The sequence below is a fragment of the Streptomyces flavovariabilis genome (assembly GCF_000725785.1).
GTDB classification, from domain to species: domain Bacteria; phylum Actinomycetota; class Actinomycetes; order Streptomycetales; family Streptomycetaceae; genus Streptomyces; species Streptomyces hawaiiensis.
Genome location: NZ_JNXD01000028.1, coordinates 1 through 54,512, shown reverse-complemented (window position 1 = coordinate 54,512; position 54,512 = coordinate 1). Strand labels below are relative to the sequence as shown.

Here is a 54,512-nt window from a genome sequence, read left to right as displayed (position 1 = left end):
GACAAGTCGCTGCGCAGCGACCCCGACGCCCGGATGGGCTGGCTGGTCATCGTCGGCTCGATCCCGATCGGTGTGCTCGGCGTGACGCTGAAGGACCAGATCGAGGGACCGTTCCGCGATCTGCGGATCACCGCGACGATGCTGATCGGCATGGGCATCGTCCTGGGCATCGCCGACCGGCTCGCGGCCCGCGACGAGAGCGGCGGCAAGCACCGCGCGCCCAAGCAGCGCAAGGCCCTCGAGGACCTGGGCGTGCGGGACGGCCTGATCTACGGCATCTGCCAGGCCATGGCGCTCGTCCCGGGCGTCTCCCGCTCCGGCGCCACCATCAGCGGCGGCCTGTTCATGGGTTACAAGCGCGAGGCCGCGGCCCGCTACTCCTTCCTGCTCGCCATCCCGGCGGTGCTCGCCTCCGGTGTGTTCGAGCTGAAGGACGCCACGGAGGGCGGCCACGTCTCGTGGGGCCCGACGATCTTCGCGACGGTCATCGCCTTCGGGGTCGGGTACGCGGTGATCGCATGGTTCATGAAGTTCATCTCGACCAAGAGCTTCATGCCGTTCGTCTACTACCGCATCGCGCTCGGCATCGTCATCATCGTCCTGGTCAGCATGGGTGCCCTGAGCCCGCACGCGGCCGAGTCGGCGGGCTGACCCGGGGGCCCGTGGCCCGGATCCCGTGACCAACCGCATAGCGATCGGGTAGCCGTCCGGTAGCGGGCTGTCAGTGGCTGCCCCTAGGCTTGTCCGCATGTCCCCCGATTTCGTGACCCCTGGTTCCGTGCGGCCCGCTGCCGAGGTCAACGACGAGATCCGTGCGCTCTGGCAGCGCACGGGCGGCACTTTGTCGGCAGAGGAGCGCGCGGAGTACGAGCTCCTCGTCGTCGAGTGGGCGGCCGCGATCCGAGGCGGCGTCGTCAAGGCGGCCTGACCCGGGAACTCGATCCGCACGCCCCCTAAGCCCGCAGAGGTGCCAGCACCTCGTCGTCGATGTCGTACGGCCGCTCCTCGGGCAGCAAACCCGCGGCCGACTCCGGCCGACCCGCCCGCACCAGCCCGTGGATCTCCGCGGCGAGCGGCGTGACGTCCTCGATCCCGACGATCCACTCGTCCGCGTACCGCGCGACGGCCTCCCCCGCGAGCCCCAGCTGCAACGACCGGTGCGGCAGCGGGTTGAGGTGCAGGTCCCGCTCCGGATCCCACTGCACCCGCGCGGGCGCCTGCCTCAACCGCCGCTTCCAGGAGGCCCGGTCGCCGTGCAGGGCGGGGACGTGGTGGGACAGGCAGGCGTTGCGCAGCGCCCAGAGGAAACCCTCGCGGTCGATCTCGATCGCCAGGACCGTCTCCTGGCCCTCCTTGGTGCCCCATCCGCAGCGGTACATCATCCACAGGAACGACGGCTTGATCCAGGTCATGCGCTCCCGCTTCCAGGTGGCCGGGAAGCGGCCGTGACGGGCGGCGGGGCCGCCGATCTCGGGGCGGTAGGCCTGGTAGACGGTGATCGTGGACGCGGTGTGGCGGGCGCGCACCCGGAATCGCGTTTCGTTCTGATCGTTCACGAAGGACAGGCTGGGCCCCGACGCCCCTCGGCGGCCACCGAATATCACTGACGCACGGCTCTTGGTCCGGCCCCCGCCATACCCAACACTGAGCCGATGACGCAGCGCGTGGAGCTCGCCACCGTGAGGGACCGGCTGGCCGTCGACGATTTGATCACCGACTACGCGGTGGCGGTCGACGACGGTGACTGGGAGGCGTACCGGGGACTGTTCGCCCCTCGGGGGCGGGCGGACTACCGCTCGGCCGGCGGCATCGAGGGAGAGGCCCGGGCGGTGGCCGTCTGGCTCGCGGAGAGCCTGCGGCTGTTCCCGGTGCGGCAGCATCTGATCGTCAACCGGCGGGTGCGCTTCGGGATCCGGGAACAGGACACCGGCGACACGGCCGAGGTCCGGGCCGACTATGTCAACCCCATGGCGACCACGGGGCCCGCTCCCGACTTCGTGTGCGGCGGCCGGTACGCCTTCGCGGTGCTGCGCACGGGCGAGGGCTGGCGGCTGAGCGAGGTGGTCGTGCGGGAGAAGTGGCGGCGCCTTGCCGACCCGAGGACGGCACCTGTGGTCAACTGACCCGGCGTCCTGTGTCCTAGATCGTCCGCGGGGCGCACACTGGAGGCACCCGCGGGTAGGAGGCGCCTATGAAGACGCTCGGCCACTGGCTCACCTCCCCCTGGCGCCGCTCGGCCGCCGCGGCGGTCGCGGGCGCCCTGCCCGTCCTCGCCTTCCCCGCGCCGTCCCTGTGGTGGTGCGCCTACGTCGCGCTGGTCCCCTGGCTCCTGCTGCTGCGCACCGCGCCGACCGGGAAGCGGGCCGCGTACGACGGCTGGTGCGGCGGCTTGGGCTTCATGCTGGCCATGCATCACTGGCTCCTGCCGAGCCTGCACGTGTTCACGATCGTCCTCGCCGCCCTCCTCGGCGCCCTGTGGGCCCCGTGGGGCTGGCTGGTACGCCGTCTCCTGGGCGGCCTTCCCTCCACGGGGCGGGTCGCGGTGGCGATCCTGGTGCTGCCGTCGGGCTGGCTGGCCGCCGAGCTGGTCCGATCCTGGCAGGGGCTGGGCGGCCCCTGGGGGATGCTCGGCAGCACTCAGTGGCAGGTCGAGCCCGCGCTGCGGCTCGCCTCGGTCGGCGGGGTGTGGCTGCTCAGCTACCTGCTCGTGGCCGTCAACGTCGCGGTCGCCGTCCTCGTCGCGGTCCGCCGGGCCCGGGTGCCCGCCGTGGCCGCTCTCGTCGCCACGGCCGCCGCCACCTCCGCCGCCTGGGCGTTCTCGCCCCGCCCCGCCGTCGACGGTCAGGTCAGGATCGCCGTCGTGCAGCCGGGCGTCATCGTCGGCCCGGACAGCCGGTTCGCGCGGGAGGAGCAGCTCACCCGCCGGCTCGCCGGTCAGGACGTCGACCTGATCGTCTGGGGCGAGAGCAGCGTCGGCTTCGACCTGGGGGACCGGCCCGCCCTCGCCCGGCGGCTCGCGGACCTCTCCCGCGCGACGGGCGCCGACATCCTGGTCAACGTGGACGCCCGGCGCTCCGACACACCCGGCATCTACAAGAGTTCGGTCCTGGTGGGGCCCGACGGCCTGACCGGCGAGCGCTACGACAAGATGCGGCTCGTGCCCTTCGGCGAGTACATCCCGGCCCGCTCCCTGCTCGGCTGGGTCACTTCCGTCGGCAAGGCCGCGGGTGAGGACCGCAGGCGCGGCTCGCAGCCGATCGTGATGAACATCGGCGACGATCTGCGTGCCGGCCCGCTGGTGTGCTTCGAGACCGCCTTCCCCGACATGACCCGCCACCTCACCCGGGAGGGCGTCGACGTGCTGATCGGCCAGTCGTCGACGTCCACGTTCCAGCACAGCTGGGCGCCCGAGCAGCACGCTTCGCTCGCCGCGCTGCGGTCCGCCGAGACCGGCCGCCCCATGGTGCACTCGACGCTGACGGGCGTCTCCGCCGTCTACGGCCCCGGCGGGCAGCGCGTCGGACCGTGGCTCGGTACGGACGCCTCCGCCGCGCGGGTCTACGAGATTCCCCTCGCGCACGGCACCACGCCCTACGTCCGCTACGGCGACTGGACGGTGCACGCGGCGATGCTGGTCCTGGCCCTGTGGGCCGCCGGCGAGGGCGTGCGGACCCTGAGGCTCAGGCGGTCCGCTCCAGAACCGCGCGTACCACCCGTTCGCACAGGTCATGGGTCTCCAGCGCGTCCCGGGCGCTGAGCACCTTGCCCGCGCGGACCGCGCCGAGGAACGCGAGCACCGCCTGCTCGATCCCGCGCTGCCGGGCCACCGGCACCCAGTCGCCGCGTCGCCGCACGGTCGGCTGGCCCTTGTGGTCGACGACCTCGGCGAGGTTGACGACCTGCCGTTTGGTGTCCTGCCCGGACACCTCCAGGATCTCCTCGGCGGAACCGCTGAGCCGGTTCATCACGCCGAGCGCGGTGAAGCCGTCCCCGGCGAGCTGGAGCACCAGGTGGTGCAGCAGCCCGTCCCGCACGCGGGCGCGCACGGTCACGTCGTCGATCTCGCCGGGCACCAGGAACCGGAGGGTGTCGACGACGTGGATGAAGTCGTCGAGGATCATCGAGCGGGGGTCCTCCGGCAGCCCGATGCGGTTCTTCTGCATCAGGATCAGCTCGCGCGGATGGTCCGCGCACTGCGTGTAGCCGGGGGCGTAGCGCCGGTTGAAGCCGACGGCGAGGCTCACGTCCCGCTCCTCGGCGAGCGCCACCAGGCGCGTGGAGTCGTCGAGCGCGTAGGCGAGCGGCTTGTCGACGTATGTCGGTACGCCCGCCTCCAGCAGCCGCGTCACGATCTCCGGGTGCACGACCGTGGGCGCGTGCACGAAGGCCGCGTCGAGATCGGCCGTGAGCAAGGAGTCGAGGGTGGTGTGCCGCTGCTGCGCCGGGATGTGCAGGCCCTCGGCGACCCGGTCGAGCGTGGCGGGTGTACGGGTCTGCAGGTGCAGTTCGACCCCGGGCTGGAAGGCGAGGACCGGAAGGTAGGCCTTCTGCGCGATGTCGCCGAGTCCGATGCAGCCGACCTTCACGGGTGGATCTCCTCTAACGGTTGCCTGCCGGGGTGTGCTCGGAAGCATACGGCCGCTGCGGGGGCGCCCAGTCCGCGATGCCGTCGAAGCTGCGCAGGAACAGGGCGGGCCCGGCCTTCGACAGTGCGGCCATGGCCGTGTCGCGCAGGGCGGCCCCGGCCCGGCTGCGGATGAGGCTGAGCCGGGCCACCCTCACGGCCTGGCGCGCGATGGCGGTGGTACGCGGCAGCCGGGCGGCGGTGTAGGCGGCGAGGTCGTCGCAGTGGTGGGCGAGAACGGTCGCGTCCTCGATCGCCTGGTTGCCGCCCTGGCCGAGGCTCGGGGGCATGGCGTGCGCGGCGTCGCCGAGCAGGGCGACCCGGCCGTGGTGGTAGGCGGGCAGGGGTTCGGCGATGTGGTGGACGTCGTGGCGCAGGACGTCCTCGGGGCGGGTGGCGGCGAGCACGGCGGGGATCGGGTCGTGCCAGTCGCCGAAGCGGCGCAGCAGCTCGGACTTCTCGTCGTCGGGCGCCCGGCCGCCGGCCGGGGTCAGGGCGGCGGCGTAGGCGTAGACGCGTCCGTCCTTCAGCGGGTGGGTGCCCCAGATGCGACCCCGGCCCCAGGTCTCGTGCGAGGCGAACCGGGCTCCGGGGACGGGGATCACGACCCGCCAGGTGGTGAAGCCGGAGTAGACGGCCCCCGGGTGGCGGGGGAAGAGCGCCCCGCGCACGGCGGACCGGACGCCGTCGGCACCGACCACCAGGTCGGCTTCGAGTTCGCCGTCCGCGGTCGTGACGCGGGCCGCCCGGCCGGGGTCGCCGCTGTCGGCGAGGGCCGCGGCGGCGTCCGTGCGGACGGCGTCCGCCGGGAGCAGGGCGGCGAGACGCTCGATCAGGGTGGCTCGGTGCAGCAGCACGAGCGGGCCGCCGAAGCGCTCGGCGGCCCGCTCGGCGGAGGAGCGGGAGAGCCACCGCCCGCTCGGGGTGCGCAACCCCCCGTCTCCCGACCAGGCGGCGAGGCCGCGGATCTCGTCGCCGAGGCCGATGACGTCCAGTGCGCGCAGGGCGTTGGGAGCCAGGGAGATGGCGGCGCCGACCGGCTCCAGCGAGCGGGCGCGCTCCAGCACGGTGACGTGCAGGCCGCGCCGGTGCAGGGCGACGGCGGCGGTCAGGCCTCCGATGCCGCCGCCGATCACCACGGCCCGTCTCGGTTGTGTCATGGCTCCTCCTGATATCCGACTACACCTGTAGTGCCACTGTCGACGTTACTACAGGTGTAGTCAGACGGGTAGCGTGAGCCTCATGTCCGTACGCACCGCCGGTCCCGCCCGCTCCGACCTCGTCGCCGACACCGCACTCGCCCTGCTCGCCGAGCGCGGGATGCGCGGCCTCACGCACCGGGCCGTCGACGAGGCGGCCGGGCTCCCCCAGGGCTCCACCTCCAACCTCGCGCGGACCCGGCAGGCCCTGCTGGAACTAGCGGTGCAGCGTCTGGCCGACCGTGAGGCGCGAGTGCTGGGGCTGCACGAGATGCCGGACCCCCGGGCCGGGGCCGGCCCCCTGGCGGACGCGCTGGCCCTGGCGACCCACCGGGCCCTGACGGGCAACCGCGCACTCACGCTCGCCCGCTACGAACTGGCCCTGGAGGCGACGCGCCGCCCCGAGCTGCGGGCCTACTTCGACGCCACCGGCGCCCGCTTCCGGGACCAGCTCACCGTGCTGGTGACCGGCATGGGCTCGACGGACCCGGCCCGGCACACCCTGTCGCTGATCGCCTGGGCGGACGGGCTGCTGTTCAGCTGCGTCGCGGGGTCGTTCGGTGCCGGGGTGCCGAGCCTGGAGGAGGTACGAGCCGGGCTGCGGGAACTGCTGAAGGGGATGCTCGGGAACTGAAAATCTTGTGGTGCGGCGGGAGCGGTTCGGAAAGGATGCCGTCATGACGAACGAACGCAACATGCCCCCCACCACAGCCGACGAACGCACCATGCTGGAGGGCTGGCTGGAGTTCCACCGGCAGACTCTCGCCTGGAAGTGCGAGGGCCTGAGCGACGAGCAGCTCCGGTCCGCGGCCGCCGCCCCCTCCGAACTGTCCCTGATGGGGCTGGTGCGGCACATGGCGGACGTCGAGCGAAGCTGGTTCCGCCGGGTGCTGACGGACGAGGACGCACAGCCGATCTACTGGAGCGACGAGGACGTGGACGGCGAGTTCCATCTCACCGCGGCGGACACCTGGCAGGAGGCGTACGCCACCTGGCAGGCCGAGATCGACACGGCCCGGCGCAACGCGGCCCGCTTCGGCCTGGACGACATCACCGAGGGCAAGCACCGGCGCACCGGCGAGCGGTACAACCTGCGGTGGCTCTACACCCACATGATCGAGGAGTACGCACGGCACAACGGCCACGCAGACCTGATCCGCGAGCGCATCGACGGCGCCACCGGCGACTGACGTCACCCCGTCACGCCGGCGCCCTCCGTACGGGGAGCGAGATCACCCGTGCGGGGCATCCTGCGTCTGTCCACGGCCCCACCGCGGGCCGGACGCACCAGAGTTGAGCGGGTGCATCGAACGACGACCACAGCGACGCTCCTGCTGACCGTGGCGGTCTCGGCCCTCTCCGGCTGTACGACGGTCCCGCATCCCTCCGCACCGGGGCCCTCGGCGGCACCGTCCCGGCCGTCGGCGCCGGAGGGTGAGTCGGAGACACAGATCGTGCAGGCGCCGGCCCGTGAGGCCCTGCAGCTCATCGAAGAGGCGTCCCACCGCCCGGAGCCGGCCGCGTCGGCGTCCCGCCCGGCCGCGCCCGCGGCGGCCCCGCCGGCACACGGGACGTCGCTCCCCGGCCACCATGACGTCCGCCCCCGCCCCGCCCGTCCGGAACGCCCCGAGCCCGCCGCGCGCCCCCCGCAGCGGTCGCACACCGGCCTCCCCGACGTGTCGTCGTCGGTGCGGCAGGACGTCGGGAAGAGCGTTCCGAACAGCTCGGACGTGTGCGCGCTGGGCAGGCGCTACGGGGGATGGCGGGCGGACAGCCCGGAGGCGACGATCTGCCGCGACACGTACGGGCGTTGACCCGTCGCGTCAGGGCCGCTGCCGTGGCGGCGTCCACGTCCCCGAGCCGCCCTCTCCCAGCCGGGACTCCAGCCGTGCGATGGCGGCCCACACGCCCTCGCCGTAGCGGTCGTGGGTGAGGGCGGCGGCGGCTTCCCGGGCCCACCGCAGGTGCGTGCGGGCGGCGTCACGGTGACCGAGTCCGAGGTAGTCGTCCGCCAGGTCCAGGTGCAGCGAGGGATAGATCGCGGTCACCGCGGTCACCGCGAGGGCTTCCTCCCTGGCCTCCTCGGCCGCCGTCAACGCCCTTAGGTCCCAGGCCAGTTCGTCCGCCGGGTCGTCCTGGGTGTCGGCCAGGTAGTGGGCGAGGGTGCAGCGGTGCAGCGGGTCGCCGTGCTCACCGATCTCCGCCCACAGGCCGAGGAACCGGTGCCGGGCCTCCTCCCGGTCCCCCGCGTGGTGCAGCATGACGACCTGCCCGATCCGCGTCAGCACGGCGTCCGGCGCCGCCTGCTCCTGTCGCTCCGCCACGACGCCCTCCGCGCACTCGCCGGCTGTTCCCGCCGACGCTAACCGCAGGCGGGGGCGATCCGGCTCAGGCGGCTCCGGACACCGCCGGACCTGTCGCGGCACGGCCGTACGGCCGGCGGGCGTCAGCCCAGGTTCGGGATCGTCCAGTCGATCGGCGTGTGCCCCTGGGCCGCCACGGCCTCGTTGATCCGGGTGAAGGGCCGGGAGCCGAAGAACTTCTTGGCCGACAGGGGCGACGGGTGCGCGCCCTTGACCACGACATGCCGGGACTCGTCGATCAGCGGGAGCTTCTTCTGCGCGTAGTTGCCCCACAGCACGAAGACCGCCGGGTCGGGGCGCTCGGCCACCGCCCGGATCACGGCGTCGGTGAACTTCTCCCAGCCCCGGCCCTTGTGCGAGTTGGCCTCGCCGCCGCGCACCGTGAGCACCGCGTTGAGCAGCAGCACGCCCTGCTCGGCCCACGGCATGAGATAGCCGTTGTCCGGGATCGGCGTGCCCAGCTCCTGGTGCATCTCCTTGTAGATGTTGCGCAGGGACGGCGGGACCCGCACGCCCGGCCGGACCGAGAAGCACAGTCCGTGCCCCTGCCCCTCGCCGTGGTACGGGTCCTGACCGAGGATCAGGACCTTGACCCCGTCGTACGGCGTGGCGTCCAGCGCCGCGAAGACCTCCTCACGGGGCGGATAGACGGGACCCTTAGCCCGCTCCTCCTCGACGAACTCCGTCAGCTCCTTGAACCAGGGCTGCTGCAGCTCGTCGCCCAGAACCCCGCGCCAGGACTCGGGCAGCATGGCGATGTCGGTCACGTCAACGTCCTCACGATGTGCGGTCACTTGCAGGCCACAGAACCTACCGGCGACCACTGACAACGCGCCCGGGGAAGCCCGCTGCCCGCTCCCCTACCAGGCGGTCTTGCGGTGCAGCTCCCACATCATCATGATCGTCGACGGGTCCATGGCCCGCTCCGCGCCCGAGACGTCCCGGCTGGCCGCCACGTACTGCCGGCCCTGCCACAGCGGCAGCAGCCGCGCGTCGTCCACCAGGATCCGCTGGGCCTCCTCGAACTCCTTCTCCACGTTCGCGCGGTCGCTCTCCCGGCGCGACCGGGGCAGCAGATCGCCGGTGATCTCGGGGGCCGGGTAGGGCGTACCGAGGGCGTTCTGGTCGCCGACGAACGGCGCGATGAAGTTCTCGGCGTCCGGGAAGTCGGGGAACCAGCCGCGCCCGAACACCGGGTACTCGCCCTTCTGGTATCCCTCGACGTACGTCTTCCAGGGGCGGCTCTTCAGGCTGATCGTGAACAGGCCGGAGGCCTCGAGCTGGCGCTCCAGCTCCTTGAACTCCCCGGCTGTCTCGGAGCCGTAGCGGTCGCTCGTGTACCAGAAGGTGAGCGGGACGCGCTGGTCGATGCCGGCCTCGGTGAGGATCTTGCGGGCCTTGGCGACGTCGGGGTCGCCGTAGTCGTCGAAGAAGCCCGTGGTGTGGCCCGTGAGGCCCTTGGGGACCATGGAGTACAGCGGGTCGACGGTGTCCTTGTAGACCTTGTGGGCGATCGCCGCCCGGTCGACGACCTGCGCGATGGCCTGGCGCACGGCCTTCCTGTTCGCCCAGGGGTCCTTCGGGTTGAACACCAGGTAGTTGATGTCGGTGCCCGTGCCCTCGAAGAGCTGGATCTCCTCGTCCTTGGAGGACTTGCTCTGGAGCTCGACGACGTCACCGGCGGCCAGACCGCGGTAGGTCACGTCGATCTCCTCGTCCCGCAGGGCCTTCACCATGGCGCCGGAGTCCTGGAAGTACCGGACGGTCACGGCGTCGTTCCGGCGCTCCGCGTAGCCCTTGTAGGCGTCGTTGCGGACGAGGACGGCCTCCTTGCCGTCGGCGTACGAGTCGAGGGTGTACGGCCCGGACCCGACCACGTCGCCGCCCTTGCGCAGGCTGTCCTCGGGGTAGGCCTGCGGGGACACGATCGACATGGCGGGGGTGGCGAGCACGAACGGGAAGGTGGCGTCGGGCTTGTTGAGGTGGAAGATCACCTCACGGTCGCCGGGCGCCTGGACCCGCTCGAGGCTGCCCAGCAGTCCGGCCGGGCCACCATTGACGTTGATCTTGCGGATCCGGTCGAACGAGTGCTTCACGGCCTGGGCGTCGAGCGCGTCGCCGTTGGAGAACTTCAGGCCCTCGCGCAGCTCGCAGCGGTAGACCTGGTTCGAGGAGTCGCTGAAGCCGCAACGCTCGGCGGCGTCCGGCTGGGGCTCGCTCGCGCCCGTGGGATAGCTCAGGAGCGTCTGGTAGATGTTGCGGAACAGCTCCCAGGAGCTGTCCCACGAAGCGGCAGGGTCGAGCGTGCTGGGCGCACTGGTGGTGCCCACGACGATCGGCCCTTCGTCCTCCGGGGTATCGGACGACAGCACACCGCATCCGGCGAGCAGGGCCGATATGGACGCGATGGCCGCCACCCGCCGCAGGCATCGGTTCCGGTTGAACACGCGCACGCTCCTCGATCTGCCATACCAAGGGTCGGCAGACCATACCGCAGTGCCGCGCCCGCTGACCCTCCCCGGTACATGACCTCTTGATCGATAAACCTTTGACGACGTTGTCATCGCCCTTTGCTCTGCCTTTACGCCGACACGGGCGCCGTTCGTGTCAACGGGCGCCCGTGCCGATCCGCATACGTGGTCCTCGTCAGCCGGTTCCGGCGTTGAGGAAGATGCCGCCGTCCACGACGAGCGTCTGGCCGGTGACCCAGTCGGACTGCTCGGAGGTGAGGAACGCGGCCGCGCCCCCGATGTCGGAGGGCACACCGAGCCGGCCCAGCGGGTAGGCCGCGGCGGCCTCCTCCTCGCGGCCCTCGTACAGGGCCTGGGCGAACTTGGTCTTCACGACGGCCGGGGCGATCGCGTTGACCCGGACCTTGGGCGCGAACTCGTGCGCGAGCTGCACGGTCAGGTTGATCATCGCGGCCTTGCTGACGCCGTACGCGCCGATGAAGGGCGAGGGCGAGAGGCCCGCGACGGAGGCGATGTTGACGATCGCACCGCCGTTGTCCTTCTGCCAGGCGTGCCAGGTCCGCTGGGCGAAGCCGAGCGCCGAGACGACGTTGGTCTCGAAGACCTTGCGGGCGACGTTCAGGTCGAGGTCGGCGATCGGCCCGAACACCGGATTGGTGCCCGCGTTGTTGACCAGATAGTCGACGCGGCCGAACGCCTCCATCGTGCGCTCGACGGCGACGGCCTGGTGGGCCTCGTCGTGCGCCTTGCCCGCCACGTAGACCGCGCGGTCGGCGCCGAGCCGCTCGACGGCCTCCTTGAGGGCGTCCTCGTTGCGGCCGGTGATGCACACGCGGTCGCCGCGCGCGACCAGGGCCTCGGCGACGCCGTAGCCGATACCGCGGCTGGCGCCCGTGACGAGGGCGGCCTTGCCGGAGAGTTCCACGGAAGTCATGTTCTTCGTCCCTTAGTCGAGCGGTCCGCCGGCCACGTACAGCACCTGGCCGGAGACGAATCCGGCCGCCTCGCCGGTGAAGAAGGCGATGGCGTTGGCGATGTCCTCCGGCTCGCCGACCCGGGCCACCGGGATCTGGGTGGCGGCGGCGGCCTTGAAGTCCTCGAAGCCCATGCCGACACGGTCGGCGGTGGCCTTGGTCATCTCGGTGGCGATGAAACCGGGGGCGACGGAGTTGGCGGTGACGCCGAACTTGCCGAGTTCCTTGGCGAGGGTCTTGGTGAAGCCCTGCAGGCCCGCCTTGGCGGCCGAGTAGTTCACCTGGCCGCGGTTGCCGAGCGCGGACGACGACGACAGGTTGACGATCCGGCCGAAGCCCGCGTCCACCATGTGCTTCTGGCAGGCCTTGGACATCAGGAAGGCGCCGCGCAGGTGCACGTTCATGACGGTGTCCCAGTCGGAGACGCTCATCTTGAACAGCAGGTTGTCGCGCAGCACGCCCGCGTTGTTGACCAGGATCGTCGGCGCGCCGAGCTCCTCGGCGATCCGGGCGACGGCCGCCTCGACCTGCGCCTCGTCCGAGACGTCGCACCCGACCGCGAGGGCCTTGCCGCCCGCGGCGGTGATCTTCTCGACGGTGTCCTTGCAGGCCGCCTCGTCGAGGTCGAGCACGGCGACCGCGCGGCCCTCGGCGGCCAGTCGTACGGCGGTGGCGGCACCGATGCCGCGCGCGGCACCGGTCACGACGGCAACCCGCTGCTCAGTGGTGGACATGACTGCTACTCCTCAGGTGAGCGACCGCTTAGTACCTTCAGTGGGTGTGACGCTAGAAGCCCTGGCACGCGGTGTCAACGGCCGGGGGCGGCATGTGATCCATCACCCGGCTCCGCCCTGCCCGGCGGCGCGTCCGGGACACCCGATCGGCCCACGGCGGCGCGCCGCGGCGCAGCAAGGCCCCTAGCGTCGGAGCGCGAGCCACCCATGCCCGGAAGGGAGGCGCTCCATGCGCCGTCGCACCGGTGCCCTCGGCACGCTGTTCGCGATCGCCGCGATCGTGCCGCCGGCCCATCCCGCTCACGCCCGGCAGGACCTGGACTGCCGCGACTTCTCCTTCCAGGAGGAGGCGCAGGCCGTTTTCGACGCGGATCCGAGCGATCCCAACAGACTGGACGAGGACCAGGGCCCCGACGACGGCATCGCGTGTGAGGCACTGGCCCGCCGCGGTGTCATCTCCCCCACCACCTCGCTCAGCCCCTCCGCCGGCCCTTCCGCCAGTCCCTCCACTCCCGTCACCGGCACTCCCGCCGGCGCCCCGGCACAGGGCGTGCGAGGCGGACTCGGGGGTGCGGTGGCCTCGGGACCGAGCGACTGGGACGTCGCCATCGGCCTGACCTTCGCGGCGGGTGCCGCCGTGGCCGCCGGTTACGTGGTGAAGCGCCGCCGGCGCTGACGGCCCGGGGGGCTCCGTCACCTCACCAGCAGGTCCAGCAACCGTTCGGTCTCCGCTGCCGGGTCCGTGGTCAGGCCGGTGTGCACGGGGCCGGGCTGGACGATCGCGGAGCGGGGGGCGACGAGCCAGCGGAAACGGCGGCCCGGGTCGTCGGATGCCGCCTGTCCGGCCGCGGGACCGCCCGCGCACAGGCTCTCCACGGCCCGCAGGGCGGCTCGGACCCCGGCCACGTCGGCCCGTGGGTCCAGGGCCAGCAGGCGGGACTCGTCGAGGTGGGTGCGGGCACCGACGTACGCCTCGGCACGGCAGTAGACGAGGACCCCGGCGTTGACGCACTCGCCGCGTTCGACGCGCGGGACGACGCGCAGGACGGCGTACTCGTAGACGTGGCGGTCCCGCGGCCCGCCCCTGATGATGTGCCGGTCGTTCACTTGAGCCCCTGGATGCGGTCGTGGATGACGGCGGCCCGTGCGAGCAGCGAGCGCGCGTAGGCCTGCCTCAGGTCGTCCGGCGCGGCGAAACCGGGTTCGTCCGTGAGCCAGACGTCCGGGATCTGCGCGGTGACGTCGGCGAGGAGTTCCTCGGTGACCAGGGGCGCCAACTCGGCGGCGGCAGAGGCGACATCGGGGGCGAAGGACGCCAGCGCGTGGTCGGAGGCGTCGTACGGGCGGGCGGCGGAGGCCTCCACGCCGGGCCAGTTGTGGTGCCAGATCATCGTCGCGCCGTGGTCGACGAGCCACAGCTCGCCCCGCCACCTCAGCAGGTTGGGGTTGCGCCAGGACCGGTCGACGTTGTTGATCAGCGCGTCGAACCAGACCACCCGGCCGGCCTCCTGAGCGCTCACCGGGAACGCCAGCGGGTCGAAGCCGAGCGCGCCGGAGAGGAAGTCCATGCCGAGGTTGGTGCCGCCGCTGGACCGGAGCAGGCTCTGCACCTGCTCGTCGGGTTCGCCGAGCCCCAGCTCGGCGTCGAGTTCGACGGTGACCAGGCGCGGCACGCGCAGCCCCAGCCGGCGGGCGAGTTCCCCGCAGACCACCTCGGCGACGAGTGTCTTGCGGCCCTGTCCCGCGCCGGTGAACTTCAGCACGTACGTGCCGAGGTCGTCGGCCTCGACCAGGCCCGGCAGCGAACCGCCCTCGCGCAGGGGCGCGATGAAACGGGTCGCGATCACTTCCTTGAGCATCGCCCCAGGTTACTGACGACGACGGCGGCCGCGGCGACGGCCTCGCGGCGGCGGGCCGGAACCCGACAGCGAACCGACAGCTCCGCTTTACCCGCGTCCTTCCGCGAACGGGTCAGGATTTCGACATTGTCTGAACAGCCGGTCCCCAGGGGCCGTACCTCTCGGCAGATCACGAACATCCCCGGAAGGAACGTCAGCATGACCAGCGAATCAGTTCAGCCGATGACGGGACCGAGCCGCCGCACCGTCGTGGCGGCGGTCGGCGCGGCGGGGCTCACCGTGGCGCTGACGGCGTGCGGGTCGGAGGACGACCCGTCCACCGGACAGGACGCCGCCGGCGGCGGCGCGACGAACGAAGGGGGCGGCTCGTCCGCCGGAGCGGGAGCCGGTGGTGCGGCGCTCGCGAAGACCGCCGACATCCCCGAGGGCAGCGGCAAGATCTTCAAGGACGAGAAGGTCGTCGTCTCCCAGCCGGCCGCGGGCGACTTCAAAGCGTTCTCGACGATCTGCACCCACCGGAACTGTCCGATGGTGGACCTCAAGGACGACATCATCTCCTGCACCTGCCACGGCAGTCGGTTCTCCGTCCTCGACGGCAGCGTGAAGAAGGGCCCCGCGGTCAAGCCGCTGGAGGCGAAGCAGGTGACCGTGAACGGCGACTCCATCACGCTGGCCTGATCCCACGCGGACGCTCCAGGCACGCCAGCACGTCGCTCGTGGTCGCGACCGTGGCGACCAACGCGAGGGTGTGGCGGATCATCGCGGGGGTGTAGTCGGCGGGCACTCCCGCGATGGCGTCCGCCGGGACGACGACGCTGTAGCCGGAGTTCACGGCGTCGAACACGGCGTTGGGTACGGCCACGTTGGCCGAGACCCCGGTGACGATCAGCGTGCGGCAGCCGAGGTTGCGCAGCAACGGGTCGGCGTCGGTGCCGTGCAGGGGCGACAGCCCGTGCAGCCGCCGTACGACGAGGTCCTCCTCGGCGACCTCGATCGGGGCGGCCACCCGCACCGCCGGTGTGCCGGTCAGCTGCTGGACGGGCAGGCGCTCGGCGGCCCGGAAGAGGCGGGCGTTGCGGTTGGCGCCGCGGCCGTCGGGGCGGCGCTCGGCGACGGCGTGGACGACCTGGACACCGCCGGCGTGGGCGGCGTCCACCAGCCGGGCGATGTTGGCGAGCGCCCCGCCGGAGCGGGCCTGGGCGGCGAGTTCGGGCAGTGCGCTGTCCGTCCCGACGACGCCCTCCTGGCATTCGACGGTGAGCAGCACGGTGGTGTCCGGATCGAGGAGTTCGCTGAGCGCTTGGTACGAGGGCACGTCTCCCCCTGTCGCCGGCGGCCGGGCGGGCGAGCGTAGTCACCGTTGCGCACGGGCGGAAGAGCACTCATCCTTTTCTGACGTGATGTCAGAGGATCTCCTCTGACACGACGTGGGAGAAAGAGGGGGCGCATGACCGTCACGCAGCAGCGCAGAGGCCGGAAGATCATGATGACGCCGGGAGAGCTGGACGACTTCCTGACCAGCCAGCGCACCTGCCGGGTCGCCACGGTGTCGGCCGACGGCGCACCGCATGTGAGCACGCTGTGGTTCGCCTGGGACGGCACCTCGATGTGGCTGTACTCGGTCGTGCGCAGCAAGCGGTGGACCGACCTGCGGCGCGACCAGCGGGTGGCGATCGTGGTCGACACCGGCGAGGAGTACGACGAGCTGCGCGGCGCCGAGCTGTCCGGCACGGCCGAGTTCGTGGGCGAGATCCCGCGCACGGGCGAGCTGCGCGCCGAACTGGACGTCCCCGAGACGCTGTTCGCGCGGAAGAATTTCGGCCTGGAGGAGATGCCGCACGACGGCAGGCACGCCTGGATCCGTCTGACGCCACAGAAGATCATCTCCTGGGACTTCCGCAAACTGGCCGGGCAGTAGCTCTCCCCGGGACGTTCAGCCGACGCTCTCCCCCGCCGCCCGCAGGGCCTGCACCGCCGCCCGGATCGACGGGCGGCGGTCCGCGTCCGCGCGCCAGACGACGTAGACGTGCCGCCGAACCCGCTGTCTGAGGGGGACGGTCACGACCCCGGCGGGCACGGGCCGGCGGCCGAGCACCGGGGCGATGCACACCCCGAGGCCCGCGGCGACCAGCGCGAGCTGCGTGTGGTTCTCGGCGGCGCGGTGGCCGACGATCGGCTCGACGCCCTTGGAGCGCAGTGTGAACATCAGCCACTCGTGGCAGAACTCGCCCTCACCCCAGGTGATCCACTCGTCGTCGGCGAACTCGGCGAGATCCACCTCCGCGCGCTCCGCGAGCCGGTGGCCCAGCGGCATGGCGACCTCGGCCGGGTCGTCCAGGATCGACGCCTTGACCAGCCCGTCGGGGAGCGCCATCGGCTTGTTGTACCAGTCGAGCACCACGGCGAGGTCGAGGTCGCCGCGCACGACTCCGGCGATGCCCTGCTCCGGTTCGAGCTCGCAGGAGCGCAGCCGGAGCGTCGGATGCCGTTCGCGCAGCGCGGCCAGCGCGTGGGGGAACAGGCCGCGTGCGGCGGTCGGGAACGCCGAGAGTCTGAGCTCGCCGACGACCTGACCGCGCTGCGCCTCCAGGTCCGACTGGGCGAGTTCGACCTGGGACAGGATGCGCGCGGCGTGCTCGGCGAGCAGCCGCCCCGCGTCGGTGAGCCGCACGCCCCGGCCGTTCTTGGCGAGGAGCTGCTGGCCGGTCTCCCGCTCCAGCTTGGACAGCTGCTGCGAGACGGCGGAGGTCGTGATGTGCAGCCCCTCGGCCGCGCCGCTCACCGATCCGTGCCGGGCGAGGGCGTCGAGGGTGCGCAGGCGTTCCAGGTTCAACATGTAAGCAATTCTACGCAGTACCGGGTGCGAAATCTCGATTGTGCTACGAGGTTCCGGTGCCGCATCGTGGCTGGCATGAGCACCGTCACCACCCCTCCCGGGCAGGCCGCCACCGCCCCGTCCGCACCACCCCGCCGCCGCCTCGACTGGCGTCTCCGGTTCGCCGCCCTGTCCCTGATCTGGGGCTTCAGCTTCCTCCTCATCAAGGTGGGCACCGGGGGGTACGCGCCGTTCCAGGTGACGCTCGGCCGACTGGTGTTCGGCACGGCGGTGCTGGCCGTCGCGATGGCGGTGCGTCGCGAGCGGCTGCCGCGCGGGGCGCGCGTCTGGGGGCATCTGGCGGTCGCCGCGTTCCTGCTGAACGCCCTGCCGTTCTCCCTGTTCGCCTACGCCGAGCTGACCATTCCGTCCGCGCTGGCGGGCATCTGCAACGCGACCTCGCCGCTGTGGGGCATGGCACTGTCGCTGGTCGCGCTGTCGGAGGACCGGCCGACCCGGGTGCGGGTCGCGGGACTCGGGCTGGGTTTCCTCGGCGTGCTCACGGTGCTGGGCGCCTGGCAGGGCTTCCACGGCCTGGACGCCACCGGGACGGCACTGGCCCTGCTCGCCTCCCTCAGCTACCCGGTCGGCTGGATCTACGTCCGCCGCACCCTGGCCGGCACCGGCCACTCGCACCTGTCGATGACCGGCGCCCAGCTGCTGCTCGCGACGGTCCAGCTGGCCGTCGTCACCCCGCTGTTCACGACCCTGCCCACCCGCGTCTTGGTCGTGCCGCTGCTGGCGATCGCCGCCCTGGGCGCGCTGGGCACGGGCCTCGCGGTACTTCTCCAGTACGGCCTGGTCGCCGAGGTCGGCCCGACGACCGCCCAGATGGTCACGTACTTCACCCCGGTCATCGCCACGGCCGCGGGCGTCGCCGTCCTCGGCGAGACGCTCACCTGGTCGACGCCGGTCGGTGCGGTGATCGTACTGACAGGGGCAGCACTCACACAGATGCGCCCCAAGCCCCGGCCGGCTGCCCAGCCGTTGCTCAACGCGGATTCCGGCAGCGAGGCCGAGTCTCAGCCACAACTCCGCGCCCGGCCCCGGCCCTAGCCCGCGGGGCCCGAGAGCCAAGGCCGCGCCTCCGCCACGACTCGGCACCGGCCGGAGCACCCGAGCCGGTCTCCGCCCTAGCCCCACGCGGACTTCCGGCACCCCGGCCGTGTCTCAGCCACAACTCCGCGCCCGGCCCCGGTCCTGACCCGGCAGGGCCCGAGAGCCCAGACCACGCCCCAGCCACTGCCCGCCCAGAGCCCGAGAGCCCAGACCACGCTCCAGCCACAGCCACAGCCCGCCCAGAGCCAGAGAGCCAAGGCCGCGCCTCCGCCACAGCTCGGCACCGGCCGGAGCACCCAAGCCGGGCCTCAGCCCTGGCCCCCCGCGGGATTCCGGCACCCAGGCCGGTCTCAGTCGTAGCTCCGCGCGGGGGCGGGCCCGGCCGCTGAGGCGATCGCGTCGGCCAGTGTCTCGATCTCGGCCGCGGCGAGCGTCGAGACGGTGACCCGGATGCCGGGCGGTGCGCTCAGCCGGAAGAGGGCCCCGGGGGCCACCGCCCAGCCGGCGTGCAGCAGCCGGGCGACGGCACCGGTCTCGTCCGGCACGGGCACCCACACGTTCATGCCGCTGCGTCCGTACGCCGCGACACCGCGCCGTTCCAGCGCGCCGATCAGCGCGTCCCGCCGCCGCCCGTACGACGCCGCCACCTCGGCCGTGTCCACCACACCGTCGGCCCACAGCCGCACCAGGGCCCGCTGCATCAGCCGGCTGACCCAGCCCGGTCCGAGCCGGTGCCGTCCGCAGACCCGGTCGACGGTGACGGCGTCCCCGGTGAGCAGGGCGAGGCGCAGATCGGGACCGTAGGCCTTGGCGGCCGAGCGGACGAACGCCCAGTGCCGGGTGACTCCGGCCAGCGGGTGCAGCGGCACATCGACGATGCCGTGGCCGTGGTCGTCCTCGATCAGCAGGACCTCCGGGTACTCCCGGAGCACGGCTCGCAGGGCATCCGCCCGGGGAGCGCTCACCGCCGCGCCGGTCGGGTTCTGCGCCCGGTCCGTGACGATCAGGGCGCGCGCCCCGGCCTCCAGCGCCCGCCGCACGTCCTGCGCGCGAGGTCCCTCGTCGTCGACGCCGACAGGGACGACCCGCAGCCCGAGCGCGGGCACGAGATCGAGGGTGCGGCCCCAGCCGGGGTCCTCGACGGCGACGGTGTCACCGGGCTTGAGGTGGGCCGCCAGCACCCGTTCGACACCGTCGAGGGCTCCGGAGACCACGGCGAGCGGCCCGTCCGGCACCCCGTCGGCGTCGAGGCCGGCCCGCGCGATCCGGGCCAGCTCCGGTTCCACGGGGGTGTCGCCGTAGAGGACGGGCGTCCGGTCGCCCTCGGCGGCCGCCGCCGCGAACGCGCCCGCGAGCGGCGGCAGCAGCGCCGGGTCCGGATTGCCCTGCGCGACGTCCCGCACCCCCTCGGGGACGTCGACCCTGATGTGGTCCCGTCCGGTCGTCGCCGGTGCGGGCCGCACCCGGCTGCCGCGCCGGCCCGCGGTCTCGATGACCCCGCGTTCGCGCAGGGTCCGGTACGCGGCCGCGACCGTGTTGGGGTTCACCCCCAGCTGCTCCGCCAACTCCCGCATGGGCGGCAGCACGTGACCCGGCCGCAGCTCACCGGCCCCCACCGCACGCTCGATACTCGCGGAAATGTCCGCTGCGCGACGCCCACTGATCCGATACTCTCCTAGCACAAAGTCGATTATGCACTAGTGCAATGGAGAGCGCCATGCAGGGGACCGCGCAGACGCCGTCGCAACCCGCCACCGGCTACACCCCGACCGACCGCACCGTCCCCACCCGCTCCCCGGACCGGGCCTCGTACGACAGGGAGGTGGTGCACGAGATACTCGACGAGGGCTACGTCTGCCACCTCGGGTTCGTCCGCGACGAGGCACCGGTGGTACTGCCCACGCTCTACGCCCGGGTCGGCGAGCGGCTGTACGTGCACGGCTCCACGGGCTCGCGTCCGCTGCGGGCGGCCGGACAGGCCGACCCCGGTCTCGCGGTCTGCCTGACGGTCACGCACGTCGACGGACTGATCCTGGCCCGCTCGGCCTTCCACCACTCGATGAACTACCGCTCCGTGGTGGTGCACGGCATCGCCCACGACGTGACGGACCCCGAGGAGAAGCGGCAGGCCCTGGACGCGCTGGTCGACCACGTGGTGCCCGGCCGCTCCGCGGACTCACGGCCCGCCAGCAAGAAGGAACTGGCCGCCACCGCCGTGATCCGCCTTGATCTGGACGAGGTCTCCGCGAAGCTGCGCACCGGCGGCGTGAACGACGAACCGGAGGACCTCGCCCTCCCCCACTGGGCCGGCGTCGTCCCGGTGCGGCGCACCTACGGCACGCCGATCCCCGACCCGGGCCTCGCCCCCGGCACCGAACTGCCCGCCTACCTCGAGACCCTGTGATGCTGATCCACCCCTGGGACGCGCCCCGCGACGACACCGAGTGGCAACGGTGGCTGGCGGGCCACGACTTCGGCCAGCTCGCCGTCAACGGCCTGCCGGGCGAACCGCCCCATGTCCAGCCCCTGCACTTCGCCTACGACGCCGCACGCGGCGAGGTCGTCACGCACCTCGCCCGTCCGAACCCCCTCTGGCACGCGCTGGAGGCCTCTCCGGACGTCCTGCTGAGCGTGGTCGACGACTACGTGTTCGTACCCGGCCCCTGGCAGGCCGCCCCGGACGTCCCGCCCGAGCACGGCACCCCGACGAGCTTCTACACGGCCGTCCAGCTCCGCTGCCGCGCCCATGTCGTGGACGACCCGGCGGAGAAGGCCGCGCTGCTCAACCGCCAGGTCGACCACTTCCAGCCCCGGGGCGGCACCGCACGGGCAGCGGCGGGTGCGGCCCCGTACGGCAGGATGCTCGCCGGCATCCGCGGCCTGCGCCTCGAAGTGACGGACGTACGAGCGAAGTTCAAGTACGCGAGCCACAAGCCGGCCGAGGTCCGGGACCGGATCGCCGCGGGCCTCGCGGCCCGCGGCGGGCCGGGCGACTCGAGGGCCCGCGACCATCTCCTGCGCAGGCGGGAGGCGTAGGCCGCGAGGCCCGCCTCACACGGCCATCACCGGCTCCTCGCGCGTCCGGGCACCTCGCGCCTCCTCCACCGCGAGGCCCGCCACCGAGCCGAGCATCAGCAGGGTTCCGGCCAGCGTCGCCACCGTGAGGTGCTCACCGAGCAGGACGACGGCGAGCACCGCCGCGCTCACCGGTTCGAGCAGCATGATCACCGAGACGGTGGCGGACCGCACGACGGCCGCGCCGGCGAAGTACAGGCCGTAGGCCAGCGCGGTGGGGATGGCCGCGACGTAGACCAGCAGGAGCAGAAGCCGGCCAGGCTCCGCGGTGTGCGGCAGCAGTCCCTCCGCCAGGGCGAACGGCAGCAGGCACAGGCTCGTGACGGCGAAGGCCCCGGCGGTCCGGGAGGCGTCGGCCCCACCGTCGCGGCCCCACCGGCGGGTGAGCAGCGTCATCACGCAGTATCCGGCCGCGGACAGCAGCGCGAGCAGCACGCCCACGGGGCGTACGTTCGTGCCCCCGCCGCCGAGGACGAGCACCGCGAGCCCGGCGAGGGCACCCACGACAGCGACGGCGCCGCCCCGGCCCAGCCGCTCGGCCAGGGTCAGCCGGGCGCCGAGCGCGATGAGGACGGGCCCGGCGCCCAGGGTGACGACGGTGGCCACGGCGAGGCCGGTGGCGGAGACGGCCGCGAAGTACGCGGTCTGGAAGACGGCGAGCCCGAGGCCGGTGACCCCGGCCCGCACCGCCCGGCGGCGGAGCGGTTCACGCACGGGGGTTTCGGTGCGCGGCCGCAGCAGGCGGACCGCGAGCAGCAGTACGAGGCCTGCGGCGCAGCGCCAGAAGGAGAGGGCGACGGGCCCCAGGTCACTGGCCCGGTAGACCAGGGAGGCGGCCGCGCCCGCGGTGCCCCAGGCGACACCGGCGACGATCAGGTAGAGGAGGCCTCGCCCGATGGGCAGGCCGGGGGAAGTGTTCGACACGCGTTCTCTCCGCAGACGCGCACGAGGCGCCGCTCATGACGAGCGGTGGCCGGTGCGCGGAAGTTCGGGAAGGGCCCCGGGTCAGTCGGATCGGGGGTCCATGGACTTCGTCTGCGGGCAGCACCGTTCTGCGCGGCGGCGAATCGCCGGGCGCGGTTTCTCCGGAGGGCCCGCCTCAGGCGGCCGGAGGCGGAAGAACGAGTGCGTTCGAAGGCATGATCGACATCTTATGCGCCGGTCCCGTGCCTGGACAATTCCCTTTCGGGGCCGCCGCTCGCGACCGGCTGCCCCGAACCCTTCGAGGGCGTCGAGGACTGCGCGATGAACGCGCCCACCAGCACGATCGCCCCACCGGCGATCTGCGGCGCCGAGAGGTGCTCGCCGAGCAGGACCCAGGCCAGGACGGTGGCGATCACCGCTTCGAGGCAGGCCACGACTCCCGCGACCTGCGGGGAGAGCCGGCGCACGGCAATCACACCGGTGACGTAGGCGACGACCGTGGCGACGAGGACGATCCAGGCCAGCAGGATGACGGCGGCGACGGGCCTGCCGTCCATGCTCGCGGTGCCCTGGAGCACCGACCAGTCCATGGTCCAGGGCCGGGCGACGACGGTGAGCACGGCCGCGCCGACGAGCAGCCCGTAGGCGATGACACCGAGCGGATCGGGCGCCTCGTCCCCGGCGTCGCTGCCCTGGTCGGACAGTACGAAGTAGCCGACCTGACAGCAGGCCGCGCCCAGCGCGAGCAGCAGTCCCAGGGCGTCGAAGCCGAGGCCCGACCAGACCTCGACGACACAGGCGAGTCCGCCGACCGCGAGCACGACACCGACCGCGGCGGCACGCGTCACGGGCCGCTTCTGCACGAACCGCACCCAGCCCAGCACCAGCGCGGGCGCCAGGTACTCGATGAGCAGCGCCACCCCGACGGGGATCCGGGAGAGTGCGGCGAAGTAGCAGGCCTGGACACCGGCGACGGCGAGCAGGCCGAATCCGGCGAGGAGCCCGGGGCGCCGGCGCAGCAGGGCGCGGTGCCGCACGGCGAGCGGCAGCATGACCAGGGCGGCCCCGGCCACCCGCAGCCACACCACGTGCAGCGGCTCCAGGCCCGCCTCGATCAGCGGCTTGGCCGCGACACCGGATCCGCCGAAGGCCAGTGCGGACAGGAGCGCGAGGCCGAGCCCCACACCCCTGCCGCGCCCGCTCACGCTGCTGTCAGAGGTACGCACCGGCACATGATGGCAGGCCATGACAGGAGCGTCACCCCCTATGGCACCTGTCTCATAGCCTGGACGGGGCGAACGGCCCGCGCCGTGCGCTCAGTGACCGGCTTCGCCGCGCTCCTCGGCGCTGCCGGACCGGTCGCCGGACCGGGCGAACACCTCGCGCGGGTCGATGCCGGCCCGTTCGAGCACCTCGACCGCGCGCGCCTGCGGGTCGACGACGATCGCCGCGAGCAGGTCGGTGCCACTGGCCGGTCCGCCCCGCTCGGCGGCGCGTTCACAGGCGTACGCCATGCACGCGGCGGCGAGCGGGGAGAAGCCCGCCGTCCCCATCACCACGGGGACGGCGCCGGAGTCCTCGACACCGCTCTGCCAGCGCAGGCCGTAGCCGATGCTGCGCTGGACGAGATAGCCGAGCAACCGCGCGATCTGCGGCCCTTCACCGCAGATGGCGCGCGCCTCGGGGTCGGACTCCAGCAGCGAGTGGAGCAGATGGGCGGTGTCGATCTGCCGGTCCCCGTCCCGGACGGCCCGGCGCCGGGCACCGCTGACCACCGACGCCAGCTCGTCACTGAGCCTGACATCGTTGTCCACGCGCTGAATGCCGTGCTCATGGGCCGACTGCCGGGGGATACGGGGTTGCACATCCCCTACCCCATCAGTCCCGCGGGCCCGGGTCATCCCCGGCGGGAAGCATCTTCGCGTCCCACGGGAAGTGGACCCCGGAGGCCGGAATCTCCTCCTTGGGGAGGAGATCTGGCAGATCCAGCGGGAGGCACCAACCTGCTGACAGTTCGTCAGTCTTGAACATTGCGGCCGTGGCGACTACGTTCCGCGACACCCAGCCGACACGAAGAGGTGGTCGCATGGCCGAAGTCAGCGCGGAGGCACAGATCGGGGCGCCGGCCGAGAAGGTGTGGGCGAGGCTCACGGACTGGTCCGCGTACGGCGAGTGGAACGCCACCCACACGAGTTTCCCGGCGGGCGGCCCGGAACCCCTCGAGGTGGGCGCGACGTTCCAGGAGAACATGCGGCTCATGAACTTCCCGGCCGAGGTGGCGTGGACCGTCGAGGAACTGGAGCCGGCGCGTGTGCTCGCCATCCGCGGCAAAGGCCCGATGGCGGTGACCGTCGCGACGCGCTACACCCTCACACCCGACGGCGACACCACGACGGTCCGCATCGACGGCGAGTTCACGGGCGCGACGGTGTCTTTGATGGCGGGCAAGCTCAAGGACTCGGCCACGGCGGCCCTGCACGAGTCGCTGCGCAGGCTGGACGGGCTGGTGACCTGACGCCCGGCACGCAGAAGCGCCCCCGGACCACTCCGGGGGCGCTTCTGCTCCACGGGGTTCAGTCCTCGTCGGCGAGGATCAGATACAGCTTCTTGCGCGCATCGTTGATGACGCCGACCGCCTTCTCCCGCTGCTCCTTGCTGCCCGCCTTCCAGACCTGACCGAAGGCCTCCATCAGTCCGAAGCCGGCCTGGCGGATCTCGCCGAGGGCCTCCCAGTCGACCCCGCGGGAGGCTTCCTCCCAGGGCGCCTCGGGCCCTTCCCCGGCGGCCTCGCGGCCCGCCTCGGTGAGCGAGAACAGCTTCTTGCCGCCCTCGGACTCACTGATGATCAGCCCCTCGTCCTCCAGCAGCTGAAGGGTGGGGTACACCGAACCGGGGCTGGGCTTCCACGCTCCGCCGCTGCGCTCGGCGATCTCCTGGATCATCTCGTAGCCGTGCATCGGCCGGTCCTTCAGCAGGGCCAGGATCGAGGCGCGTACGTCACCGCGCCGCGCCCTTCCCCTAGGTCCCCCGCGCCCTCGTCCGCCCCAGGGGCCGGGACCGGAGCCCGGTCCGCCGGGTCCGCCCCAGCCTGGGCCGCCCGGCCCGAAGGGGCCGAAGGCCGCGCGCAGCCCTTCGAAGCCACCCCGACCGTGGTGCGGGCCGCCGTGTCCATGTCCACGCTCGAATCCGTGGGTACGCATCGCAACCACTCTCCATTCCATCGTTGATCTGTCGCGATGCTTCAACGATATATCGGTAACGCTCGCTCAGCAAGACCCGGCTCGCGGGCCCCGCCCGCCGCTAGCGGGCCACAACTCGTCCATTGGCCTTGGCCTGCGGCTTCGTGGGAGCCATAGCGTCGGGGCATGCGCATTCGAATCGTCGACGCCTTCACCGATCGCCCCTTCTCCGGCAACCCGGCCGGAGTCCTGCTCCTGACCGGCGCGGACACCTTCCCGGACGGCTCGTGGCTGCAGAACGTCGCCCTGGAGGTCAACCACGCCGAGACGGCCTTCGCCCACCCGCTCCCCGAGGGCGCCGAGGCCGACTGGGCGCTGCGCTGGTTCACTCCGGCCACGGAGGTAGCGATGTGTGGCCACGCGACCCTCGCCACCGCCCACGTCCTGCACACGACCGGCACCCACGAGGGCCCGGTGCGGTTCGCCACCCGCAGCGGCGTCCTCGTCGCCACGCCCGCCGCGGACGGCTCCGTCACGCTGGACTTCCCGACGGCCCCGCTCACCCGGGTCGACCCGCCCGGCGGCCTGGCCGAAGCCCTGGGCACCGAGCCGCTCACGGTCCTCGACACCGGCCCGAACGTGGGTGACCTGCTCGTCGAGGTCGCCGACGAGAAGACGGTGCACGCCCTCGCCCCCGACCTGAAGGCCCTCGCCGCTCACTCCGAGCGCGGCGTCATCGCCACGGCCCGCGCCGAGGATCCCGCCCGGGGCTACGACTTCGCCTCGCGCTGCTTCTTCCCGAACGTCGGCATCGACGAGGACCCGGTGACCGGCAGCGCCCACACCGCGCTCGCCCCGTTCTGGTCCGAGCGCCTGGGCCGCCCCCGCCTCACCGGACTCCAGGCCTCAGCCCGCTCCGGCCGCGTCCGCACGGAGCTGCGCGGCGACCGCACCCTGCTGACCGGCAGGGCGGTCACCGTCATCGAGGGCGAGCTGCTGGCCTGAGACGAGCGAAGGGGCGTACGACGGTGTCGTACGCCCCTTCGCTGGCTGCTTCACGCCGTCGGCAGCCAGCCCACCTTGCCCGCCAGCAGCCCGTACCCGACGAACGCCCCGATGTCGAGCAGCGAGTGGGCCACCACGAGCGGGCCGACGCGCCCCCAGCGGCGGTAGAGGTACACGAAGACGACGCCCATGACCATGTTCCCGATGAAGCCGCCGATGCCCTGGTAGAGGTGGTACGAGCCGCGCAGCACGGCACTGCCGGCCAGCGCGGCCGTCGGCGTCCAGCCCAGTTGCCCCATGCGGCGCAGCAGATAGCCGACGACGATCACTTCTTCCAGCACGGCGTTCTGGATCGCCGAGAGGATCAGCACCGGGTACTTCCACCACACCCCCGGCAGCGCCTCGGGAACCACGGTGAGGTTGAAGCCGAGACCGCGGGCCGCGAGGTAGAAGGCGATGCCGGTGCTGCCGATGACGGCCGCGATCGCCGCCCCGCGGCCGAGGTCGGGCCACGGGCGGGTGCGGTCGAAGCCGATCGAGCGCAGGCTCGCGTTCTCGCGCAGCAGGAAGTGCGCGACGAGCGCGACGGGTACGAGCGCTGTGGTGATCCCGAAGAGCTGCCAGGCGAGGTCGAGCCAGGGCCGGCCGGGCGCGGCCGAGGCGTTCATCGTGGCCGCCTGGTCCCTCAGCCCGCCCGGCTTGGTGACGGACCCGATGAAACTGATCAGCGCGGACACTCCGCTCGCGCCCAGCGACAGCGCGAGGACCAGCAGCGTCTCGTTGCGGAGCATCCGCCGTGAGAGCCCCTGCTGGGGAATGGAACCGCCCACCGGGCTCGCCTCCGCCTGCACACCCGCCTCCACTTCACCGACCTGTCGGATCAGTATGGCGGCAGCGGGATGGCACCCCGGCGGCGGGCGTCAGCCCAGCGACACCGGCTCCGGCAGGCCCACCGGCCAGCTGTGCACCGGGTCGCCCTGGTGCATCAGCTCGCGGTAACGCCGGGTCGTGGCGGCCAGGGCGTCATCCCGGGAGAGGCCCGCGTCCAGCGCCTTGTGGAAGGTGGCGGCCTGCCAGCTCGCCCCGTTCACCCGGCGCCGGCACCGCTCCTCGATCACGCCCAGGTACAGGTCCCGGTCGGCCGGCTCGACTCCCCAGGCGTCCAGCCCGGCCTCGGCGAGCGGCAGCAGCTCGTCGCGGATCAGGCTCACCGCGTCGACCTCGGTGGTGCCGCTGTACCGGCCGCGCCCGGGCCAGGTGAAGCGGGCGTCGATGCCGTCCTTGCACGCGGCGTCGAAGTTGGCGGCGGCCGCCTCGAACGGCAGCCGGGTCCACACCGGCCGGGACTCCTCGGCGAGGGCCCGGACGACGCCGTAGAAGAAGGCCGCGTTGGCGATCACGTCGATGACGGTGGGCCCGGCCGGCAGGACGCGGTTCTCCACACGCAGGTGCGGGACGCCGTCGGCGATGCCGTAGACCGGGCGGTTCCAGCGGTAGATCGTGCCGTTGTGCAGGACGAGTTCGGCGAGCGACGGCGTGCCGCCCTGGTCGAGCACCTTCAGCGGGTCCTCGTCGTCGCAGATCGGCAGCAGGGCCGGGTAGTAGCGCAGGTTCTCCTCGAAGAGGTCGTACGCCGAGGTGACCCAGCGTTCCCCGAACCAGGTGCGCGGCCGGACGCCCTGGGCCTGGAGCTCGGGCGGGCGGGTGTCGGTGGACTGCTGGAACAGCGGGGGCCGCGACTCGCGCCACAGTTCGCGGCCGAAGAGGAAGGGCGAGTTGGCGCCGACGGCGATCTGCGCGGCGGCGACCGCCTGGGCCGCGTTCCACACGTCGGCGAAGCGGGCCGGGGTCACCTGGAGGTGCAGTTGCACGGAGGTGCAGGCGGCCTCAGGCGCGATGGACTTCGAGGTGCAGCTCAAGTGCTCCACGCCGTCGATGTCGAGGGTGAACTCCTCGCCGCGGGCGGCCACGATCTGGTCGTTGAGGAGGGTGTACCGGTCGACGTCGGAGAGGTTGGACGACACCAGGTCGTCACGGTCGAGAGTCGGCAGAATACCGATCATCACAATACCCGCGTCGACCTCGCCGGCTTTCCGGTCGGCATATGCCAGTGACGTGCGGAGTTCCTCAGCGAGACGGTCGAATACCCGGCCCCCCAGGCGGTGTGGGGGAATGTTCACTTCCAGGTTGAACATGGCGAGTTCTGTTTGGAAATCGCGGCTCGCGATACGTTCGAGGACTTGCCCGTTCAACATTTTCGGCATGCCGTCGGCGCCCGCGAGATTCAACTCGATCTCCAGCCCCATGAGGTTCTTGGGGCGATCGAACCGCTGCTCCGCCAGGAGTCGCTCCAAGCCCGTCAGGCACTGACGCAGCTTGTCGCGGTAGCGCTGGCGATCGGACAGGTCGAACCGGCCTGCCACGACCTTCTCCCCCATCGAAGCGTCCCTCCTCGGATGATGCGGGCCGGGATCCGGCCACCGGGGTCCCGGTCAGGTGGAGGATGCCCAGCGAAAGCGATCGATAACGTCCCGGGCGGACCCGGCGGCCGCTACGCTGGTCACAAGTGACCGGTGGCACATTCACTCGGCATGACGCAGAGGCCAGGTTTCCGGACCCGGGAACTCGTGAAAAACGCCGACGAGAATGGGCCGACCGGTCCGCGGGCATTCGCCGAGGTCATCGTCGTGCACCCCCGTCCGGAACCGGGATAATTCTCGCGTATCGCCGACCGAATGTACCCTTGTTCTACTCACCGGAAACGGCTAGACGAAACACAGTCTGAACCCGTGTCGTATAAACTCCGCGAACAAGGCAGAAGGTTGGCGCCCACGGTCGATGGGTCCTGCCGTCGAGGCGACGCGGACCCCACCCCCCTCTCGTTCAAGACCCGGCCCCTGCCTCTCTGACCCTCGTGAGCTGACAGCGCCGTCCGCCCCCGCCCTCGCGCCACCGTGCCTTTGAATGAGAGGCGACCCACCATGCCGCTGCATGTCCCTCCGGCTCCCGCGCCCGCACTCCGTTCCGTCCTCACTGCGCTCTCCTCTCCCACCGCGGTCCGCGAAGCCCGAACTCCCTCCCTGCTCGGCACCCAGGGACCCGCCACACCCGAGCTCCCTCTGCCCGTGCACGTCCTCGACCACGTGACGGCCGAGGGCGTGTCCGCGACCCGGCTGGCCGGGTGGCGCTTCCTGATCCGCTGCGGCGACCGCGCCGTCGCCGCGGCGGAGACCATGCTGACTCCCGACGGCTGGGCCTTCTCCCACTTCTTCGAGGGCCCGTACATCACCTCCACCGAGCGCGCCCTGCGCCAGGCCGAGACGATGCCGCAGCCGTACCAGCCCCGCCTGCTGTCGGTACCCGGCCTGTACATGCTGACGCTCTGGCTGCACGAGGACTGCACCGCGGACGGTGCCGCCGGTCACCCCGCCGCCACCGACCTGCTCGTCCCGCTGGCGCCCGCGCCCCCCGGCATCGCGGCCCATCGCCCGCATCGCGTCGCCGAACTCCTCCCGGTGCTGACCCACCGGGCGGCTCCCACCAGACTGCTCGGCTCACCCGCCTGAAGCGCCTTCTCCGGACCCCGTCGCCGAATCGGGCGGCGGGGTCGTTCATTTACCGCCCCGGCCGTTCTCACGTTCGCCTTTTCGCTCGCACGATCGCCTTTCCGCTCATTCGACCGCTCGTACGAGCCATTGAGTGCTCGTACGAGCCGTAATGCCCTTCACCCCGAGCGGACTAGCCCTATCCGACCACTGCGAACCACCCGAAGGGACACCCCAGTTGGGATGAACCGTCCGCGCGGGTGATGCGTCATGAACCTGTGAGAAGCGGTGCCGCGAAATCCCTGCGGATCGACGCTCGTGGGGCAACACTGGGTTCCGACGATTTACACAACGGGGGGCGGCCATGAACGACACTTCTAGCCGCGGAACAGACACGACAACCGACTCAGCCAACTCGGACAACACAGCCTCATCGTCCGTCTCTACCCAGCGAAAGATCCCACCCATGTGCCAGCACCAGACCCAGTGCCCCTCAGCCGACTCCGCCGACCGGGAATCCGCCCACCTCGTGGCGCACCACCCGGAACAGGGATGGAGCCTGCTGTGCAACGGCGTGGTGCTCTTCGAGGACACCGGCGAGCTGCTGCCGGACGGCCGGGCCATCGCCCCGCACCGTCCGCTGGCCGGCCAGGTGATGACGGCCGCCTGAGGCCGTTCGGCGGGGCGGCCGCCCCGCCGGTCCGACATGAGGGGCCGGCCGCAGGACACCCTGCGAACCGGCCCCGACGCATGTCCGGGGGTCGTCACTCACCGTCACCCCTCGCGATATGCCGTTCCCGGGGCCGTACGCCTTTCCACGGATGCCCGTTTTCCGGAAGACTCCTGGAAGTTTCGCGGTCACCGTCGACGGAGGTGGGGCAAGTGGGAGCACGTGGGGCCGACGCCGAGGGCAAGGTCACGATCACCGAGATCGCCCGGCAGGCCGGCGTGTCCGTACCGACCGTGTCCCGGGTCGTCAACGGCCGGTCCGACGTGTCGCCGCAGACCCGTGCCCGGGTCGAGGACCTGCTGCGCCGGCACGGCTACCGCAAGCGCCCCGCGGCCCCGGGCACCCGTGCCGCCCTGCTCGACCTGGTCTTCAACCACCTCGACAGCCCCTGGGCCGTGGAGATCATCCGCGGGGTCGAGGAGGTCGCGCACGCCGCCGGGGTCGGCACGGTGGTGTCGGCCATCCACGGGCGCTCCGGTGACGCCCGCGAGTGGATGCGCAACCTGAGGGCCCGCGCCTCCGACGGCGTCATCCTCGTGACCTCCGCCCTGGATCCGACGCTGCACGAGGAGCTGCGGATCCTCGGCGTGCCCCTGGTGGTCGTCGACCCGGCGGGCTCCCCCGCCCTGGACGCCCCCACGATCGGCGCCGCGAACTGGTCGGGGGGCATGGCGGCCACCGAGCACCTGCTGTCCCTCGGCCACCGGAGGATCGGCTTGATCGCCGGCCCACCCCGCCTGCTGTGTTCCCGGGCCCGACTGGACGGCTACCGCGCGGCCCTGGAGGGCGCCGGCGTCCCGCCGGACGCGTCCCTCGTCGTCCCCGGCGACTTCCGCCCCGAATCCGGATTCACCGCCTGCAACGCCCTGCTCGACCTGCCCGAGCCGCCGACCGCCGTGTTCGCGGCCAGCGACCAGATGGCCCTCGGCGCGATCGAGGCGCTGCGCCGACGCGGGCTGCGGGTGCCCGAGGACATGAGCGTGGTCGGTTTCGACGACCTTCCGGAAGTCCGCTGGTCGGCTCCGCCCCTGACGACGATCCGCCAGCCCCTGGCCGACATGGGCAAACTCGCCGTCCGCACGGTGCTCCGTCTCACCCGCGACGAACAGCCGGACTCGCCGCGCGTGGAGCTGGGCACCGACCTGGTGGTCCGGGCCAGCACGGCACCGCCGGCCTGAATCCCGGCACCGGTGGGTGGCGCCCCACCGCCCCCTGCGCGGCAGGGCGCCGTCCGCCCCCGCTACCGTCCCCCGAGCGCCTCGCGTATCGCGAAGTACGCCGGCTTCGGGCGCAGTTCCTCGTCCCACGGCAGGGCCGCGCCCTCGCCCGGGAAGAACGCCGGGATCCAGGAGTACTTGTCGGTGTAATCCCACAGGGTGATGCCGACGCACCGGCGGACCGCCAGGCACGCCTCGGTCACGTCGCCGTACCACTCGGCCTGCTGGGCCAGCTTCTCCTCGGTCGCGGGCAGCTGCATCCGTATGTCGACCTCGGTCAGCGAGGTGTCGAGACCGAGCCGGGAGAAGCGGCGAAGGTTGTCCTCCAGGGTGGTCGGATAGCCGTACTGCAGGGCGAGATGGGCCTGGAGGCCGATGCCGTGCAACGGGACGCCCTGGGCCTTCAGCTCCTTGGCCAGCTTGTAGTACGCGTCGCTCTTCGGGCCGATCCCCTCGATGTTGTAGTCGTTGAGGTACAGCTTGACGCGCGGATCGGCCTGGTGCGCCCAGCGCAGCGCGTCGGCGATGTAGCCGGGCCCGAGCGTCTTGTAGAAGACCGACTCGCGGTACGTGCCGTCCTCGTTGAACGCCTCGTTGACGACGTCCCAGGCGAACACCTTGCCCCGGTAGTGCCGTACCTCCGTCTGGACATGCTTCTTCAGCACGGCCCTCAGCTCCCGGGCCGTCCACTCCCTGTCCGTGAGCCACCCGGGCAGCTGGCTGTGCCAGACCAGGGTGTGGCCGCGTACCTTCTGCCGGTTGGCCCGGGCGAGGTTCACGATCTCGTCGCCCTGGGAGAAGTCGAACACGCCCTGCTGGGGCTCGGTCGCGTACCACTTCATGCCGTTGCCGGGTGTGATCTGGTCGAACTCGCTGCCGAGCAGGGCCTTGTACGGCCCGTCGACGAGCTCGGGGTTGTCGGTGGCGCTGCCGAAGTAGCGGCCGTGCCGCTGGGCGAGGTCGGCGAGGGTGGGCTGCTGGTGACCCGCTTGGGCGGGGGTGCCGGCTGCGATGCCGGCGGTGACCAGGAGCGCGGCGACGGCGCTGACGAGTCTCAGACGGGTGGTGGGCATGGTGCGACTCCTCACGACAGGTGGGTGGGTAGAGCCGTACGTTCGTGGCGCGTGTCAGCCCTTGGTGGCGCCGGCGGTGAGGCCGCCGACGAGCTGGCGCTCGGCGACCGAGTAGAAGGCGAGGGCCGGGACCATGGCCAGCACCAGATAGGCGAAGACCTTGGCGTACTCCGCGGAGTACTGCCCCTGGAACTGCTGGACGCCGATCGGCAGCGTCCACCACTGCGAGTCGGTGAACACGAGCAGCGGCAGGAAGAAGTTGTTCCAGCTGGTGACGACGGCCAGCACGGAGACGGTGCCGAGCGCGGGCCGGGCCATGGGCAGCAGCACCCGCCAGAAGAAGCCGAACGAACTGCACCCGTCGAGCGTGGCCGCCTCCTCCAGCTCGCCGGGGATCTGCCGGAAGAAGCCCCGCAGGATGATGATCGTCATCGGCAGTCCGAACGCGGCCTGCGGGAGGATCACCCCGAGGGGGTTGTCCAGCAGGTCCAGGGTGCGCAGCAGCAGGAACAGCGGCAGGGCCGCCACCGCGAACGGGAACATCAGCCCCATGGTGAACAGCGTGAACAGCGCCTCACGCCCCCGGAAGGCGAACCGCGCGAAGGAGAAGGCCGACAGGGCGGAGACCGCGACGATCAGGACGGTCGTGCCCACCGCGATCAGCGTGCTGTTGCCGATCAGCCGCCAGAAGTCCCCCGAGCCGAGGATCTGGGTGTAGTTGGAGGTCACCCACGACTCGGGCAGACCGACCGGGTTGCGGGAGAGCTCGTCGGTGGACTTGAAGCCGGAGAGCACGGCGTAGAGCAGGGGGACGGCCATGACCGCGCCCACGGCGGTCAGGACGAGGTGCAGGCCCCAGCTCTTCCTGCCCCCACGGGCCTTCTGACTGGTGGTCACTTTCCGTCACCCCGCATGGTCGTGGTGGCCCCTTCGAGGTCGCGCCGGAGGACGAACCGCTGGTAGGCGAGGGCGAAGACGAGGCTGATGCCGAACATCACCACACTGATCGCGCTGGCGTAGCCGACCTGGTAGCGCTTGAAGCCGTACTGGAACATGGTCACGGCCATGGTCTCGGAATGGTGGTCGGGGCCGCCCGCGGTGGTCACCCACACCAGGTCGAAGAGCTGGATCGACCCGATGACCGCGAGGAAGACGCTGATGCGCAGGGTGGGCGCGAGCAGCGGCAGCGTCACGTTGCGGAACCGCTGCCACGCGCTCGCCCCGTCGATGAGCGCCGCTTCGGTCAGTTCCCGGGGGACGGCCTGGAGCCCGGCCAGGTACAGCATCATGTGGAAGCCGAAGTACTTCCAGGTCATGACCAGGAACACGGTCGCCATGACGGTGGACGGATCCGCGAACCACTCCCCGCCCAGCCCCTCCAGGCCGACCTTGCCGAGGACCTGGTCGGCGAAGCCGTCGTCCGGGGCGAAGATCATGCCGAAGAGGATTCCGGTGATGGCCTCGGACAGGACGTACGGGGCGAAGAACAGCATCCGGTACACCGCCCTGCCGCGCATCCGCTGGTTGAGCAGGACGGCCATGGCCAGCGCGAACGGCAGCTGGAAGACGAGCGACAGCACGACCAGGAGCAGGCAGCGCCACAAGTCGCCGAGGAAGACGTCGTCCTGGAAGAGCCGGGTGAAGTTCTCGCCGCCGATGTAGTCGGAGGGCATGCCGAAGCCGCCCCAGCGGAAGAACGCGGCGTACAGGGCGAACAGCATCGGCAGCAGCACGAGCCCCATGAACAGCACCAGGGCGGGGAGTTGGAAACCGGCCGCGGTGAGCCAGTGCAGCGCGCGTCGCCGGGACCGCCCCGTGGGCCGGTCCGGGGCCGGGGGCGGGGAACCGGCGCCGGGGCCGGTCCGTTTGTCCGGCAGGAACGTGGAGGTCATCGCCGGCTACTGCTCTTCCTTCGCGGTCTTCGTGATCGACTGGGCGACCTGCCCGGGCGACTTGGAGCCGGCGATGAGCGCGGCCACGCTGTCGTTGACCTCCTGGCCGACGGCGGGCGCGTACGCCTGGTCGAGGTAGAGCTGGAAGCCGGTGGCCGCCTTGAGCTGGGCCTGCACGGCCTTGATGTTGGGGTCGGCGATGGCCCTCTCGGCCGCGGGGACCACGGGCAGGACACCGGTCTTCTTGACCAGTTCCAGGTCGGTGGCCTCGGACGCGAAGAACTTGAGGAAGTCGACGGCCTCCTGCGGGGCGCCCCGGCGCAGTGCGTGCCCGCCGCCTCCGCCGAACACCTCGGTGATGGCGCCCTTGCCGCCCTCGACCGCGGGGAACGGGAAGAAGCCGAGGTCCTTGCCGAGGCCCTTGCCCGCGTCTGCCTGGACGGTGGGCGCCCACTGGCCCATGAGTTCCATCGCCGCCTTGCCGTTGCCGACGGTGGCGGCCTGGCCGGTGGGCGAGGAGTAGGCGGCGCCGAGGAAGCCCTTCTGGAACGGCTGTAGGCCGACGAGCTCGTCCAGGTGCTCGCCCGCCTCGATGAAGGGGGCGCCGGTGAAGTCCTTGTCCTCATAGGCCTTCTGGAGCGCCTCCGCGCCGGCGGTGCGCATCGCCAGGTAGGCCCAGTAGTACATGCCGGGCCACTTCTCCTTGCCGGCCAGTGCCAGCGGTGTGACCTCGGCGGCCTTGAGCTTGCGTACGGCGTCGAGGAAGCCGTCCCAGGTGGTCGGGGGCTCGGCGATACCGGCCTTCTCGAAGAGCGCCTTGTTGTACCAGAAGCCGATCATGCCGATGTCGAACGGGATGCCGTAGGCATGGTCGTCGATCAGGTACGGCTCTCTGGCGACCGGCAGCAGGGCGTCGCCCCACGGCTTGGTGCTGTCCGTGAGGTTCTCGACGAGCCCGGCGTCGACCTGCTGCTTCAGCACGCCGCCGCCCCAGGTGTGGAAGATGTCGGGCAGCTTCCCGGAGGCGGTCAGGGCCGTCATCTTCGACTTGTAGGCGTCGTTCTCCATCTGGACGATCTTTATCTTGACCTTGGGGTTCTGCGCCTCGAACTTCCGGGCGAGAGCGGCCCAGACGTCCTTGGACGGCTGGGTGGTGGAGATGTTCCACCACTCGATCGTGGTCGTCCCGGACGACCCTCCGTCCGAGTCCCCGCCGCATGCGGTCAGTGCCGTCGTCCCCAGACCGGCCGCGGCGGAGGCCGCCAGGAAGCCGCGGCGGGACAGTGCCGGGTCGCCCATCATGCGCTCCTCGAAAGTTTCGAACTAGATCCAGAAAGCTTCGTTGCTGCCGAACCCTAGAGACAGCGGCTAAACGGTGGCAACCCCCTGTACGCGCTGAATCTTGCGTCAACGCAAGGACACACGCGAAAGCGAAACATTCGGATCTACGGACGAACGTTACGAGGCAGACCCCCGTAGCGATCACAGAGGGTGTCCACCCGCGAGATCCGCATCGGCACCGCTCACTCCGCAGGCCGAGCCCTCCCATGGGCGCTCAGCTCGCGTTTTCACACCTGCGGCCGCCCGGGTCGCGAGTCTTAACGGAAGTTTGACGCGCACCGCCCCCTCATTCACGGGCCACTGCATCACGCTCCGCTTACGCTGACCGGGCCGTCCAGTGATGGCCGGAAACCACGCTGAGCCGCACATCTGGAGCACGTCGATGGCCACCACCGAGCACCCGGCGCCGAGCCGTCCGGAGCCCACCCCGCCCAGCCGCCTGCGCGCCTGGATGCTGGAGGGCCTGACCGACATGGGCAAGGGCGGCGGCCACACCGGACCCCATGCCGAACCGGAGCCTCCGCACCGGGGACAGCGCTGGTGGCGGGTGATGTGCCTGACCGGCGTCGACTATTTCTCGACCCTCGGCTACCAGCCGGGGATCGCGGCCCTCGCCGCCGGACTGCTGTCACCGGTCGCGACCATCGTCCTGGTCGTCGTCACGCTGGCCGGCGCCCTGCCCGTCTACCGCCGGGTGGCCGAGGAGAGCCCCCACGGCGAGGGCTCGATCGCGATGCTGGAGAGGCTGCTCTCCTTCTGGCAGGGCAAGCTGTTCGTACTGACCCTGCTGGGCTTCGCCGCCACCGACTTCCTCATCACCATCACCCTGTCGGCCGCCGACGCCTCCACCCACCTCGTGGAGAACCCGCATCTGACCCTTGTCCTGCACGACCGGCAGATGCTGATCACGCTGGTCCTGGTGGCCCTGCTCGGCGCGGTGTTCCTCAAGGGCTTCATGGAGGCGATCGGCGTCGCGGTCGCCCTCGTCGGTGCCTACCTCGCGCTGAACGTGGTCGTGGTGGCCGCCGGCCTCTACCACGTCATCACGGCGGGTCATGTGGTCACCGACTGGTCGAGCGCCCTCACCACGCAGCACAGCAACGTCTTCGCCATGATCGGCGTCGCCCTGCTCGTCTTCCCGAAACTGGCGCTCGGCCTCTCCGGGTTCGAGACGGGCGTCGCCGTGATGCCGCACGTCAAGGGCGACCCGGACGACACCGAGGCACGGCCGACCGGCCGCATCCGCGACACGAAGAAGCTGCTCACCACCGCCGCGCTGATCATGAGCGTCTTCCTGATCACCACGAGCTTCATCACCACCCTCCTCATCCCGGAGAAGGAGTTCGAGGCGGGCGGCCAGGCCAACGGCCGCGCGCTCGCGTACCTGGCGCACGAATACCTGGGCAACACGTTCGGCACCGTCTACGACGCCTCGACGATCGCCATCCTCTGGTTCGCCGGCGCCTCCGCGATGGCCGGTCTGCTCAACCTGATGCCGCGCTATCTGCCCCGCTACGGCATGGCCCCGCACTGGGCCCGCGCCGTGCGGCCCATGGTCATCGTCTTCACCCTGATCGCCTTCCTGGTCACGTGGATCTTCGACGCCGACGTCAACGCCCAGGGCGGTGCCTACGCCACCGGGGTGCTGGTCCTCATCAGCTCCGCCGCGATCGCGGTGACCATCGCCGCCCGCAAGGCCCGGCAGCGGAACTGGACCATCGCCTTCGCGGTGATCTCCGCGGTATTTCTCTACACGACCGTGCTCAACGTCATCGAGCGCCCGGACGGTGTGAAGATCGGCGCCTGCTTCATCGCCGGCATCATCCTGGTCTCCCTGCTGTCACGGCTGGCCCGGGCGTTCGAGCTCCGCGTGACCAGCGTGACGCTGGACGACATGGCGCAGCGTTTCGTCCGGGACACGGCCAGCCGCCGGATGCGGTTCATCGCCAACGAGCCCGACCGGCGCGACATCGCCGAGTACCGCGACAAGATCGACCAGATCCGGCACGACAACGACGTGCCCGGCCAGGAGGACTTCGTCTTCGTCGAGGTGACGGTCACCGACCCGTCCGAGTTCGAGGCGGGCCTGACCGTACGCGGGGAGGTGCTGCACGGCCGCTACCGCGTCCTGACCCTGGAGTCGTCCTCCATCCCCAACGCCCTGGCCGCACTTCTGCTGCACGCCCGCGACTCGACGGGCTGCACCCCGCACATCTACTTCGAGTGGACCGAGGGCGGGCCGTTCGCCAACTTCCTGCGCTTCTTCCTGTTCGGCCAGGGGGAGGTCGCACCGGTGACCCGCGAGGTCCTGCGCGAGGCGGAGCCGGACCGGAAACGGCGGCCGAAGGTGCACGTGGGCTGAGTCAGGCCGTAGCGCTCCTCCTGCGGAAGACCCTGCGCGGCGGGCGCACCACGATCTGCCCGTAGTGGATCTCACCCGTGATCCGTACCCGCAGCAGGACCGGGGCCTCGACCGGCCGGCGCGCCTTGATCTCGGAGTAGTTCATCACCAGGCCGCCGGTGTCCACCACGACACCCGGCCGAGTGGCCAGTCTCAGGGCGCCGGCGTGCAGGTTCAGGTCGACGTCCAGGGTGTCGTGTGTGATCACCGCGTCGGTGAAGTCGAGTGCCACCTCGCCCCACGCCGAACGGATCTCCAGCCGCCGCGGCACCACCCAGCCGTCGCCCCGCCGGGTCGAGGCGCCCTCCTGCTGGATCCGGACGACTTCCTCGACCCCGACGGGGGTCCCGCCGGCCGTCGCGGGCAGATCCGCGGTCAGCACCGCGAGCTCGCCCACCGTACGGGCCGACAGGGCGGCCTCCAGCCGCTCGTCGAGCTCCTCCAGGGTGAGCCGTCCGTCGCCCGCGGCGACGCGCAGCACATCCACGGTCCGGTCCCGGTCCGCGTGCGACGCCCTCACCTCGGGCGATCCGCCGGTCCGCGCGATCTCCGCCGCCATCACTCCACCCCGATCCCCCCGGGCACGGCACCCGGCCACCAGTCGGGACTAACGCTATATCGCGTCATACCCAACGGCCAACCCTGCATCCGCCGTTCCCCTCCCGCACCCCTATCGTGACCGGCATGCAGTCCTACACGATCGGCCAGGCAGCACGGCTGCTCGGCGTGAGCCCGGACACCGCCCGCCGCTGGGCGGACGCGGGCCGCATCACGACCCACCGCGACGAGGCCGGGCGACGGCTCATCGACGGACGGGACCTGGCCGCGTTCTCGGTCGAACTCGCCCGGTCCGGCGCCGCCGAGGAGGACGCCCCGTACACCTCGGCCCGCAACGCCTTCCCCGGCATCGTCACCGCGATCAAACTCGGCGACGTCGCCGCCCAGGTCGAGATCCAGGCGGGCCCGCACCGGCTCGTCTCCCTGCTCACCCGTGAGGCGGTGGAGGAACTGGGCCTGGAGGTCGGCATGGAGGCGACGGCCCGCGTGAAGTCGACGAACGTCCACATCGACCGCGTCTGAACAGCCCAGGCGACGCGGACGCACGCGTACCGGGCCGGAAGCACCCGCCGGGCTACCGTGCACCCATGAGCCTGAGCATCCGCAACCAGCTCCCCGGCACCGTCACGGCCGTCACCCCGGGCGAGGCCATGGCGACGGTCAGGGTCCGCCTCACCGGCGGCCAGGACCTCACCGCGGCGATCACCCGCGAGGCCGCGGATGACCTCCGCCTCATCCCGGGCACCGCCGTGCGCGCCCTGCTGAAGGCGACGGAGGTCTCCCTGGCCACCGCGCCCGTCGAGGGCCTGTCGATCCGCAACCAGCTCCCCGGTACGGTCACGGCCATCGCGGCCGGTGACGCGATGGCCTCGGTCCGCGTCACGGTCGGGGGCGGCGAACTGACCGCCGCGATCACCAGGGACGCGGCGGAAGACCTGGCCCTGTCGCCCGGGATCCCCGTCGTCGCCCTGATCAAGGCGACCGACGTGGCGCTCGCCACCGCATGACTCGCCGGCGAACGGCGAGAGGGGCCCCGCACCGCGGAGCCCCTCCCTGTGACCTGTCGGCCGATCAGTCCTCGTACGCGTCCAGCGGCGGGCAGGAGCACACCAGATTCCGGTCGCCGAAGGCCTGGTCGATGCGGCGCACCGGCGGCCAGTACTTGTCGGCGGTCGACACCCCGGCGGGGAAGACGGCCTCCTCACGGCTGTAGGCGTGCTCCCACTGGCCGGCGAGCGCACCGGCGGTGTGCGGGGCGCCGCGCAGCGGGTTGTCGTCCGCGGGCCACTCGCCGGAGCCGACCTTCTCGATCTCCGCGCGAATGGCGATCATCGCCTCGCAGAACCGGTCCAGCTCGGCCAGGTCCTCCGACTCGGTCGGCTCGATCATCAGCGTCCCGGCCACCGGGAACGACATGGTCGGCGCGTGGAAGCCGTAGTCGATCAGCCGCTTGGCGACGTCGTCGACGCTCACGCCGGTCGCCTTCGTCAGGGGCCGCAGGTCGATGATGCACTCGTGCGCGACGAGCCCGCCGGGACCGGTGTAGAGCACCGGGTAGTGCGGCTCCAGCCGCTTGGCGATGTAGTTGGCGCTGAGCACGGCCACCTGCGTGGCCCGCTTCAGCCCCTCGCCGCCCATCAGCCGGACGTACGCCCACGAGATGGGCAGGATGCCGGCGGAGCCCCACGGCGCCGCCGAGATGGGCCCGACGCCCGTCTCGGGGCCGGCCTCGGGCTGCAGCGGGTGGTTCGGCAGGTAGGGCGCCAGGTGCTCGCGCACCGCGACCGGGCCGACGCCGGGACCGCCGCCGCCGTGCGGGATGCAGAAGGTCTTGTGCAGGTTCAGGTGCGAGACGTCCCCGCCGAAGTGCCCCGGCTTGGCGAGCCCGACGAGCGCGTTGAGGTTGGCCCCGTCGACGTAGACCTGCCCGCCCGCCTCGTGCACCTGCGCGCAGATGTCGGCGACGTGCTCCTCGAACACCCCGTGCGTGGACGGGTACGTGATCATCAGCACGGCCAGCTCGTCGCGGTACTGCTCGATCTTCGCCCGCAGATCCTCGACGTCGATCTCGCCGTCCTCGGCGGTCTTCACGACGACGACCTTCATGCCCGCCATCACCGCGCTGGCGGCGTTGGTGCCGTGCGCGGACGACGGGATCAGGCACACCGTGCGCTGCTCGTCCCCGTTGGCCCGGTGGTACCCGCGGACGGCGAGCAGACCGGCCAGCTCGCCCTGCGATCCGGCGTTCGGCTGGAGGGACACCTTGTCGTAGCCGGTGACCTCGGCGAGCCGGTCCTCCAGCTCGTGGATGAGCGTGAGGTAGCCCCCGGCCTGCTCGGCGGGCGCGAAGGGGTGCATCTGCCCGAACTCGGGCCAGGTGACCGGCTCCATCTCGGTGGTCGCGTTGAGCTTCATGGTGCAGGAGCCCAGCGGGATCATGCCCCGGTCGAGCGCGTAGTCGCGGTCGGCCAGCCGGCGCAGGTAGCGCAGCATGGCGGTCTCGGAGCGGTGCTGGTGGAAGACGGGGTGCGTCAGGTACTCGTCGGTCCGCAGGAGCGCGTTCGGAAGCCCGTCCTCGGTGGCTGCGTCCAGCGCCTCGATGACTCCCTCGACACCGAAAGCGGCCCATACGGCACGTAGCTGGTTCCGCGTGGTGGTCTCGTCGCAGGCGATCGAGACGTGGTCGGCGTCCACGAGCCGCAGGTTGATCCCGTTGTGCCGCGCGGCGGCCACGACGTCGGCGGCCCGGCCCTCGACGCGCACGGTCAGCGTGTCGAAGTAGGACCCGTGCACGACCTCGACCCCGCCGTTCGCGAGCCCGGCGGCGAGCACCGTGGCGTACCGGTGGGTGCGCCGCGCGATGCCCTTGAGGCCCTCCGGGCCGTGGTAGACGGCGTACATGCCGGCCATGACGGCGAGCAGCACCTGGGCGGTGCAGATGTTGCTGGTGGCCTTCTCGCGGCGGATGTGCTGTTCACGCGTCTGCAGCGCCAGCCGGTAGGCCTTGTTCCCGTCGGCGTCCACGGACACTCCGACGAGCCGCCCGGGCAGGCTGCGCGCCATCTTGTCCCCGACCGCCATGTAGCCGGCGTGCGGTCCGCCGAAGCCCATGGGCACGCCGAAGCGCTGCGTCGTCCCGACGGCGATGTCCGCGCCGAGCTCACCAGGCGACTTCAGCAGCGTCAGCGCCAGCAGGTCGGCGGCGACGGTGACGAGTGCCCCGAGACCGTGCGCCTGGTCGATGACCGGCTTGATGTCCCGCACGGCACCGGAGGCGCCCGGGTACTGGATCAGCACGCCGTTGATCTCGCGCTCGGCGACCTCGGCGGGGATGCCGTCGCTGAGGTCGGCCACGACGACCTCGACCCCCGTCGGCTCGGCCCGGGTCCGGATCACGGCGATGGTCTGCGGCAGCGCGTCCGCGTCGACCAGGAACAGGCCCTTCTTGTTCTTGCCCAGACGCCGCGACAGCGCCATGGCCTCGGCGGCCGCCGTGCCCTCGTCGAGCAGGGAGGCGCCGGAGGTCGGCAGTCCGGTCAGGTCGGCGACCATCGTCTGGAAGTTGAGCAGCGCCTCGAGCCGGCCCTGCGAGATCTCCGGCTGGTACGGCGTGTAGGCCGTGTACCAGGACGGGTTCTCCATGACGTTGCGCATGACGACCGGCGGCGTGAACGTGCCGTGGTAGCCGAGGCCGATCATGGAACCGAGGACCTGGTTGCGGTCGGCGAGGGAGCGCAGCTCGGCGATCACCTCGGCCTCGCTGCGGGCGCCCGGCAGGTCCAGTGCCTCGGCGCTGGCGATCACGGCCGGGACCGCGGCGGCGGTGAGCTCGTCCAGCGAGCCGTAGCCGACCTGGGCGAGCATCTTGGCGCAGGCCTCGTGGTCGGGGCCGATGTGGCGCTGCTCGAAGGGGACTGCCTCTTCGAGCTCGGAGAGCGGAATGCGGTGGGCGGTCATTACGGAGGCCTCCTGGTCGACACGACCTTCGAGGGGCACCACGGCGCGGGTACCCGAACGGCCTCCCCCTCTGTCATCTCGACCTGAGAGCTTCACCGGATCGCCCGAAGGCCTCCGGTTTTCACCGTCGGTGAGAGCGGAAGCCGTCGACACCCGCCCTGCTTTCCAGAGTGACCTCGTCCGTGCGGTACGTGAGCCTGAGAGATTCCGGGGAGGATTTGCTCCTTCGGCGCCTCCGATGGTGTCTGGAGGACTCTCCCGCACGGGGTCAACAGCCGCTGCCAGCGTACCAGCGAGGTCAACGCACGAACCTTCGAGTGGCCGCATCCCCGCTTGTACCGTTTTGTAGTGTTTACGGATGAGGTGCGACCATGTGGAGGGCCCGTGCGAACCGATATCGATCCGCGCAACCTGATCGGCCGCAAGGCGTTCGACCGCAACGGGACCAGGATCGGCACGATCGACGAGGTCTACCTCGACGACGCCACCGGCGAGCCGGAGTGGGCGGCCATACGGACCGGCCTGTTCAGCAGAGACGCGTTCGTCCCCCTGGAACCCAGCGAACTGATCGAGGGCGCCCTCCACGTCCCCTTCGACCGCGCCCTGATCAAGGACGCCCCCGACTTCGGTGTGGGCCGTCACCTCTCCCCCGAGCAGGAACTGCAGCTCTACCACCACTACGGCCTCGACGTCGCCGCCCCGCCCCCGCTGCCGGACCACGACTTCGGCAAGCTGGCGGGCACCGACGAGACTGCCTGAGACCCCGCCCCGGGCACTCCGCCCCCTCCTTCGGGCCCGCCTAACACCAACGGCAGCGGGTCGGCCGCCTCAAGATCCGGATCGTCGACCCGGAAGGTCCGCACGCGGCCGGGCTCCGAGGAGGGCGTCTCGAACCGTACGGTGACCCGCCCCAGGCCGCTGCCCTGCACCCAGCCGTGCCCGAACTCGGCATGGCGCACGTCGTGCCCGGCGGGCCACCGCCGTTCGGCGAGCGACGCCGGCTGCTCCTCGGCGGGCGCCGCGGTGTGCTCCTCGACCGGCCCCTCCGCGACCGCCCGCTCCCCCGCCGCCTGCGCGAACAGGTCCTCCTGCGTGTAGTCGGCGAGCCCGCTGACCCCCACCCCGAGCAGCCGCACCCCGCCCGTCGTGTCCACCGAGTCCAGCAATCTGCCCGCCGCCTCGCGGATCACGGCGGGATCGTCCGTCGGTCCGCGCAGCGTCTCGGACCGGGTGAGCGTCGAGAAGTCGTAGCGCCGCACCTTCAGCACGATGGTCCGCCCGGACAGCCCGGCCCCACGCAGCCGCCGCACGCACCGCTCGGCGAGCCGCTGCACCTCCAGCCCGACCCGCGTCCGGTCGTGGATGTCGACGTCGTAGGTGTCCTCGACCGACACCGACTTCGTCTCGCGCTCCGCCACCACGGGCCGGTCGTCCCGCGCCAGCGCCATGGCGTAGAGACCGTGCCCGTGCGCCTTCCCCAGCAGCCGGACCAGTTCGTCCTCGCCCGCCTCGACGATCTCCTCCACCGTGGTGATCCCGGCCCGCCGCAGATGGTCACCCGTCGCCGGCCCCACCCCCGGCAGGATCCGCACCGACAGCGGCCCGAGCATCGCCCGCTCGCTCCCCGGCTCGATGACCACCAGCCCGTCGGGCTTGGCCTCCTCCGAGGCGATCTTCGCGAGCATCTTGGAGGCGGCGAGACCCACCGACCCCGTGAGGCCCGTGACAGCCCGGATGTCCGCGCGCAGCTTCACCCCGGCCAGCCGCGCCGACCGCTCGTCCCAGGCCACTCCCCCGGCCTCCAGGTCCACGAACGCCTCGTCGAGGCTCAGCGGTTCCACCAGCGGCGACAGCGCACGCAGCAGCTCCATGACGCGCTCGCTGATCGACCGGTAGAAGGTGAAGCGCGGCACGAGATACGCGGCGTTGGGCACGAGCCGCCGGGCCTGGCCCATGGGCATCGCCGAATGCACCCCGAAGACCCGCGCCTCGTACGACGCGGTCGCCACCACACCCCGCGGCCCGAGCCCGCCCACGACCACGGCCTTCCCGCGCAGACTCGGCTTGGACGCCTGCTCCACCGAGGCGAAGAAGGCATCCATGTCGAGATGCAGGATCGTGGGCGCGGTTCTCACAACTCCGATGCTGCCCTACACCACTGACAACGTCCCTCGCCGGCACCCTGAACGCCCCGCGCGGGGCCCTGAGCGCCCCACGAGAAACCGCTTGCACCCCGGCGCGGAAACGTCCCGCCTCCTGCCACCGCGTGCGTCCCGCGCTGCCGGACGGCTCAGACGGCCCGGTTCCGCCGACGCGCCAGCTCGTCCGCCGGGTTGGACCCGACCAGGGTCTCGCCGGTGTCGATCCGCTCACCGTGCAGCTGGGACAGCGCGCTCTCGACGTCCCGCCACACCACACCCACGGCGATCCCGAACACGCCCTGACCGCCCTGGAGCAGGGCATGGACCTCGTCGGGCGAGGTGCACTCGTAGACCGTCGCGCCGTCGCTCATCAGCGTCATGCGCTCCAGATCACTGAAACCGCGTTCCCTGAGGTGCTGGACGGCCGTGCGGATGTTCTGCAGTGACACCCCGGTGTCGAGGAACCGCTTGACGATCTTCAGGACGACCACGTCCCGGAAGCTGTACAGCCGCTGCGTCCCGGACCCGTGCGCGGGGCGCACGCTCGGCTCGACGAGCCCCGTGCGGGCCCAGTAGTCCAACTGCCGGTAGGTGATACCGGCGGCCGCACAGGCCGTGGGGCCGCGATAGCCGATCTGCTCGGACGCCATGGACGTCGCCCCTCCGCTGCTCGGCACCGCTGTCGGTCGCGGCGGAGCGTGCTCGGCCGCGCCACCGGGCTGGGGGCATCCTCCGCCCGGGAGGGGCCGTGAGCCGGGGGGAGGGTACGGACCGCTCGCCCTGAGACTGCGCTCGGGGCCGCCCCCAGCCGTACCGTCGCCGCTGCTTCTCACGCCGACCTCCGTCCTTGACCTGCCTTCTCGACGGTAGGCAGTCACCAGGGGTGCGTCAACGATCGCCACACTCGCCACGCCGAGTGATAATCACCCTGAGAGTGGTTTCCCGTGCCCCGCCGCGGGGAAAGGCTAGCCGAATGTCTTCGGAACGGGCCCTGTGACGCTCTCACTCGCCACCGGCACATGCGGGTATTTTCACCCGTCACTCATACGGCGGGCGGCCCTGCGGACCACATCGTCCGCCCGGGCCGCCCACACGTCTCGCAGATCGCTGCCGCTCCCCCAGGAGCTCACTGACTGCTGCTGCCGAAGTCCTCCGGGGAGATCTGGTCGAGGAACTCGCGGAACTTCTCCACCTCGTCCTCCTGCTCGTCCGGGATGGCGATGCCGGCGTCGTCGAGCACCGTGTCACTGCCGTAGATCGGCGTCCCGGTGCGCAGCGCGAGCGCTATGGCGTCGGACGGGCGGGCGCTCACCTCGACGCCGCTGGCGAAGACCAGCTCCGCGTAGAAGACGCCCTCACGCAGGTCCGTGATGCGCACTTCCGTGAGCTCCTGGCCGACGGCTTCCAGCACGTCCTTGAACAGGTCGTGTGTCAGCGGCCGCGCGGGAGCCATGCCCTGCTGGGCGAAGGCGATCGCCGTCGCCTCCCCCGGTCCGATCCAGATGGGGAGGTAACGGTCGCCTCCCACTTCACGCAGCAGCACGATCGGTTGGTTGGAGGGCATTTCGACCCGGACACCTACGACATCGAGCTCGTTCACACAGCAACCCTAGGCCGTGCTCGGGACGTTTGGGTAGTCGGGCCCGCATCGGGCGCCCGATCCGGCCCCGAGCGCGCGGGCGCCTCAGGGCAGCCGTACGCCGAGCGCCGTCCGCACCAGCGCGGCGTGCAGCTTCACCGTGAGACCCGCCAGCTCTTTGGTGCGGGCCTCGGCATGGACCCTGGTCTGCGGGTTCCGGTGCCGCCTCAGCGGGGCCACCACCTGGTCCACGAGCCCGGCCTCACGGTCGGCCGCGGCCTTCATCGCCCGAAGGTGCCGGGGCTCGATCCCGAACCGCCCGAGCTCGACGACGAGCAGGGCGACGGTGACCGCCTCGGCGTCGTAGGCCCCGTCCTCCAGTGGGGTGAGAAGCCCGTAGGACTCCCACTCCTTGAGCTCCTGCTCGTCGACACCGGCGGCCGCGAGCAGCTCCTCGCGCCCGATCCTGGCCGCTGTGGGCCCCTCGAACGGCTCGGACGCGGATTCACCGTCCCGCTGACGGCCCACGACCGGCAGCTGCACGGCCTCACCGCGCTCCATGGCCTCCAAGTGCTCCCGGATCACCTTCAGGGGCAGATAGTGGTCCCGCTGCATCCTCAGGACGTGACCGAGGCGCTCGACGTCATGGGCGCTGAACTTGCGATACCCCGACGGGGTCCGCTGCGGCTCGATGAGCCCTTCCGACTCCAGGAAGCGGATCTTGGAGATGGTCACTTCGGGAAACTCGTCGCGCAGCACGTTCAGCACCGTGCCGATGCTCATCAGCCCACTGTCCGTGGCGGCGGCGCCGTGCCCGGCACCGCCGCTCGGTGTTTGAAGCATGGACCTTCCCTGACGGATGGGCCTTCGCTGGGATCTGTCCGGACGCAGCCCGGTCAGTAACCCCGCTGGCTGGCGTAGAAGACCAGCCGGTACTTGCCGATCTGCACCTCGTCGCCGTTGTTCAGGGCGACCTGGTCGATCCGCTCGCGGTTCACGTACGTGCCGTTCAGGCTGCCCACGTCGGCCACCGTGAACGAACCGTCCTGACCGCGGCGGAACTCCACGTGCCGCCGGGACACCGTCACGTCGTCCAGGAAGATGTCGCTCTGCGGATGCCGCCCGGCCGTGGTCAGATCGCCGTCCAGCAGGAAGCGGCTGCCCGAGTTCGGCCCGCGGCGCACCACCAGGAGCGCGGAACCCAGCGGGAGCGCGTCGACGGCGGCCTGAGCCTCGGGAGACAGGGTCGGCATCGGCGTCTGGCCGGTGGTCTCGCTGTCGTAGGCCTCGAGACCGGAGATGGAGATCGTGGAGGTCGTCTCGGACGGACGCTCCGGGGCGGCCCCCGCTCGCAGCGGCGCACCGCAGTTGGAGCAGAAACGGCTGTTCTCCGCGTTGCGGTTACCGCACCTCGTACACACCAGGGCCGACATCGGATCCTCCTGCCGCGGCTGCCCACCGGGGGCATGGGACGCATACGGGTCGGAAACCCCTCCACCCGCACCTGAGGTTGACGGCTGCCCGAAACCTATGCCGCCGGCCTGCGCAGGGTCAACCGACGGCGCGCCCTGACCTCCGGAAACGTCGCCACCCGGGCCGCCGACCTGGTCCCGGAAAAGCGGCCGCTGGCCCTCCGCGTCAGGCTGTGCGCGATGACGAGCGGTCGCATTGTCGCTGCCCTCTCGCGCGCTCTTGCCGAACAACTTCGCAAACAACTTCACGGGCGATTCCCCTTGACCGAAACAGACCCGCCCGTGGGGCAGGACGAACCCTGACTGAACACTCTGGCCGACCCGGACATCCTGACAACGTCCGTCTGCACCAGACAGTTTCCACCACGCACCGCCCATTCGGTGCGCCGACCCCCCGCAACCTCATGCCCTCGCCGGAAGCCGCCCATGCACCCCCGGTTCACTGCGAGGACGACCGAGCGTAGTCAGGCCGCTTCGCTGCTCGCAAGGCGTCCACGACGATGTCGGTCGACCGCTCGATCGTGACGGTGGCCTGTTCCTTCTCGAGAGTCTGCACCACGCCTCCAGGGATGTTGAGCGCCGGCTCGAGGTCCTGCGGCTTGCCGATGACCTTGAAACGATAAGGCGCGTTGATCTTGTTCCCGTCGACGCCCACGCCCTTGCCCGCATCCGTGAGATACGTGCCCGCGACGACCCGGACGCCGTTGACCTGGATCGCCTCCGCACCCGCAGCGCGCAGTTCCTGGATCGCGTCGAGCAGCATGTCCGCCTCGACCGTCCCCTTCGTGTCCTCGATGGTCATGGTGATGCCGGGCCCCTGCGCGGCCACCGTGCCCGCCAGGATGCCGAGTTGCCTCTCCTTCTCGATCGTCTGCTTCCTGGCCTCCTCGGCCTGGTCCGAGCTGTTCTCGAGCTCGTCGCGCTGCTTCTCCAGACCCTGCTTCTCGTCCTCAAGACGCTGAGTACGGTCATCCAGTTCATCGAGGATGCGGACAAGATCTTCCTGCCGAGCGCCACGCAGGGCGCTGTCACTGTCGCTGTTCGAGGCCACCTGCACGGCCAGCCCGAACCCGAGACCGAACAACAGCACCGCGACGATGAGTTGGGCCCGGGTGACACGCGGCGGCCATATCCCCTGCACCAACCGTTGCCGGCCGGTCAGCCGCGGCTCGGGATCCGGCTGCGGTTCCGGTGCCCGCTCGGGTTCGGGCTCCGGCTCCTGCCGGGCCTCCTCTGCGGCGGGCGCCGCTGCGGGCACCTCCTGGGGCAGCTCCTTACGCAGCCTGTTCCTGGGCTCGCCACCGCCGTCACTCCGGTCGGCACGCGCGTCGTCCTGGTCCTCGGCGGGCGTCTCGTCGTGATCGCTCATCCGCCTCACGCCCGGAAAACGTGCCGGCGGATCGCCGCGGCGTTGGAGAAGATCCGGATACCGAGGACGACCACCACACCGGTGGACAGCTGGGCGCCCACGCCCAGCTTGTCGCCCAGGAACACGATCAACGCGGCCACGACCACGTTCGACAGGAACGACACCACGAAGACCTTGTCGTCGAAGATGCCGTCGAGCATGGCCCGCAGACCGCCGAAGACGGCGTCGAGCGCCGCGACGACAGCGATCGGCAGATAAGGCTCGACCACCGCCGGAACCTCAGGCCGGACCAACAGGCCGGCCACGACTCCCACGACGAGGCCCAGTACGGCGATCACGATGTGCCCTTCTCACTCTTCTCAATGCTCGGCTGTGCTGTACGTACGGTCACACTCGGTGCGGCAGGCAGCCGGAGGTCGTCCTCCACGGAGATGCCTGTTCTGATGCCGTAGCTCTCCTGCAGCGCGTTCAGATACAACCCGTCCGCGCTGTTCTGGAACCGCGTGCTCAGCCGCTGCCCGTCCCCCACCGCGAGCACCGTGTACGGCGGCACCAGCGGCTTGTTGTCGACCAGTATGGCGTCCCCCGCGGCCCTGATCGCGGACAGCGCCGTCAGCCGCTGCCCGTTGATGGAGACGGCCTCGGCACCCGACTCCCACAGCCCGTTGACCACGCGCTGCATGTCCCGGTCACGCACCCGGCCGGTGTCGGAGAATCCGGAGGTCTCGCGCGGGTTGCCGTCGCCACCCGAGGCTGCTTCCTTGGCGTCGTTCACCACGAGCTTCACACCGGGGCCGTGCACCGCGACCGCGCCCGACAGGATGCCCGCCAGGTCGGAGTCCGCGTTGCCGCCGCTGTTCTTCAGCGCTGCGCGCTGCCGTGCGCTCACGTCCGCGCGCAGCTCGTCGACGGAGTCCTCCAGCTTGTCAGCCGCCTCGGTCTCCCGGTCGATGCGGTCGACCAGCTCTTCCCGCTCCTTGGCGACGACCGGGGCGGCGACCCGCGCCTGCGCCGCTCCGACGGTCACGACAAGGGCCGCGAGCACCAGTCCGGCGGCGAGCCCCAGCTTCGCCCTGAGCGTCTTCGGCATCCCGCTGTCGCCCGCGGCCTTCTTGCGCGCGGCTGCCTCGGCATATCCGTCGTCGAGGCTGTGGTCCATGACGTTGGTGAGCAATGACATGGACGCATCCGGGCGCCGGGGCCGCGTGGGTGTGCTCCGAATGGGGGGTTGCTGCGGCATGCCGCACATCGTCGCACGTCGCGAGCACTACCTCCGAACGGCCCCACCGGCGTGCCGGACAGGCCCCGTCGGGGACACCTGTCCGGCACGCGCGAGTGCAGCCCGTTCTACCGGCCGGCGCTGTCCACGACGGCCGACCATTCGTCCAGCAGGGCCTGCGCGGAGGCGTCGTCCGGCCCCTCGGCCCACAGGTGGGTGACGGCCTCGGCCGGGTCGGGCAGCACCATCACCCAGCGGCCGTCGGTCTCCACCACACGCACACCGTCCGTGGTGTCCACGAAGCGGTCTCCGGCCGCTTCGACGACCCGCCGCATCACCAGCCCCTTGACGGCCCACGGGGTCGCCAGATCCCGCTTCAGGACGTGCGCCCGCGGGATCCGCGCGTCGATCTGACTGAGCGTGAGCTGCGTCCGCCCCACGAGCCCGATGAGCCGTACGAAAGCCGCGGTGGCGTCGTACACGCTGCTGAACTCGGGGACGATGAAACCGCCCTTGCCGTCGCCGCCGAAGATCGTCCCTTCCTCACCGCCCACGCGCGTGAGGTCGTCCGGAGAGGTGGTCGTCCACTCGACCTGCGTCCCGTGGTAGGCCGCCACCTGCTCGGCGATCCGGGTCGTGGTCACCGGCAGCGCGACCCGGCCGCTGCGCCGCTCCGCGGCGACCAGGTCCAGCATCACGAGCAGCGCCCGGTCGTCCTCGATGATCCGCCCCTTCTCGTCGACGAGCGACAGCCGCTCACCGACGGGGTCGAACCGCACACCGAACGCGGCACCCGAGGACGCCACGATCTCTCCGAGCCGGACCATCCCCGACCGCCGCATGTCGGCGGTCTCCGTCGGCCTGGACTCGTCGAGGCCGGGGTTGATCGTCAGAGAGTCGACGCCGAGCTTGCCGAGCAGGCTCGGCAGGACGAGTCCCGCGCTTCCGTTGGACGCGTCCACGACGACCTTCAGACCGGATTCCGCGATCCCCGTCGTGTCGACGTTCCTCAGCAGCGACCCGGTGTACGAGTCGAAGACACTGGCCGGGAAGTGCAGGTCACCGATCTCCCCGGGGAAGGCACGGCGGTACTCCTGTCGCGCGAACACCCGGTCCAGCTTCCGCTGGCTGCCCTGCGACAGGTCGGCACCCTGCCCGTCGAAGAACATGATGTCGACGGAGTCCGGCACCCCGGGCGTGGTACGGATCATGATGCCGCCCGCACTGCCCCGTGCGGTCTGCTGCCGGGCCACGGGCAGCGGCACGTTCTCCAGGTCCCGCACGTCGATCGCGCTGGCCTGCAGCGCGGAGATCACCGCCCGCTTCAGTGCGCGGGCACCACGGGAGTGGTCCCGGGCCGTGGTGACGGTCGAGCCCTTCTTCAGGGTGGTCGCATACGCGCCTGCGAGCCGCACCGCGAGTTCCGGCGTGATCTCCACGTTCAGGATGCCGGACACACCGCGTGCTCCGAAGAGATGTGCCTGGCCCCTGGATTCCCAGATCACCGAGGTGTTGACGAAGGCGCCGGCCTCGATGGTCTTGAAGGGATAGACCCGCACATTGCCCTGGACGATCGATTCTTCACCGACCAGGCACTCATCACCGATGACCGCCCCGTCCTCGATCCGCGCCGCGCGCATGATGTCGGTGTTCTTGCCGACCACGCAGCCGCGCAGATTGCTGTGCGGCCCCACGTAGACGTTGTCGTGGACGACGGCCTTGTGCAGAAAGGCGCCGCTCTTGACGACCACGTTGGAGCCCACGACGGTGTGCTCGCGGATTTCGGAGCCGGCCTCGACCTTGGCGTAGTCACCGATGTAGACGGGTCCACGCAGGACAGCGTCGGGATGGACCTCGGCGCCCTCGGCGACCCATACGCCCGGGGAGATCTCGAATCCGTCGATGTCGACGTCGACCTTGCCCTCCAGGACATCGGCCTGCGCTTTCACATAACTCTCGTGGGTGCCGACGTCCTCCCAGTAGCCCTCGGCGATGTAGCCGTAGACGGGCTTGCCTTCCTTCATCAGCTGCGGGAAGACGTCGCCGGACCAGTCGACGGGCACATCGGGCTCGACGTAGTCGAAGACCTCGGGCTCCATCACGTAGATGCCGGTGTTCACGGTGTCGGAGAAGACCTGGCCCCAGGTGGGCTTCTCGAGGAAGCGCTCCACCTTGCCTTCCTCGTCGACAATGGTGATACCGAATTCCAGCGGGTTGGGCACACGCGTCAGGCAGACCGTGACGAGAGCGCCCTTCTCCTTGTGGAAATTGATGAGCTCGGTGAGGTCGAAGTCCGTCAGAGCATCGCCGGAAATGACAAGGAAGGCGTCGTCCTTCAACGCCTCTTCGGCGTTCTTGACGCTTCCGGCGGTACCGAGTGGCTTCTCCTCATTGGCATAGGTGAGCTCCATACCGAGCTCTTCGCCGTCACCGAAGTAGTTCTTGACAAGCGAGGCCAGGAACTGGACAGTCACGACTGTTTCGTTGAGCCCATGCCGTTTGAGCAGCCGCAGAACATGCTCCATGATCGGCCGGTTGGCCACCGGCAGGAGCGGCTTGGGCATGCTTGAGGTCATAGGGCGAAGGCGCGTGCCTTCGCCTCCGGCCATCACGACGGCCTTCATGTCGGAAGCGTCCTCCTCGAAGAGACGGTCTAGCCGACTTCCCCCGCCAGGATTGTCCCGCACCTATCCAGTACGGGCCATCGCTCCGCTATGGCAGCAGGACCATCCGGGAGTTCAATCGGTCATGGCGTCCGCACGGACCAGGCGGCGGACTTGTACCACGTAGAGGACTCCTGCCCACCAGTACAGCGTTGTACCCCATCCGGCGAACGCCCATCCGAAAATAGCAGCCAGTGACGAGATCCAGCCACTTCCGTCACTGAGCAGAAGCAGGGGGAAGGCGTACATCAGGTTGAACGTGGCGGCCTTACCCAGGAAGTTCACCTGGGGCGGCGGATAGCCGTGCCGGCGGAGGATGCCCACCATCACCAGCAGAACCAGCTCTCGCGCCAGAAGTGCAGCGGTCAACCAGAGGGGCAGAATCTCGCGCCAGGTGAGGCCGACCAGGGTCGAGAGAATGTAGAGCCGATCGGCCGCGGGATCGAGGAGCCGGCCGAGGCTGCTGATCTGGTTCCAGCGCCGCGCGAGCTTGCCGTCCAGATAGTCACTGACGCCACTCAGGGCCAGTACCAGAAGGGCCCAGCCGTCACTCTTGGGCCCACCGAACTCAGGCCGCAGGATCAGCCACAGGAAGACGGGCACGCCGACGAGGCGCGCCATGCTGAGGATGTTCGGGATGGTGAGCACACGGTCCGTCTGGACGCGAGTCTCCTGAACCTCCACCCGGGGGCCTCCTGTGGGAAATGTGCCAACGATGCCCCCTGACCCTACCTCAACGCAAAAAAGCTCTGGCTCTTGGGCTGTGTGCCCAAGAGCCAGAGCTCTAAAAGGAGCCTGCAGTACCATCGGCGCTGTAAGGCTTAGCTTCCGGGTTCGGAATGTAACCGGGCGTTTCCCCTACGCTATAACCACCGAAACACTATGAAACTGTCAGCCGCACCACGTGTGGCAACGTGGGGCTGTTCGTGGTTTCAGAACCAACACAGTGGACGCGAGCAACTGAGGACAAGCCCTCGGCCTATTAGTACCGGTCAACTCCACACGTTACCGTGC

General features: G+C 71.0%; 57 protein-coding genes, 1 riboswitch and 1 other annotated feature (1 of these 59 running past the window's edge). Of the genes, 22 read left to right on the top strand and 35 right to left on the bottom strand.

From position 1 onward, the window contains the following. Together IO24_RS0135705 and IO24_RS43750 are read left to right on the top strand one after the other, a co-directional pair. Positions 1-651: the 3' portion of an undecaprenyl-diphosphate phosphatase gene (locus IO24_RS0135705; RefSeq protein WP_031143282.1), read on the top strand. 225 nt of this gene lie to the left of the window's left edge; 651 of the gene's 876 nt are visible here — the last part of the coding sequence; its start codon lies beyond the left edge, outside the window; the stop codon is at positions 649-651. A 97-nt stretch (positions 652-748) separates the two neighbouring features. Then, positions 749-928, top strand: coding sequence for a hypothetical protein (locus tag IO24_RS43750; RefSeq protein ID WP_031143280.1), 180 nt, complete (start codon positions 749-751; stop codon positions 926-928). A 25-nt stretch (positions 929-953) separates the two neighbouring features. Here the strand turns inward: IO24_RS43750 and IO24_RS0135695 are convergent, their stop codons facing one another. After that, complete coding sequence (locus IO24_RS0135695) at positions 954-1,556, bottom strand: DUF4291 domain-containing protein (protein ID WP_031143278.1); 603 nt, start codon at positions 1,554-1,556, stop codon at positions 954-956. Between the two features lie 96 nt (positions 1,557-1,652). Between IO24_RS0135695 and IO24_RS0135690 the strand changes: the two genes are divergently transcribed. Next, a complete protein-coding gene (locus IO24_RS0135690; protein ID WP_031143276.1) occupies positions 1,653-2,123 on the top strand; it encodes a nuclear transport factor 2 family protein in 471 nt (156 codons plus the stop codon). 68 nt (positions 2,124-2,191) lie between these two features. Next, on the top strand, positions 2,192-3,757 hold the full coding sequence (lnt, locus tag IO24_RS0135685) for an apolipoprotein N-acyltransferase (RefSeq protein WP_031143274.1): 1,566 nt from the start codon (positions 2,192-2,194) through the stop codon (positions 3,755-3,757). Here the strand turns inward: lnt and IO24_RS0135680 are convergent. Both IO24_RS0135680 and IO24_RS0135675 read right to left on the bottom strand, forming a co-directional pair. Further along, entirely contained in the window at positions 3,681-4,586 is a 906-nt protein-coding gene (locus IO24_RS0135680) for a Gfo/Idh/MocA family protein (RefSeq protein ID WP_031143272.1), read from the bottom strand. The two genes, lnt and IO24_RS0135680, sit on opposite strands and share 77 nt — an antisense overlap. A 13-nt stretch (positions 4,587-4,599) precedes the next feature. Continuing rightward, a complete protein-coding gene (locus IO24_RS0135675; RefSeq protein WP_031143270.1) occupies positions 4,600-5,784 on the bottom strand; it encodes an FAD-dependent monooxygenase in 1,185 nt (394 codons plus the stop codon). Between the two features lie 82 nt (positions 5,785-5,866). Here IO24_RS0135675 and IO24_RS0135670 point away from each other — a divergent pair, with 82 nt between their 5' ends. The 3 genes from IO24_RS0135670 (at position 5,867) to IO24_RS0135660 (ending at position 7,637) form a co-directional block, all read left to right on the top strand. Continuing rightward, entirely contained in the window at positions 5,867-6,457 is a 591-nt protein-coding gene (locus IO24_RS0135670; RefSeq protein ID WP_031143268.1) for a TetR/AcrR family transcriptional regulator, read from the top strand. Between the two features lie 43 nt (positions 6,458-6,500). Next, positions 6,501-7,013 carry a DinB family protein gene (locus IO24_RS0135665; RefSeq protein WP_031143266.1) on the top strand — a complete coding sequence of 171 codons (513 nt, stop codon included), beginning with the start codon at positions 6,501-6,503 and terminating at the stop codon, positions 7,011-7,013. A 111-nt stretch (positions 7,014-7,124) separates the two neighbouring features. Beyond that, the gene (locus tag IO24_RS0135660) at positions 7,125-7,637 is read left to right on the top strand and encodes a hypothetical protein (RefSeq protein ID WP_031143265.1); all 513 of its coding nucleotides are present in this window, start codon (positions 7,125-7,127) and stop codon (positions 7,635-7,637) included. Positions 7,638-7,646: 9 nt separating this feature from the next. On the opposite strand, the gene IO24_RS0135655 is transcribed toward IO24_RS0135660, so the two are convergent. The 5 genes from IO24_RS0135655 to fabG all read right to left on the bottom strand — a co-directional run bounded on the left by IO24_RS0135655 (position 7,647) and on the right by fabG (position 12,365). After that, a complete protein-coding gene (locus tag IO24_RS0135655; RefSeq protein WP_031143264.1) occupies positions 7,647-8,147 on the bottom strand; it encodes a hypothetical protein in 501 nt (166 codons plus the stop codon). 122 nt (positions 8,148-8,269) lie between these two features. Further along, entirely contained in the window at positions 8,270-8,953 is a 684-nt protein-coding gene (locus IO24_RS0135650; RefSeq protein WP_031143263.1) for a uracil-DNA glycosylase, read from the bottom strand. Positions 8,954-9,046: 93 nt separating this feature from the next. After that, positions 9,047-10,633, bottom strand: a complete 1,587-nt coding sequence (locus IO24_RS0135645; protein WP_031143262.1) for an ABC transporter substrate-binding protein — start codon at positions 10,631-10,633, stop codon at positions 9,047-9,049. A gap of 199 nt (positions 10,634-10,832) precedes the next feature. Further along, positions 10,833-11,591 (bottom strand): SDR family oxidoreductase, encoded by a 759-nt coding sequence (locus IO24_RS0135640; RefSeq protein WP_031143261.1) that lies wholly within the window; start codon positions 11,589-11,591, stop codon positions 10,833-10,835. Positions 11,592-11,603: 12 nt separating this feature from the next. After that, entirely contained in the window at positions 11,604-12,365 is a 762-nt protein-coding gene (gene fabG / locus IO24_RS0135635) for a 3-oxoacyl-ACP reductase FabG (protein WP_031143260.1), read from the bottom strand. Between the two features lie 229 nt (positions 12,366-12,594). On the opposite strand from fabG, the gene IO24_RS0135630 reads away from it, so the two are divergent. Continuing rightward, a complete protein-coding gene (locus IO24_RS0135630) occupies positions 12,595-13,041 on the top strand; it encodes an excalibur calcium-binding protein (protein ID WP_031143259.1) in 447 nt (148 codons plus the stop codon). Positions 13,042-13,058: 17 nt separating this feature from the next. On the opposite strand, the gene IO24_RS0135625 is transcribed toward IO24_RS0135630, so the two are convergent. Then, the gene (locus IO24_RS0135625; RefSeq protein WP_031143258.1) at positions 13,059-13,472 is read right to left on the bottom strand and encodes a DUF3037 domain-containing protein; all 414 of its coding nucleotides are present in this window, start codon (positions 13,470-13,472) and stop codon (positions 13,059-13,061) included. Beyond that, entirely contained in the window at positions 13,469-14,224 is a 756-nt protein-coding gene (locus IO24_RS0135620) for a HipA family kinase (RefSeq protein WP_031143256.1), read from the bottom strand. Before IO24_RS0135620 ends, IO24_RS0135625 begins: the two co-directional genes overlap by 4 nt. Positions 14,225-14,422: 198 nt before the next feature. Here IO24_RS0135620 and IO24_RS0135615 point away from each other — a divergent pair, with 198 nt between their 5' ends. Then, positions 14,423-14,902, top strand: a complete 480-nt coding sequence (locus tag IO24_RS0135615) for a Rieske (2Fe-2S) protein (protein WP_031143254.1) — start codon at positions 14,423-14,425, stop codon at positions 14,900-14,902. On the opposite strand, the gene IO24_RS0135610 is transcribed toward IO24_RS0135615, so the two are convergent. Next, positions 14,889-15,539, bottom strand: coding sequence for a cysteine hydrolase family protein (locus IO24_RS0135610; RefSeq protein ID WP_031143252.1), 651 nt, complete (start codon positions 15,537-15,539; stop codon positions 14,889-14,891). The two genes, IO24_RS0135615 and IO24_RS0135610, sit on opposite strands and share 14 nt — an antisense overlap. A gap of 132 nt (positions 15,540-15,671) precedes the next feature. Here IO24_RS0135610 and IO24_RS0135605 point away from each other — a divergent pair, with 132 nt between their 5' ends. Beyond that, complete coding sequence (locus tag IO24_RS0135605) at positions 15,672-16,142, top strand: pyridoxamine 5'-phosphate oxidase family protein (protein ID WP_031143250.1); 471 nt, start codon at positions 15,672-15,674, stop codon at positions 16,140-16,142. Positions 16,143-16,157: 15 nt separating this feature from the next. Here the strand turns inward: IO24_RS0135605 and IO24_RS0135600 are convergent, their stop codons facing one another. After that, positions 16,158-17,060: a LysR family transcriptional regulator gene (locus IO24_RS0135600; protein WP_031143248.1), complete on the bottom strand. Its 903-nt coding sequence runs from the start codon at positions 17,058-17,060 to the stop codon at positions 16,158-16,160. A 75-nt stretch (positions 17,061-17,135) separates the two neighbouring features. Here IO24_RS0135600 and IO24_RS0135595 point away from each other — a divergent pair, with 75 nt between their 5' ends. Beyond that, a complete protein-coding gene (locus tag IO24_RS0135595; RefSeq protein WP_031143246.1) occupies positions 17,136-18,155 on the top strand; it encodes a DMT family transporter in 1,020 nt (339 codons plus the stop codon). A 353-nt stretch (positions 18,156-18,508) separates the two neighbouring features. On the opposite strand, the gene IO24_RS0135590 is transcribed toward IO24_RS0135595, so the two are convergent. Then, positions 18,509-19,840: an aminotransferase class I/II-fold pyridoxal phosphate-dependent enzyme gene (locus tag IO24_RS0135590; RefSeq protein ID WP_031143244.1), complete on the bottom strand. Its 1,332-nt coding sequence runs from the start codon at positions 19,838-19,840 to the stop codon at positions 18,509-18,511. 35 nt (positions 19,841-19,875) lie between these two features. On the opposite strand from IO24_RS0135590, the gene IO24_RS0135585 reads away from it, so the two are divergent. Then, positions 19,876-20,562: a pyridoxamine 5'-phosphate oxidase family protein gene (locus IO24_RS0135585; protein ID WP_031143242.1), complete on the top strand. Its 687-nt coding sequence runs from the start codon at positions 19,876-19,878 to the stop codon at positions 20,560-20,562. Continuing rightward, the gene (locus IO24_RS0135580) at positions 20,562-21,194 is read left to right on the top strand and encodes an FMN-binding negative transcriptional regulator (RefSeq protein WP_031143239.1); all 633 of its coding nucleotides are present in this window, start codon (positions 20,562-20,564) and stop codon (positions 21,192-21,194) included. Before IO24_RS0135585 ends, IO24_RS0135580 begins: the two co-directional genes overlap by 1 nt. A gap of 15 nt (positions 21,195-21,209) precedes the next feature. Here IO24_RS0135580 and IO24_RS0135575 read toward each other — a convergent pair whose 3' ends face one another. The 3 genes from IO24_RS0135575 to IO24_RS0135565 all read right to left on the bottom strand — a co-directional run bounded on the left by IO24_RS0135575 (position 21,210) and on the right by IO24_RS0135565 (position 24,022). Continuing rightward, a complete protein-coding gene (locus IO24_RS0135575) occupies positions 21,210-22,157 on the bottom strand; it encodes a DMT family transporter (RefSeq protein WP_031143237.1) in 948 nt (315 codons plus the stop codon). 227 nt (positions 22,158-22,384) lie between these two features. Beyond that, the gene (locus IO24_RS0135570; protein ID WP_031143235.1) at positions 22,385-23,389 is read right to left on the bottom strand and encodes an EamA family transporter; all 1,005 of its coding nucleotides are present in this window, start codon (positions 23,387-23,389) and stop codon (positions 22,385-22,387) included. Positions 23,390-23,473: 84 nt separating this feature from the next. Further along, on the bottom strand, positions 23,474-24,022 hold the full coding sequence (locus IO24_RS0135565; protein WP_037669348.1) for a Clp protease N-terminal domain-containing protein: 549 nt from the start codon (positions 24,020-24,022) through the stop codon (positions 23,474-23,476). A 221-nt stretch (positions 24,023-24,243) separates the two neighbouring features. Between IO24_RS0135565 and IO24_RS0135555 the strand changes: the two genes are divergently transcribed. Continuing rightward, entirely contained in the window at positions 24,244-24,672 is a 429-nt protein-coding gene (locus IO24_RS0135555; protein ID WP_031143230.1) for a type II toxin-antitoxin system Rv0910 family toxin, read from the top strand. Between the two features lie 58 nt (positions 24,673-24,730). On the opposite strand, the gene IO24_RS43745 is transcribed toward IO24_RS0135555, so the two are convergent. Further along, positions 24,731-25,357 carry a PadR family transcriptional regulator gene (locus IO24_RS43745; protein ID WP_078899498.1) on the bottom strand — a complete coding sequence of 209 codons (627 nt, stop codon included), beginning with the start codon at positions 25,355-25,357 and terminating at the stop codon, positions 24,731-24,733. Between the two features lie 165 nt (positions 25,358-25,522). Here IO24_RS43745 and IO24_RS0135545 point away from each other — a divergent pair, with 165 nt between their 5' ends. Beyond that, positions 25,523-26,341, top strand: coding sequence for a PhzF family phenazine biosynthesis protein (locus IO24_RS0135545; RefSeq protein ID WP_031143226.1), 819 nt, complete (start codon positions 25,523-25,525; stop codon positions 26,339-26,341). 50 nt (positions 26,342-26,391) lie between these two features. Here the strand turns inward: IO24_RS0135545 and IO24_RS0135540 are convergent, their stop codons facing one another. Together IO24_RS0135540 and IO24_RS0135535 are read right to left on the bottom strand one after the other, a co-directional pair. Further along, the gene (locus IO24_RS0135540; RefSeq protein WP_031143224.1) at positions 26,392-27,192 is read right to left on the bottom strand and encodes a CPBP family intramembrane glutamic endopeptidase; all 801 of its coding nucleotides are present in this window, start codon (positions 27,190-27,192) and stop codon (positions 26,392-26,394) included. A 69-nt stretch (positions 27,193-27,261) separates the two neighbouring features. Continuing rightward, the gene (locus IO24_RS0135535; protein ID WP_031143222.1) at positions 27,262-28,779 is read right to left on the bottom strand and encodes a glutamate-cysteine ligase family protein; all 1,518 of its coding nucleotides are present in this window, start codon (positions 28,777-28,779) and stop codon (positions 27,262-27,264) included. 543 nt (positions 28,780-29,322) lie between these two features. Here IO24_RS0135535 and IO24_RS0135530 point away from each other — a divergent pair. The 3 genes from IO24_RS0135530 to IO24_RS0135520 all read left to right on the top strand — a co-directional run bounded on the left by IO24_RS0135530 (position 29,323) and on the right by IO24_RS0135520 (position 31,794). After that, positions 29,323-29,907, top strand: a complete 585-nt coding sequence (locus IO24_RS0135530) for a hypothetical protein (protein ID WP_031143220.1) — start codon at positions 29,323-29,325, stop codon at positions 29,905-29,907. Between the two features lie 445 nt (positions 29,908-30,352). Next, positions 30,353-30,556, top strand: coding sequence for a DUF5999 family protein (locus IO24_RS0135525; RefSeq protein ID WP_031143218.1), 204 nt, complete (start codon positions 30,353-30,355; stop codon positions 30,554-30,556). Between the two features lie 212 nt (positions 30,557-30,768). Continuing rightward, positions 30,769-31,794 (top strand): LacI family DNA-binding transcriptional regulator, encoded by a 1,026-nt coding sequence (locus tag IO24_RS0135520; protein WP_031143216.1) that lies wholly within the window; start codon positions 30,769-30,771, stop codon positions 31,792-31,794. Between the two features lie 62 nt (positions 31,795-31,856). Here the strand turns inward: IO24_RS0135520 and IO24_RS0135515 are convergent, their stop codons facing one another. The 4 genes from IO24_RS0135515 to IO24_RS0135500 all read right to left on the bottom strand — a co-directional run bounded on the left by IO24_RS0135515 (position 31,857) and on the right by IO24_RS0135500 (position 36,097). After that, the gene (locus IO24_RS0135515; protein WP_031143214.1) at positions 31,857-32,906 is read right to left on the bottom strand and encodes an endo-1,4-beta-xylanase; all 1,050 of its coding nucleotides are present in this window, start codon (positions 32,904-32,906) and stop codon (positions 31,857-31,859) included. 54 nt (positions 32,907-32,960) lie between these two features. Then, the gene (locus IO24_RS0135510) at positions 32,961-33,725 is read right to left on the bottom strand and encodes a carbohydrate ABC transporter permease (RefSeq protein WP_420823244.1); all 765 of its coding nucleotides are present in this window, start codon (positions 33,723-33,725) and stop codon (positions 32,961-32,963) included. A gap of 74 nt (positions 33,726-33,799) precedes the next feature. Continuing rightward, positions 33,800-34,798, bottom strand: a complete 999-nt coding sequence (locus IO24_RS0135505; protein WP_031143210.1) for a carbohydrate ABC transporter permease — start codon at positions 34,796-34,798, stop codon at positions 33,800-33,802. A gap of 6 nt (positions 34,799-34,804) precedes the next feature. Next, on the bottom strand, positions 34,805-36,097 hold the full coding sequence (locus tag IO24_RS0135500) for an extracellular solute-binding protein (protein WP_031143208.1): 1,293 nt from the start codon (positions 36,095-36,097) through the stop codon (positions 34,805-34,807). Between the two features lie 424 nt (positions 36,098-36,521). Between IO24_RS0135500 and IO24_RS0135495 the strand changes: the two genes are divergently transcribed. Next, positions 36,522-38,501, top strand: a complete 1,980-nt coding sequence (locus tag IO24_RS0135495; RefSeq protein ID WP_031143205.1) for an APC family permease — start codon at positions 36,522-36,524, stop codon at positions 38,499-38,501. Position 38,502: 1 nt separating this feature from the next. Here IO24_RS0135495 and IO24_RS0135490 read toward each other — a convergent pair whose 3' ends face one another. Further along, the gene (locus IO24_RS0135490; RefSeq protein ID WP_031143203.1) at positions 38,503-39,099 is read right to left on the bottom strand and encodes a DUF1707 SHOCT-like domain-containing protein; all 597 of its coding nucleotides are present in this window, start codon (positions 39,097-39,099) and stop codon (positions 38,503-38,505) included. A gap of 125 nt (positions 39,100-39,224) precedes the next feature. Here IO24_RS0135490 and IO24_RS0135485 point away from each other — a divergent pair, with 125 nt between their 5' ends. Then, positions 39,225-39,620 carry a TOBE domain-containing protein gene (locus IO24_RS0135485; protein WP_031143201.1) on the top strand — a complete coding sequence of 132 codons (396 nt, stop codon included), beginning with the start codon at positions 39,225-39,227 and terminating at the stop codon, positions 39,618-39,620. 65 nt (positions 39,621-39,685) lie between these two features. Continuing rightward, positions 39,686-40,105 (top strand): TOBE domain-containing protein, encoded by a 420-nt coding sequence (locus IO24_RS0135480; protein WP_031143199.1) that lies wholly within the window; start codon positions 39,686-39,688, stop codon positions 40,103-40,105. A 64-nt stretch (positions 40,106-40,169) separates the two neighbouring features. On the opposite strand, the gene gcvP is transcribed toward IO24_RS0135480, so the two are convergent. Then, a complete protein-coding gene (gcvP, locus tag IO24_RS0135475; RefSeq protein ID WP_031143196.1) occupies positions 40,170-43,055 on the bottom strand; it encodes an aminomethyl-transferring glycine dehydrogenase in 2,886 nt (961 codons plus the stop codon). A gap of 175 nt (positions 43,056-43,230) precedes the next feature. Next, a riboswitch (glycine riboswitch) is annotated at positions 43,231-43,326 on the bottom strand. A gap of 113 nt (positions 43,327-43,439) precedes the next feature. Here gcvP and IO24_RS0135470 point away from each other — a divergent pair. Next, positions 43,440-43,814 carry a PRC-barrel domain-containing protein gene (locus IO24_RS0135470; RefSeq protein ID WP_031143194.1) on the top strand — a complete coding sequence of 125 codons (375 nt, stop codon included), beginning with the start codon at positions 43,440-43,442 and terminating at the stop codon, positions 43,812-43,814. Here the strand turns inward: IO24_RS0135470 and IO24_RS0135465 are convergent. The 10 genes from IO24_RS0135465 to clsA all read right to left on the bottom strand — a co-directional run bounded on the left by IO24_RS0135465 (position 43,733) and on the right by clsA (position 54,182). Further along, on the bottom strand, positions 43,733-45,190 hold the full coding sequence (locus tag IO24_RS0135465; protein ID WP_031143192.1) for a DNA polymerase IV: 1,458 nt from the start codon (positions 45,188-45,190) through the stop codon (positions 43,733-43,735). The two genes, IO24_RS0135470 and IO24_RS0135465, sit on opposite strands and share 82 nt — an antisense overlap. 155 nt (positions 45,191-45,345) lie before the next feature. Further along, a complete protein-coding gene (locus IO24_RS0135460; protein WP_078899497.1) occupies positions 45,346-46,029 on the bottom strand; it encodes a MerR family transcriptional regulator in 684 nt (227 codons plus the stop codon). Positions 46,030-46,322: 293 nt separating this feature from the next. Further along, complete coding sequence (locus tag IO24_RS0135455; protein ID WP_003988851.1) at positions 46,323-46,796, bottom strand: bifunctional nuclease family protein; 474 nt, start codon at positions 46,794-46,796, stop codon at positions 46,323-46,325. Between the two features lie 84 nt (positions 46,797-46,880). Further along, positions 46,881-47,618: a transcriptional regulator FtsR gene (gene ftsR, locus IO24_RS0135450; protein WP_031143188.1), complete on the bottom strand. Its 738-nt coding sequence runs from the start codon at positions 47,616-47,618 to the stop codon at positions 46,881-46,883. A 53-nt stretch (positions 47,619-47,671) separates the two neighbouring features. After that, positions 47,672-48,625 (bottom strand): FHA domain-containing protein, encoded by a 954-nt coding sequence (locus IO24_RS43740; protein WP_078899496.1) that lies wholly within the window; start codon positions 48,623-48,625, stop codon positions 47,672-47,674. Positions 48,626-48,686: 61 nt separating this feature from the next. Then, the gene (locus IO24_RS0135440; protein ID WP_045297033.1) at positions 48,687-49,616 is read right to left on the bottom strand and encodes a DUF881 domain-containing protein; all 930 of its coding nucleotides are present in this window, start codon (positions 49,614-49,616) and stop codon (positions 48,687-48,689) included. A 5-nt stretch (positions 49,617-49,621) separates the two neighbouring features. Continuing rightward, a complete protein-coding gene (locus tag IO24_RS0135435) occupies positions 49,622-49,954 on the bottom strand; it encodes a small basic family protein (protein WP_003988855.1) in 333 nt (110 codons plus the stop codon). Further along, a complete protein-coding gene (locus IO24_RS0135430) occupies positions 49,951-50,865 on the bottom strand; it encodes a DUF881 domain-containing protein (RefSeq protein WP_107063087.1) in 915 nt (304 codons plus the stop codon). The genes IO24_RS0135435 and IO24_RS0135430 overlap by 4 nt, the downstream gene beginning before the upstream one ends. A gap of 98 nt (positions 50,866-50,963) precedes the next feature. Then, positions 50,964-53,459: a mannose-1-phosphate guanyltransferase gene (locus IO24_RS0135425; protein ID WP_031143180.1), complete on the bottom strand. Its 2,496-nt coding sequence runs from the start codon at positions 53,457-53,459 to the stop codon at positions 50,964-50,966. Positions 53,460-53,573: 114 nt separating this feature from the next. After that, positions 53,574-54,182, bottom strand: coding sequence for a cardiolipin synthase ClsA (gene clsA / locus IO24_RS0135420; protein ID WP_031143178.1), 609 nt, complete (start codon positions 54,180-54,182; stop codon positions 53,574-53,576). Between the two features lie 108 nt (positions 54,183-54,290). After that, positions 54,291-54,375: a sequence feature (5S ribosomal RNA rRNA prediction is too short), on the bottom strand. Positions 54,376-54,512: the final 137 nt, after the last annotated feature.

What these genes read in the sequence shown, in the direction of transcription:
- IO24_RS43750 (WP_031143280.1), top strand. Translation starts at nt 749, where the DNA reads ATGTCCCCCGATTTCGTGACCCCTGGTTCCGTGCGGCCCGCTGCCGAG.
- IO24_RS0135690 (WP_031143276.1), top strand. Translation starts at nt 1,653, where the DNA reads ATGACGCAGCGCGTGGAGCTCGCCACCGTGAGGGACCGGCTGGCCGTC.
- lnt (WP_031143274.1), top strand. Translation starts at nt 2,192, where the DNA reads ATGAAGACGCTCGGCCACTGGCTCACCTCCCCCTGGCGCCGCTCGGCC.
- IO24_RS0135675 (WP_031143270.1), bottom strand. Translation starts at nt 5,784, where the DNA reads ATGACACAACCGAGACGGGCCGTGGTGATCGGCGGCGGCATCGGAGGC.
- IO24_RS0135670 (WP_031143268.1), top strand. Translation starts at nt 5,867, where the DNA reads ATGTCCGTACGCACCGCCGGTCCCGCCCGCTCCGACCTCGTCGCCGAC.
- IO24_RS0135665 (WP_031143266.1), top strand. Translation starts at nt 6,501, where the DNA reads ATGACGAACGAACGCAACATGCCCCCCACCACAGCCGACGAACGCACC.
- IO24_RS0135640 (WP_031143261.1), bottom strand. Translation starts at nt 11,591, where the DNA reads ATGACTTCCGTGGAACTCTCCGGCAAGGCCGCCCTCGTCACGGGCGCC.
- fabG (WP_031143260.1), bottom strand. Translation starts at nt 12,365, where the DNA reads ATGTCCACCACTGAGCAGCGGGTTGCCGTCGTGACCGGTGCCGCGCGC.
- IO24_RS0135630 (WP_031143259.1), top strand. Translation starts at nt 12,595, where the DNA reads ATGCGCCGTCGCACCGGTGCCCTCGGCACGCTGTTCGCGATCGCCGCG.
- IO24_RS0135620 (WP_031143256.1), bottom strand. Translation starts at nt 14,224, where the DNA reads ATGCTCAAGGAAGTGATCGCGACCCGTTTCATCGCGCCCCTGCGCGAG.
- IO24_RS0135615 (WP_031143254.1), top strand. Translation starts at nt 14,423, where the DNA reads ATGACCAGCGAATCAGTTCAGCCGATGACGGGACCGAGCCGCCGCACC.
- IO24_RS0135605 (WP_031143250.1), top strand. Translation starts at nt 15,672, where the DNA reads ATGACCGTCACGCAGCAGCGCAGAGGCCGGAAGATCATGATGACGCCG.
- IO24_RS0135600 (WP_031143248.1), bottom strand. Translation starts at nt 17,060, where the DNA reads ATGTTGAACCTGGAACGCCTGCGCACCCTCGACGCCCTCGCCCGGCAC.
- IO24_RS0135595 (WP_031143246.1), top strand. Translation starts at nt 17,136, where the DNA reads ATGAGCACCGTCACCACCCCTCCCGGGCAGGCCGCCACCGCCCCGTCC.
- IO24_RS0135585 (WP_031143242.1), top strand. Translation starts at nt 19,876, where the DNA reads ATGCAGGGGACCGCGCAGACGCCGTCGCAACCCGCCACCGGCTACACC.
- IO24_RS0135580 (WP_031143239.1), top strand. Translation starts at nt 20,562, where the DNA reads ATGCTGATCCACCCCTGGGACGCGCCCCGCGACGACACCGAGTGGCAA.
- IO24_RS0135555 (WP_031143230.1), top strand. Translation starts at nt 24,244, where the DNA reads ATGGCCGAAGTCAGCGCGGAGGCACAGATCGGGGCGCCGGCCGAGAAG.
- IO24_RS43745 (WP_078899498.1), bottom strand. Translation starts at nt 25,357, where the DNA reads ATGCGTACCCACGGATTCGAGCGTGGACATGGACACGGCGGCCCGCAC.
- IO24_RS0135545 (WP_031143226.1), top strand. Translation starts at nt 25,523, where the DNA reads ATGCGCATTCGAATCGTCGACGCCTTCACCGATCGCCCCTTCTCCGGC.
- IO24_RS0135535 (WP_031143222.1), bottom strand. Translation starts at nt 28,779, where the DNA reads ATGGGGGAGAAGGTCGTGGCAGGCCGGTTCGACCTGTCCGATCGCCAG.
- IO24_RS0135530 (WP_031143220.1), top strand. Translation starts at nt 29,323, where the DNA reads ATGCCGCTGCATGTCCCTCCGGCTCCCGCGCCCGCACTCCGTTCCGTC.
- IO24_RS0135525 (WP_031143218.1), top strand. Translation starts at nt 30,353, where the DNA reads ATGTGCCAGCACCAGACCCAGTGCCCCTCAGCCGACTCCGCCGACCGG.
- IO24_RS0135515 (WP_031143214.1), bottom strand. Translation starts at nt 32,906, where the DNA reads ATGCCCACCACCCGTCTGAGACTCGTCAGCGCCGTCGCCGCGCTCCTG.
- IO24_RS0135510 (WP_420823244.1), bottom strand. Translation starts at nt 33,725, where the DNA reads ATGGCCGTCCCCCTGCTCTACGCCGTGCTCTCCGGCTTCAAGTCCACC.
- IO24_RS0135505 (WP_031143210.1), bottom strand. Translation starts at nt 34,798, where the DNA reads ATGACCTCCACGTTCCTGCCGGACAAACGGACCGGCCCCGGCGCCGGT.
- IO24_RS0135500 (WP_031143208.1), bottom strand. Translation starts at nt 36,097, where the DNA reads ATGGGCGACCCGGCACTGTCCCGCCGCGGCTTCCTGGCGGCCTCCGCC.
- IO24_RS0135495 (WP_031143205.1), top strand. Translation starts at nt 36,522, where the DNA reads ATGGCCACCACCGAGCACCCGGCGCCGAGCCGTCCGGAGCCCACCCCG.
- IO24_RS0135490 (WP_031143203.1), bottom strand. Translation starts at nt 39,099, where the DNA reads ATGGCGGCGGAGATCGCGCGGACCGGCGGATCGCCCGAGGTGAGGGCG.
- IO24_RS0135485 (WP_031143201.1), top strand. Translation starts at nt 39,225, where the DNA reads ATGCAGTCCTACACGATCGGCCAGGCAGCACGGCTGCTCGGCGTGAGC.
- IO24_RS0135480 (WP_031143199.1), top strand. Translation starts at nt 39,686, where the DNA reads ATGAGCCTGAGCATCCGCAACCAGCTCCCCGGCACCGTCACGGCCGTC.
- gcvP (WP_031143196.1), bottom strand. Translation starts at nt 43,055, where the DNA reads ATGACCGCCCACCGCATTCCGCTCTCCGAGCTCGAAGAGGCAGTCCCC.
- ftsR (WP_031143188.1), bottom strand. Translation starts at nt 47,618, where the DNA reads ATGCTTCAAACACCGAGCGGCGGTGCCGGGCACGGCGCCGCCGCCACG.
- IO24_RS43740 (WP_078899496.1), bottom strand. Translation starts at nt 48,625, where the DNA reads ATGGGCGGTGCGTGGTGGAAACTGTCTGGTGCAGACGGACGTTGTCAG.
- IO24_RS0135440 (WP_045297033.1), bottom strand. Translation starts at nt 49,616, where the DNA reads ATGAGCGATCACGACGAGACGCCCGCCGAGGACCAGGACGACGCGCGT.
- IO24_RS0135430 (WP_107063087.1), bottom strand. Translation starts at nt 50,865, where the DNA reads ATGTGCGGCATGCCGCAGCAACCCCCCATTCGGAGCACACCCACGCGG.
- IO24_RS0135425 (WP_031143180.1), bottom strand. Translation starts at nt 53,459, where the DNA reads ATGAAGGCCGTCGTGATGGCCGGAGGCGAAGGCACGCGCCTTCGCCCT.